The sequence below is a fragment of the Bifidobacterium rousetti genome (assembly GCF_008698235.1).
Taxonomy (GTDB): Bacteria; Actinomycetota; Actinomycetes; order Actinomycetales; family Bifidobacteriaceae; genus Bifidobacterium; species Bifidobacterium rousetti.
Genome location: NZ_PEBH01000006.1, coordinates 115343 through 172362, shown reverse-complemented (window position 1 = coordinate 172362; position 57020 = coordinate 115343). Strand labels below are relative to the sequence as shown.

Annotated in this window: 50 protein-coding genes (2 of these 50 running past the window's edge); 27 read left to right on the top strand and 23 right to left on the bottom strand. The window is 64.3% G+C overall.

Going from position 1 to position 57020, the window contains the following annotated elements; all coding sequences use genetic code 11:
* A protein-coding gene (locus CSQ85_RS07795) for a hypothetical protein (protein ID WP_190972955.1) crosses the window boundary here: on the bottom strand, positions 1-424 show its 5' portion. Its footprint begins 74 nt before the window's first position; only the first 424 of its 498 coding nucleotides appear in the window; the start codon lies at positions 422-424; the stop codon falls past the left edge of the window.
* 222 nt (positions 425-646) lie between these two features.
* On the opposite strand from CSQ85_RS07795, the gene CSQ85_RS07790 reads away from it, so the two are divergent.
* The gene (locus CSQ85_RS07790) at positions 647-1576 is read left to right on the top strand and encodes an AEC family transporter (protein ID WP_150383592.1); all 930 of its coding nucleotides are present in this window, start codon (positions 647-649) and stop codon (positions 1574-1576) included.
* Between the two features lie 49 nt (positions 1577-1625).
* Here the strand turns inward: CSQ85_RS07790 and CSQ85_RS07785 are convergent, their stop codons facing one another.
* The gene (locus CSQ85_RS07785; RefSeq protein WP_150383591.1) at positions 1626-2525 is read right to left on the bottom strand and encodes an ADP-ribosylglycohydrolase family protein; all 900 of its coding nucleotides are present in this window, start codon (positions 2523-2525) and stop codon (positions 1626-1628) included.
* 241 nt (positions 2526-2766) lie between these two features.
* Between CSQ85_RS07785 and CSQ85_RS13405 the strand changes: the two genes are divergently transcribed.
* The 5 genes from CSQ85_RS13405 to ureC all read left to right on the top strand — a co-directional run bounded on the left by CSQ85_RS13405 (position 2767) and on the right by ureC (position 8664).
* Positions 2767-4176, top strand: coding sequence for a hypothetical protein (locus tag CSQ85_RS13405; protein ID WP_223846904.1), 1410 nt, complete (start codon positions 2767-2769; stop codon positions 4174-4176).
* 2 nt (positions 4177-4178) lie between these two features.
* Complete coding sequence (locus tag CSQ85_RS07775) at positions 4179-5153, top strand: hypothetical protein (protein ID WP_150383590.1); 975 nt, start codon at positions 4179-4181, stop codon at positions 5151-5153.
* Between the two features lie 30 nt (positions 5154-5183).
* Entirely contained in the window at positions 5184-6122 is a 939-nt protein-coding gene (locus CSQ85_RS07770; protein ID WP_150383589.1) for an ImmA/IrrE family metallo-endopeptidase, read from the top strand.
* Between the two features lie 90 nt (positions 6123-6212).
* On the top strand, positions 6213-6893 hold the full coding sequence (gene ureA, locus CSQ85_RS07765) for an urease subunit gamma (RefSeq protein ID WP_150383588.1): 681 nt from the start codon (positions 6213-6215) through the stop codon (positions 6891-6893).
* 46 nt (positions 6894-6939) lie between these two features.
* Complete coding sequence (gene ureC / locus CSQ85_RS07760; protein ID WP_107042120.1) at positions 6940-8664, top strand: urease subunit alpha; 1725 nt, start codon at positions 6940-6942, stop codon at positions 8662-8664.
* Between the two features lie 15 nt (positions 8665-8679).
* On the opposite strand, the gene CSQ85_RS07755 is transcribed toward ureC, so the two are convergent.
* The 7 genes from CSQ85_RS07755 to CSQ85_RS07725 form a co-directional block, all read right to left on the bottom strand.
* Positions 8680-10074, bottom strand: coding sequence for a hypothetical protein (locus CSQ85_RS07755; RefSeq protein ID WP_150383587.1), 1395 nt, complete (start codon positions 10072-10074; stop codon positions 8680-8682).
* Positions 10071-10934, bottom strand: a complete 864-nt coding sequence (locus CSQ85_RS07750) for an FAD:protein FMN transferase (protein WP_150383586.1) — start codon at positions 10932-10934, stop codon at positions 10071-10073. The genes CSQ85_RS07755 and CSQ85_RS07750 overlap by 4 nt, the downstream gene beginning before the upstream one ends.
* Positions 10934-11434 carry an FMN-binding protein gene (locus CSQ85_RS07745; protein WP_150383585.1) on the bottom strand — a complete coding sequence of 167 codons (501 nt, stop codon included), beginning with the start codon at positions 11432-11434 and terminating at the stop codon, positions 10934-10936. Before CSQ85_RS07745 ends, CSQ85_RS07750 begins: the two co-directional genes overlap by 1 nt.
* Positions 11435-11662: 228 nt before the next feature.
* The gene (locus CSQ85_RS07740) at positions 11663-12499 is read right to left on the bottom strand and encodes an urease accessory protein UreD (protein WP_150383584.1); all 837 of its coding nucleotides are present in this window, start codon (positions 12497-12499) and stop codon (positions 11663-11665) included.
* 15 nt (positions 12500-12514) lie between these two features.
* The gene (gene ureG / locus CSQ85_RS07735; RefSeq protein ID WP_107042125.1) at positions 12515-13123 is read right to left on the bottom strand and encodes an urease accessory protein UreG; all 609 of its coding nucleotides are present in this window, start codon (positions 13121-13123) and stop codon (positions 12515-12517) included.
* Between the two features lie 178 nt (positions 13124-13301).
* Positions 13302-14156 (bottom strand): urease accessory protein UreF, encoded by an 855-nt coding sequence (locus CSQ85_RS07730; RefSeq protein WP_223846903.1) that lies wholly within the window; start codon positions 14154-14156, stop codon positions 13302-13304.
* Between the two features lie 58 nt (positions 14157-14214).
* A complete protein-coding gene (locus tag CSQ85_RS07725) occupies positions 14215-14823 on the bottom strand; it encodes an urease accessory protein UreE (RefSeq protein ID WP_150383583.1) in 609 nt (202 codons plus the stop codon).
* A gap of 368 nt (positions 14824-15191) precedes the next feature.
* Between CSQ85_RS07725 and cbiM the strand changes: the two genes are divergently transcribed.
* The 3 genes from cbiM (at position 15192) to CSQ85_RS07710 (ending at position 18081) form a co-directional block, all read left to right on the top strand.
* On the top strand, positions 15192-16295 hold the full coding sequence (gene cbiM / locus CSQ85_RS07720; protein WP_223846902.1) for a cobalt transporter CbiM: 1104 nt from the start codon (positions 15192-15194) through the stop codon (positions 16293-16295).
* Between the two features lie 21 nt (positions 16296-16316).
* Positions 16317-17159, top strand: a complete 843-nt coding sequence (locus CSQ85_RS07715) for an energy-coupling factor transporter transmembrane component T (protein WP_150383582.1) — start codon at positions 16317-16319, stop codon at positions 17157-17159.
* A 190-nt stretch (positions 17160-17349) separates the two neighbouring features.
* The gene (locus CSQ85_RS07710) at positions 17350-18081 is read left to right on the top strand and encodes an energy-coupling factor ABC transporter ATP-binding protein (RefSeq protein ID WP_150383581.1); all 732 of its coding nucleotides are present in this window, start codon (positions 17350-17352) and stop codon (positions 18079-18081) included.
* A 57-nt stretch (positions 18082-18138) separates the two neighbouring features.
* On the opposite strand, the gene CSQ85_RS07705 is transcribed toward CSQ85_RS07710, so the two are convergent.
* From CSQ85_RS07705 to CSQ85_RS07690, 4 genes are all read right to left on the bottom strand, one after another.
* A complete protein-coding gene (locus CSQ85_RS07705; protein ID WP_150383580.1) occupies positions 18139-18615 on the bottom strand; it encodes a hypothetical protein in 477 nt (158 codons plus the stop codon).
* Positions 18616-18650: 35 nt separating this feature from the next.
* Positions 18651-19370 carry a sirohydrochlorin chelatase gene (locus CSQ85_RS07700; RefSeq protein WP_150383579.1) on the bottom strand — a complete coding sequence of 240 codons (720 nt, stop codon included), beginning with the start codon at positions 19368-19370 and terminating at the stop codon, positions 18651-18653.
* A 61-nt stretch (positions 19371-19431) separates the two neighbouring features.
* Positions 19432-19872 carry a flavodoxin domain-containing protein gene (locus CSQ85_RS07695; RefSeq protein WP_150383578.1) on the bottom strand — a complete coding sequence of 147 codons (441 nt, stop codon included), beginning with the start codon at positions 19870-19872 and terminating at the stop codon, positions 19432-19434.
* Positions 19869-21494, bottom strand: a complete 1626-nt coding sequence (locus CSQ85_RS07690; RefSeq protein WP_150383577.1) for a nitrite/sulfite reductase — start codon at positions 21492-21494, stop codon at positions 19869-19871. Before CSQ85_RS07690 ends, CSQ85_RS07695 begins: the two co-directional genes overlap by 4 nt.
* A gap of 336 nt (positions 21495-21830) precedes the next feature.
* Between CSQ85_RS07690 and CSQ85_RS07685 the strand changes: the two genes are divergently transcribed.
* A complete protein-coding gene (locus CSQ85_RS07685; RefSeq protein ID WP_150383576.1) occupies positions 21831-22868 on the top strand; it encodes an NAD(P)/FAD-dependent oxidoreductase in 1038 nt (345 codons plus the stop codon).
* Positions 22869-23085: 217 nt separating this feature from the next.
* Here CSQ85_RS07685 and CSQ85_RS07680 read toward each other — a convergent pair whose 3' ends face one another.
* Positions 23086-24255, bottom strand: coding sequence for an ATP-binding protein (locus tag CSQ85_RS07680; protein WP_150383575.1), 1170 nt, complete (start codon positions 24253-24255; stop codon positions 23086-23088).
* Between the two features lie 571 nt (positions 24256-24826).
* Here CSQ85_RS07680 and CSQ85_RS07675 point away from each other — a divergent pair.
* Positions 24827-26314: a YeiH family protein gene (locus CSQ85_RS07675; protein ID WP_223846901.1), complete on the top strand. Its 1488-nt coding sequence runs from the start codon at positions 24827-24829 to the stop codon at positions 26312-26314.
* A gap of 134 nt (positions 26315-26448) precedes the next feature.
* Positions 26449-26865, top strand: a complete 417-nt coding sequence (locus CSQ85_RS07670; RefSeq protein WP_150383573.1) for a hypothetical protein — start codon at positions 26449-26451, stop codon at positions 26863-26865.
* A gap of 1 nt (position 26866) precedes the next feature.
* Here CSQ85_RS07670 and CSQ85_RS07665 read toward each other — a convergent pair whose 3' ends face one another.
* Entirely contained in the window at positions 26867-27901 is a 1035-nt protein-coding gene (locus CSQ85_RS07665; RefSeq protein WP_150383572.1) for a hypothetical protein, read from the bottom strand.
* Positions 27902-28019: 118 nt separating this feature from the next.
* Here CSQ85_RS07665 and cobA point away from each other — a divergent pair, with 118 nt between their 5' ends.
* Both cobA and CSQ85_RS07655 read left to right on the top strand, forming a co-directional pair.
* Positions 28020-28745, top strand: coding sequence for a uroporphyrinogen-III C-methyltransferase (gene cobA / locus CSQ85_RS07660; protein ID WP_150383571.1), 726 nt, complete (start codon positions 28020-28022; stop codon positions 28743-28745).
* A 164-nt stretch (positions 28746-28909) separates the two neighbouring features.
* The gene (locus CSQ85_RS07655; RefSeq protein WP_190972954.1) at positions 28910-29461 is read left to right on the top strand and encodes a precorrin-2 dehydrogenase/sirohydrochlorin ferrochelatase family protein; all 552 of its coding nucleotides are present in this window, start codon (positions 28910-28912) and stop codon (positions 29459-29461) included.
* Positions 29462-29464: 3 nt separating this feature from the next.
* Here the strand turns inward: CSQ85_RS07655 and CSQ85_RS07650 are convergent, their stop codons facing one another.
* The 3 genes from CSQ85_RS07650 to CSQ85_RS07640 form a co-directional block, all read right to left on the bottom strand.
* Complete coding sequence (locus CSQ85_RS07650) at positions 29465-31174, bottom strand: ABC transporter substrate-binding protein (protein ID WP_150383569.1); 1710 nt, start codon at positions 31172-31174, stop codon at positions 29465-29467.
* A gap of 384 nt (positions 31175-31558) precedes the next feature.
* On the bottom strand, positions 31559-32536 hold the full coding sequence (gene hemC, locus CSQ85_RS07645) for a hydroxymethylbilane synthase (RefSeq protein WP_150383568.1): 978 nt from the start codon (positions 32534-32536) through the stop codon (positions 31559-31561).
* 59 nt (positions 32537-32595) lie between these two features.
* Positions 32596-33063 carry a DUF4235 domain-containing protein gene (locus CSQ85_RS07640; protein WP_150383567.1) on the bottom strand — a complete coding sequence of 156 codons (468 nt, stop codon included), beginning with the start codon at positions 33061-33063 and terminating at the stop codon, positions 32596-32598.
* A gap of 228 nt (positions 33064-33291) precedes the next feature.
* Here CSQ85_RS07640 and CSQ85_RS07635 point away from each other — a divergent pair, with 228 nt between their 5' ends.
* Together CSQ85_RS07635 and CSQ85_RS07630 are read left to right on the top strand one after the other, a co-directional pair.
* Positions 33292-34002: a histidine phosphatase family protein gene (locus tag CSQ85_RS07635; protein ID WP_190972953.1), complete on the top strand. Its 711-nt coding sequence runs from the start codon at positions 33292-33294 to the stop codon at positions 34000-34002.
* A gap of 353 nt (positions 34003-34355) precedes the next feature.
* Positions 34356-35684 (top strand): ABC transporter substrate-binding protein, encoded by a 1329-nt coding sequence (locus CSQ85_RS07630; protein ID WP_150383566.1) that lies wholly within the window; start codon positions 34356-34358, stop codon positions 35682-35684.
* A 154-nt stretch (positions 35685-35838) separates the two neighbouring features.
* Here CSQ85_RS07630 and CSQ85_RS07625 read toward each other — a convergent pair whose 3' ends face one another.
* Positions 35839-36855 (bottom strand): LacI family DNA-binding transcriptional regulator, encoded by a 1017-nt coding sequence (locus CSQ85_RS07625; protein WP_150383565.1) that lies wholly within the window; start codon positions 36853-36855, stop codon positions 35839-35841.
* Between the two features lie 470 nt (positions 36856-37325).
* Here CSQ85_RS07625 and CSQ85_RS07620 point away from each other — a divergent pair, with 470 nt between their 5' ends.
* Both CSQ85_RS07620 and CSQ85_RS07615 read left to right on the top strand, forming a co-directional pair.
* A complete protein-coding gene (locus tag CSQ85_RS07620) occupies positions 37326-38180 on the top strand; it encodes a carbohydrate ABC transporter permease (RefSeq protein ID WP_034530274.1) in 855 nt (284 codons plus the stop codon).
* Positions 38180-39019, top strand: a complete 840-nt coding sequence (locus CSQ85_RS07615) for a carbohydrate ABC transporter permease (RefSeq protein ID WP_043166062.1) — start codon at positions 38180-38182, stop codon at positions 39017-39019. Before CSQ85_RS07620 ends, CSQ85_RS07615 begins: the two co-directional genes overlap by 1 nt.
* Before the next feature lie 1179 nt (positions 39020-40198).
* On the opposite strand, the gene CSQ85_RS07610 is transcribed toward CSQ85_RS07615, so the two are convergent.
* Positions 40199-42076, bottom strand: coding sequence for a glycoside hydrolase family 13 protein (locus CSQ85_RS07610; protein ID WP_150383564.1), 1878 nt, complete (start codon positions 42074-42076; stop codon positions 40199-40201).
* Between the two features lie 109 nt (positions 42077-42185).
* On the opposite strand from CSQ85_RS07610, the gene CSQ85_RS07605 reads away from it, so the two are divergent.
* Entirely contained in the window at positions 42186-42791 is a 606-nt protein-coding gene (locus CSQ85_RS07605) for a YesL family protein (RefSeq protein WP_150383563.1), read from the top strand.
* Between the two features lie 161 nt (positions 42792-42952).
* Here the strand turns inward: CSQ85_RS07605 and malQ are convergent, their stop codons facing one another.
* Positions 42953-45262 (bottom strand): 4-alpha-glucanotransferase, encoded by a 2310-nt coding sequence (malQ, locus tag CSQ85_RS07600; protein WP_150383562.1) that lies wholly within the window; start codon positions 45260-45262, stop codon positions 42953-42955.
* 390 nt (positions 45263-45652) lie between these two features.
* Positions 45653-47347: an alpha-amylase family glycosyl hydrolase gene (locus CSQ85_RS07595; protein ID WP_150383561.1), complete on the bottom strand. Its 1695-nt coding sequence runs from the start codon at positions 47345-47347 to the stop codon at positions 45653-45655.
* A gap of 256 nt (positions 47348-47603) precedes the next feature.
* On the opposite strand from CSQ85_RS07595, the gene CSQ85_RS07590 reads away from it, so the two are divergent.
* Positions 47604-47786: a hypothetical protein gene (locus CSQ85_RS07590; RefSeq protein WP_150383560.1), complete on the top strand. Its 183-nt coding sequence runs from the start codon at positions 47604-47606 to the stop codon at positions 47784-47786.
* Here CSQ85_RS07590 and CSQ85_RS07585 read toward each other — a convergent pair.
* Entirely contained in the window at positions 47773-48819 is a 1047-nt protein-coding gene (locus CSQ85_RS07585; protein ID WP_150383559.1) for a LacI family DNA-binding transcriptional regulator, read from the bottom strand. The genes CSQ85_RS07590 and CSQ85_RS07585 overlap by 14 nt on opposite strands.
* Before the next feature lie 317 nt (positions 48820-49136).
* Here CSQ85_RS07585 and dnaK point away from each other — a divergent pair, with 317 nt between their 5' ends.
* The 7 genes from dnaK to CSQ85_RS07550 all read left to right on the top strand — a co-directional run.
* Entirely contained in the window at positions 49137-51038 is a 1902-nt protein-coding gene (dnaK, locus tag CSQ85_RS07580; RefSeq protein WP_150383558.1) for a molecular chaperone DnaK, read from the top strand.
* 11 nt (positions 51039-51049) lie between these two features.
* Positions 51050-51751: a nucleotide exchange factor GrpE gene (gene grpE / locus CSQ85_RS07575; protein ID WP_150383557.1), complete on the top strand. Its 702-nt coding sequence runs from the start codon at positions 51050-51052 to the stop codon at positions 51749-51751.
* Between the two features lie 270 nt (positions 51752-52021).
* Positions 52022-53047, top strand: a complete 1026-nt coding sequence (locus tag CSQ85_RS07570) for a DnaJ C-terminal domain-containing protein (protein ID WP_150383556.1) — start codon at positions 52022-52024, stop codon at positions 53045-53047.
* 97 nt (positions 53048-53144) lie between these two features.
* Positions 53145-53738, top strand: a complete 594-nt coding sequence (locus CSQ85_RS07565) for a heat shock protein transcriptional repressor HspR (RefSeq protein WP_150383555.1) — start codon at positions 53145-53147, stop codon at positions 53736-53738.
* Positions 53739-53901: 163 nt separating this feature from the next.
* Entirely contained in the window at positions 53902-54573 is a 672-nt protein-coding gene (locus tag CSQ85_RS07560; RefSeq protein WP_150383619.1) for an HAD family hydrolase, read from the top strand.
* A gap of 167 nt (positions 54574-54740) precedes the next feature.
* On the top strand, positions 54741-55424 hold the full coding sequence (locus CSQ85_RS07555; RefSeq protein ID WP_150383554.1) for a DedA family protein: 684 nt from the start codon (positions 54741-54743) through the stop codon (positions 55422-55424).
* 268 nt (positions 55425-55692) lie between these two features.
* On the top strand, positions 55693-57020 hold the 5' portion of the coding sequence (locus CSQ85_RS07550; RefSeq protein WP_150383553.1) for an ATP-binding protein. It continues 13 nt past the right edge of the window; only the first 1328 of its 1341 coding nucleotides appear in the window; its start codon is at positions 55693-55695; the stop codon falls past the right edge of the window.

Here is a 57020-nt window from a genome sequence, read left to right as displayed (position 1 = left end):
CGCTTTCGGCGAAGCATAGCCCTCCCAGCACCGTCATCGGCAGGAAGTGCCGGTGCTGCATACCTTCGACCATGATGGAATCAGTCGGAGTGTACTGCAGCCACAACGCCAGATACGTGAGCGTTATGATACCGATGATCATGGCACAGGTGCACCACCAGAACACCACTTCGCGACTCCGTAAAACATGCCGGATCGTCGCCGCGAACAGCAGCGCCACCGCGACGGCGGCGCAGCATGCGTAGACCGCCAGCATGAATGCTTCGGCGAGGTAATAGGTGGTTTGCGCGGGGAGACCTGCCAGTTTGCCGAGCGCGAACGCGCCGAGCTGGGGCAGGTACGCGATCGGCGAGTTGGTTGCCGTGTTGTTGTATGGGACGTCCGCGCTGTTGTCGTCCGATGCGGTGATGGTGTCGACTAGCACCGCGTTGGGGTCATAGCCGTCGTCCTGCTCGACGATCGGACTGCAACGTGGGTCTGGGTTCGTCTGGGTGTTGCCGCCATGCGCGGAGCGTGTACGTATTGGACCTACGACCATTACGCTGCGGATGGACTCCTATACTGTGGCGTATTCCCCGTTGCGCGGGATACGGATGCCTCGCGTTCCGTCGTTCTCCGCGCGAACCCACAAGTCGAGAGAAGAAACATGCTCTTCCAAGCCTGCTCACTGCTGCTGGTCATCGTCGGCGTGTATGCGCTGAAGCATCTTCATGTGTTCGGCGAGCGCGATTATAAGGTCGCGCAGGGGCTCGTGTTCAACCTGACCCTGCCGTGCGCGATCATCCTGTCGTTCGCCACGAACAAGCACGACATGCGCATGCTGTGGATCGTGCTGTTCGGCTTCTTCGCCTGCCTGATCCCGCTGTTCGTCGTCTATTTTGGATCGCGCGGCGACGAACGCAACTATCGTGCCTTCCAGATGCTCAACGCGTCCGGCCTCAACCTGGGCGCGTTCTGTCTGCCGGTCGTGCAGACGTTCATGGGCGCGTCCGCGGGCCTGCCGGTGATCATGCTCGACATCGGCAACGCGACCGTCGCCACCGCCGGCTCGTTGACGATCACGCGCACGCTGCTCAAGATGGACGACGGTTTCAAGGCCCTGCCGTGGCGGTTGCGTCTGCGCAACATCGCGCGCGACTTCCTCGGGTCGATCTCGTTCGACATCTACATGTTGATGCTCGTGTTCATGTTCCTGCACATCACGATCCCGCAGCCGATCGTCACCCTGATCACGCCGTTCGCCAACGCGAACGCGTTCTGCGCGATGGCGATGATCGGCCTCATGATGGAGGTGCCCGACAATCGCAAGGACAAGGTCGAGCTCGCGAAGGTGATCGCGTGGCGCATGGTGTTCGGCGCGATCATCGCGCTCGCCGCGTGGTTCCTGCTGCCGTTCGACGCGCGCATCCGCGAGATCATCGTGCTGGGGTCGTTCGCCCCGGTCACGATCTTCTCGACCAAGTTCACCGATTCGCTGACCGGCAACGCGAAGCTCGCCGGCTTCTCGCTGACCGTCACCGCGGTCATCAGTCTGGTGGTGATGACCGCGCTGCACGCGTTGCTGCCGGCGGCGTGAGGTGGATGGGTTGCGGGCGTGAGGCGAGTCGCTCCGCGTCCCCGGTTTGTTACTTCAGATTCCCGTACTCTCCGGCCAGGATCCGATCGATGACCGTCTTGCCGCGCAGGGCCTTGACCCACGCTTCCGGGATGCCGGTCGCGACGCCCGATGCGCCGTCCGATGCGCTGTCCGAAGACCCCGCGAATCCGTAGACGATGCCGGCCAGCGCGCCGGCGACCGCCGCGGTGGTATCGGTGTCGGAGCCGAGATTCACCGCCGTGAGGGCACATTCGGCATAGGAGCTGGTCGTGGTCAGGCACCACAGGGCCGCTCGCAGCGTATCCAGCACGAAACCGCCCGACCGGATGTCATCCCGATCCGTGTCCCAGATGCCGTCGTAGCCGGCCTCGGCCGCGACCTCGCGAGGGGAGCGGCCGCCGAGCAGTCCGCGGGCGGCGTGGACATATGCCACGCACGCCTCGGTGCTGATGTGATGGGCATGCGTGACCGCACTGGCCGCGCGAATCTCGTCATCGGACACCTCGAAGAACGCCAGCGGGATGATGCGCATCAGGCTGCCGTTGCCGTTGTCTCGCTCGCCGTCTCCGCCCTGGCCTGTCGACAGGGCGAAGTTCGTGGTGCCGCCGACGTCGAACACCGTGCCGTCGGCCGTGTATGCGCCGTCGTAGCGCCATGCGCGGAACCGGGCAAGCAGGTCCGACGGGTCGACGTGGCCGTTGCGGTGGTTGAGTGAATCCAGCGTGGCGAGCATCATCGATGAATCGTCGGAGAACGTGCCGGCCGGCTGGCGGTGCGCGCCTCCGCCGACCATGTCGGTGCAGGTGAAGGTATCGCGCTGGCGGAACTCGTAGGGCACGCCGAGGGCGTCGGCCACGGCCTCGCCGTACACCGCCGCCTCCAGACGGTCGTCGTGCTGCTTGTTGTGCGTCTGTGTGATCTGGGACATATGTTGGTTTCCTTTCGTGATAATGGTTGTCGGCCTCTGGCCACCGGCTCCGTGCTGGTGTCGTTTCGTTGTTTTCGGTTTCGTTCGGCCGCGTTTCCCGTACATGTGGAGTAACCGGACAACGCGCGAAGGGGCGTGCAAGGGGAGGCGTGCAAAGGGTGTCGGGCCGCGTCGTGCCGCGGTGTTGCGCCATTGTCCGGTTAATTAATGCAAGTACACCGGTGAGTGAAAGGAGACGTCCATGGGTGCCGACGGAATCGCCGTCATCGACGGCTCGGTGGGCTTCGCGGACGCATCCCGAGGACTGTGCCATGCGCAACGTATGCTGGGAACGTATTCGCTGCGTGAGTGGAGGGAACCCGCTGTGGAACCGGAAGAGCATGAGGTGACGCCGGAGGGTGATGCAAGGCTGCACGAGACCCATTGTCGTGAGACCCATGGTCACGAGGCCGTTGGTCATGAGGCTGGCGATCGCGCGGCCCGCAAGGACATGTGGTCCAGATGGAGGATCGATAACTTCGTGGAGCTGCCGGAACCTGATCGGAGCGGGAACCCGGATGCCCGGGGCGCTATCCGATACCATATCGGCATCGAAATCACGGCAGGCGAGGGGCATCCCGGCGAAAAGACATTGGGAGCGTTGTCCAAGGCGGTTTCCCCGGCGTTGGCGCATTATCAGGATCTCGCGGACGAGGAGCCCGAACCGATGCCGTGGGCGTACTCGTTCTGCTTCAAATACGATCCGGGCGATCGGGAACGTGCATACCCGGTGGCGTTCAACAACGACTACGTCAAGGTGTATCTCTCCTCCCATTCGGATTCGCAATTCGCCACACGGGCGCAAAAGCCCATGCGGGAATATCTGGGTGATTGCTTCGCGCAGACGGACTACGGCAGATTCCGCGAACGTCTCAGGGGTGTGCTGAAGCGTCCGGGCAATAAGACGGTGTTCGCGAACGTCAATTCGGGGGATGGCAATCTATGGACGCTGCGATCCGGCAATGCCATGCATTCCTCCCGATCGATGGAGTTCCTCTGCGATAAGGCGAAATCGTTCACAGGCATCGTGTGGCCCAGCGCCGAAACGCTGGACAACGATCGTAGAAAGCTGGAAAACAGCCATTGGGTGAAGGGGGCTGACAGCAAGACCGGTCAGGGTGATTCCGGGAAGGAGGGCGCGCCGCGGCCCATTCCCATCGCACTCGACAGGAAGCCTCACGGCTCGGCGCTCAGGCATCTGGATTCCTGGGTGAAATACGTACTGGAAACGGCTGATGGCGGGCTGACGCTGAACGAGCTGACGAATATCGCCGTGGCATGCTGTCCCGCGCTGGTTCGCAGACGGTTCACCACGGCGGCTGAAACCAGAGTCGATCTGAATGATTCGGTCAACGACAAGATGCAATACCGTTCATTCGCCGATTCCGGTTCGACGCTCAGCCCCGATCAGGTCATCGAGCAACAGCGGTATGAGGATGCCCTGGAGGAACTCGAAGCGCTCTCGCCGGATGCGCGGAATCAGTTGAGGGACGTGCTCACCGGCCGCAGCGCGCGGAAGGATGTCGCGATCGACACGTCAGGGGCGTTGTTTGATGCGCTGAGTGCGTGGGGCTTCATCGACGCGCAGCAGCTTGAAGAAGGAGGTGAGTGATCATGACTGACGGACAGCGCGCCAGAATGCTCGACGAGGGGCCGTCCCGTGGCCAGCTGTGGCTCGTCGACGACGAGCATGATGCCGAATACGTATTCGTTGTGGATCGCGGCCGGACGGAAGACCAGAGTGAGTCGGACGACGATCAGACGGCCCGTAGCGCGGACGACGATCCGCGGATGATCCATGTCATGGTGGCCAGCTGCAATACCGACGACCAGACCGTCGGCTCCATGGTCATCGATGGAGGTGGTGGTGCTGAGGCCGGTGGTGCCGTTGGCGGTGCCGCCGAAGGCGTGGGTATGTTCCCCGTCGTCGTCTGGCCCCGACTGACCATCGCCGTCCCGCTGCGATTGTTCGACAGACCGTTGTGCGAATACCGGCCGGAACAGGTCAGGGCCGCGATTCACGCCGAGCCGGATCCCGAATATGGAGTGGCCGCCGGGCATGATCCGCAGGAGGCTTGGATGCCGGCGTACGATCGTCTGCGCGATCGCATCCGTCTGTTCGCCCGGTGGCATGCGCTGTGTGCGACTCTGCCGAAGATGGACGACGACGAGGATAAGTACGACACGAATGACGCATTGTCCGCTTACGCCGATGGCCTGCGAGCGGTGCTGGGGCTGTCCGTGCCGGAGGTTCTCGCGGTCATGCGGGGTACGTTGTCGCTGACCGAGGAGCAGAATGCGGCCATGACACAGGCCGGTTTCACGGAAATTCCACGCAAGCGGATCGTGATTCAGAAGAGCTATCTGATTCGTGCCGAAAATCCCCGTTGGCGTCCGGTGGCCGATGCGATCTCGGAGCGGAATCCGCAGGTCGATTCACGTTACGAGTTGGCACGCCGCGCATTCGTCCTGGCCGCCCGCACCTCCGGGCATGGGGACGCGGCCGTGGACGGGGCGCTCGGTCAGGCGGCGCTTGAGCTGTCCTCCGAACAGCGCTCTGAACAACACGGAAAGCGTGCGGGACAATGAGCAGAGTGGACGGACCGAGGCGAAGCTGATATGGACAAGCGTGATCCACGCTATAAGGCCGCGTTGGCGCAGCAGCTGAACGGCATGCTCGCAGCCGCCGTCCGGAGGCATCCGTCGTTCGTCGACGACTGTCTGACCTCGTTGGACCAATTGGTCAACCATTGGTCCAACGAGGCGGCATTCGAATTCGTGAGTGATTTCTCCGATGCGTTCTCTACAGGAGGCTCCGCCGACAGCCGGATCGCGGATCGAGCGGGCATCGCGGAGACCGTCTCCCATCTGTCGGGTCTGTTCAAACCGCCCATTGGCGAACAGCGGGCGTTGATCCGCATCCACAAGGACAAAAAGACGTTCGCCGGGCACAGCAACTTCACGTTGCTGCATGAGATCGGCCATCTGCTGCAGCAGACCGAGTACGATCTGGCGTCCCGGTTGATCGGCATCAGCACGTTGTCCGCGGACAGGCAATTCGAGGAGGATGCCTGTGGTCTGTTCGCGTCTCATGCGCTGCTGCCTGACTCGTATCTGCGGCGTTTCTTCACGGATGGCATCACCGCTGAAAGTCTCGCGGAGATATATGACGACCGCAGATCCCGTGGCGGCGTGCTGGTGTCGCGTCAGGTCGTCGCCCGGCGCGTCGCGGCGATGCTGCCCGACGGCGGGACGGTGACCGTCATCGATGACCGGGAGAGGAAGGGGATTTTGCGCATCCGCGCGCACAGCGACGGCCAGTGCGATTACGAGGGAAATCCCAGCCCCGCGAACGTCCTGACGCCTGCGGAACAGGCCATGCTGCGGCATCTCCGTGGACAAGCGGACGGGGAGCGGGCGGATGACGCGAACGAAGCGGCGTCGAAATCGCGTGGACTGGCGTTTGACCCGTCGGTTGATTCCGGCGCGGCCATGACGGGGGCGTTCAGCTACGCAGGCAGGAACCGCCCGTTCGTGTTCATTGTCGCGCTACCGTGAGATTCGGAAACATGCCGTTGTTGTGGCGGCCGTAGAATGTGCCCGATTCGTGAGACGCACGCAACGACCATACGGACGATGGGGGCCTTGATGAGACTGACACCACGGGAGACCGACAAACTCATGCTGTATTTGGCGGGGCAGCTCGCCAAGGACCGCAAGTCGCGGGGGGTGAAACTCAACTACGTCGAGGCGATCGCGCTGATCTCCTCCGAATGCGTCGAACGCGCTCGCGAGGGCGCGACCGTCGCCGAGCTCATGTCCTACGGTCGCACGCTGCTGAAGCCCGAGGACGTGATGGACGGCGTCGCCGAGATGCTCGAGGTCGTCGAGGTCGAGGCCACGTTCCCCGACGGCACCAAGCTCGTGTCCATCCACAACCCGATCGAATCGACCGAGAAGCTCGTCCCCGGCGAATACCTGCTCGCGGACGACGACCTGACCCTGAACGACGGCAAGGACGCCATCGAACTCGACGTCGTCAACACCGCCGACCGCCCGATCCAGATCGGCTCGCACTTCCACTTCTTCGAAGTCAACAAGTACCTGAAGTTCGACCGCAAGGCCGCCTACGGCAAGCGACTCGACATCGCCGCCGGCACCGCCGTGCGCTTCGAGCCGGGCGAGGCCCATCGCGTGCGCCTGATCGACATCGGCGGCACGCGCGAGATCCACGGCTTCAGCGCGCTCGTCGAAGGCCAGCTCGACGACCCGCAGGTGCGCGAGGCCGCGTTCAGGAAGGCCCACGACCAGGGCTTCCTCGGCATCTGAGACGTGATTCGATAGGCAATCGATCGGCAGGAACGGGACACACATCATGAGCAAGACCATCACACGCAAGGACTACGCGGGCATGTTCGGCCCGACCACCGGAGACCGCGTCCGCCTCGGCGACACCAGCCTCGTCATCGAAGTCGAGAAGGACTACACGCATTACGGCGACGAACTGAAATTCGGCGGCGGCAAATCGTTCCGCGACGGCATGGGCCAGTCGAGCGTCCAACTCGACGCCGAATCGCCCGACACCGTCATCACCAACGCGCTGATCGTCGACTGGACCGGCATCTACAAGGCCGACATCGGCCTGAAAAACGGCAAGATCAGCGCGATCGGCAAGGCTGGCAACCCACAGACGATGAGCGGCGTCACCCCCGGCCTCGAAGTCGGCTCGGGCACCGAGGCGATCGCCGGCGAGGGCCTGATCGTCACCGCGGGCGGCCTCGACACGCACATCCACTTCATCTCCCCGCAGCAGATCCGCACCGCGCTCGCGGGCGGCGTCACCACGATGGTCGGCGGCGGCACCGGCCCGGCCGACGGCACCAACGCGACCACCTGCAACCCGGGCGCGTTCCACCTGGCCCGCATGATCGAGGCGGCCGAGGCGCTGCCGGTCAACATCGCCTACCTCGGCAAGGGCAACGACTCCAGCCCCGAGCCGCTGCGCGAGCAGATCCGCGCCGGCGCCGCGGGATTGAAGATCCACGAGGACTGGGGTTCCACGCCTGCCGTCATCGACACCTGCCTCGGCGTCGCCGACGACATGGACGTGCAGGTCGCGATCCACACCGACACGCTCAACGAGGGCGGCTGCGTGGAGGACACGATCGCCGCGTTCAAGGGCCGCGCGATCCACACCTACCACACCGAGGGCGCCGGCGGCGGCCACGCCCCGGACATCATCCGCGCGGCCGGCTTCCCGAACGTGCTGCCGAGCTCCACGAACCCGACGATGCCGTACACGCGCAACACGATCGACGAGCATCTCGACATGATGATGGTCTGCCACCACCTCGATCGCAACGTGCCGGAGGACATCTCCTTCGCCGACTCGCGCATCCGCCCCGAGACGATCGGCGCGGAGGACGTGCTTCACGATCTCGGCATCATCTCGATGATGAGCTCCGACTCGCAGGCCATGGGCCGTGTCGGCGAGGTCATCACCCGCACGATCCAGACCGCCGACAAGATGAAGAAGCAGCGCGGTCCCCTGCCCGAGGACGAGCACGACAACAACCGCAACGATAACTTCCGCGTCAAGCGCTACGTGTCGAAGTTCACGATCAACCCGGCCATCACGCACGGCATCGCCGACTACGTGGGCTCGATCGAGGTCGGCAAGATGGCCGATCTCGTGCTCTGGCAGCCGTCGATGTTCGGCGCGAAGCCGGAGATGGTCATCAAGGGCGGCACGATCGCCTACTCGCGCATGGGCGACGCGAACGCCTCGATCCCGACCCCGGAGCCGGTCTACTACCGCGACATGTTCGGCGCGCTGGGCCGTGCGCTGTCGAGCTCCTGCGCGACGTTCGTCTCGCAGGCCGCGGTCGACGACGACATCAAGGGCAAGCTCGGCCTGGCGCGTCAGGTGCTGCCGGTGCGCGGATGCCGCACGATCGGCAAGAAGGACCTGAAGTTCAACGACACGCTCGCCGACATCCAGGTCAACCCGGAGACGTTCCAGGTGACGGTCGACGGCGAGCTCGTCCACTCCGATCCCGCGTACGAGCTGCCGCTCACCCAGCGCTACTTCCTGTTCTGAAAGTTGCTCTGCGTCTCACATCGCGAAGGGCTCGTAGTAGATGTCGGTTGATGCGACGCCGTGCTTGGCGAGGATCTCGCGCACCGCGTCCATCATCGGCATCGGGCCGGCGATCAGGTAGATCGCGCCCGGACGGATCATCGGCGCGATCAACGCCTCGTCCGCGCGGCCGGTCGACAGCCGCACGCGCGTGTTCGGCGACGAGGCGCCGAAACGCTCCAGCTCGTCGCGGTAGATGAAATCACGCTCCGATCGCGCGGTGTACAGGAAGTCGACGATGCGCGGGGTGGAGGCGTTCGGGGCCGTGTCCGCGCCGGTTCCCGCCGCACCCGCGTACGCGGTGAGCACGCCGATCAGCGGGGTGACGCCGATGCCGCCGGCGATCAGCACCAGCGGGGTGGGGGATTGCGCGGGCGACTGCGCGTCATGCTCCCTGATGAACTCGGCGTAACGGCCGTACGGCGGCACGACGCGCACGCGCTCGCCCGGCTTGAGCGAGGCGATCTTCGCGGTGAAGTCGCCGTCCGCGCGAATCGCGAACGACATGACCGGGGCCTGACGGGATGTTTCCCGTCCATCGCCCGCATACGAGTTGGTCAGCGAGAACGGGTGCAGCTCGTGCATGCCGCGTACACCGGGGAACGCGATGAACGCGAAATCGCCCGGATTCCAACGGATCGAGGGACGCGTCCCGGACGCTGCCGCACGTCCGGAATCATCGATCGCGATGCGCAGCTCGGTCACGCGCGGCGCGATCTGGCGCACCGACGCCACGCGACCGCGCAATGCGAACGCGCGACGGCTCACCGAACTCCATACGTAATACGCGAACACCGCGATCGTCGCCGCGTCGAAGAGGAACAGGAACGGGCGGTTCGACGCGATGTAGTCGATCACATGCACATGGATGACGATCAGCGCGATCGCCACCAGATTGAGCCGGTGCAGCCACACGCTCATCTCATGCCGGAACAGCCGCTCCAGCGCGCGCTTGACCTTGGCGAGCCATGCGACGCGCGACGTCAGCCACCCGGCCATGAACACCAGCGACCACACCGCCACCGCGATGAACAGATACAGCCCCGTATGCCCGGTCAGGCTGATCAGCGCGCCCGCACCCGGCAGCAGCGACTGGTGCACGAACGCGAGGACGATCGCCAGAATCGCCAGCACGCCGTGGATCATGTACATATGTGGCAGGCCGACCGTGCGGTCCACCCAGCGCGGACGGCACGCGAGATACACGGCCGCCAGCATCCACGTGTACGCGACGACGCCGATCTGGGCGCCGAACAGCGTATCGGCGTACAGCGCCGGATAGCCCGCGGCCAGCGTCGCGAGGAACGGCAGCGGCACGATGAACAGCACCGTGGCCCATGCGAGGGCGATATGCGAGGTGAGGAATTTCATGATCGGTCCTTGATGTTCTTGGTTTTGGCGTCGGTTGCGGGCGTGATCTCGGCGACCGTTCCGTCCGCGCGCACGAGCACCGCGGAAAGCGTCGTACGGGCGACGTCGTTGCGGGTGATCATCGCCCGGAAGTCGCGCTCGCCGGCGCTGATCGCGGCCGTCGCCCACATGTCCGCGAATGCGAGGCGATCGTCGATGACGGTGGCTTGCGCGAGATCGTGCGTGCGTCGCGTGATGTGCTCGCCGCGCGCGGACGTGCCCGACGTGGCGATGCCGCCATTGCGCAGGGTGATCGTGCGCAGGGTGGCTGGGTTGGTCGTGTCGAACGGGTCGGCGACGCCGATGCGCCAGACGAAATCGCTGTCGGCGCGCACGCCGGTCTGGATGTCGCCGCCTCCGCCGATCGCCGCGGCCTCGCAAGCCTCCGTGTCGAGCAGCGGCTTCAGGAATCGGCGGTGCGCCTCCTCCACGGCCCATCCCTTGACGATGCCGGTCGGATCGTAGACGCCCGCGTGCATCGGGTCGAAATGCCCGTCGGTCAGGGCCTTGGCCTGCTGTGCGAGGGCGTAGATCTCGGCGAACGCGGTGGTGCCTGGTCGCCCGTCGAGTGGGCCGGGATGCAGCAGTGCCGACCAATCGCCGCGCCTCGCCGCCGCGACCTGCGAGTCGTCGCGGAACGGGGAGAACGTCGGCTCGACGTCGGCGAGGAATGCGGCGATGCGCGGGGTGACGTTGTCGAGCAGCGCGTCGAGTCGTTCCGTGGCGGCCTCGCGGCCGTCGACGAGCTGGATGGTGAACGGGATGGTCATCGCGTGGATGACGCGCGCCCGGATGATCGGGCTCGGGAGAGATCTCGTCATCACTTGCCGGCGTTGATCGACTGGTTGATGGCGTCCTGCAGCGAGTTGACGAACGCCGTGGAGGTCTCGGTCGCGCCCGAAACGAACTGGATCTCGGCGCTTTGCGCGCTGATCGCCCGGTCCGTCAACTCGGGGATCGCCTGCGCGTTCACCGACTGCGAGCGTCCGTGAGTCGGCATCTTGACCGTCGCGATGTCGGTGATTTTGCCGCCCTTGACGGTGACCTGCAGCTGGATCTCACCGTACGCGTTCGGCGACGCGACGGATGTGTACGTGCCGTCCTGGAGTTCGCCGGACGATGCGGAGGATGACGAGTCACCGGAGTCAGACGAACCGTTGGAGCCGGCTGACGAGCCGTTCCCCGACGAAGCCGTGCCTGTCAGCGCGCTGGAGGCCCCTTGCTGGGCCAGATGCGGTTTGACGAACAGCAGGAACGCATCGGCCGCGATGGCCAGTCCCGCGACCACGGCGATGGCCGTTTTCGTGATGGTTGCCTTCATGATGATCCCCTTCGTGCATGTGATACAAACGCCTTGCCGGGCATGCCGGATACGTCATGGCGAAGCTCTGTGGAACGCGTGCCGCAGGGTACTGCGTGAGCCGTTACGCGTTCCGCCGGTGTCACGATACCTATCGCGATCTGGAGGGAAAATAGGGGAACTCTGAAAGTCAGCTGAAAAACGCTATGATTGTGACATATCTCTCATCGAGGTATTATCCAGCGACCGTCATCCCTCAACCACCATGTCGGCGACGTCCCTGATGAAGCCGAAGGCGTCGTCGCCGCGCGTGGTGAGCAGACGCACGCACACGCCGTTCACCGCGCGGCTCACGCCCAGCTCGCCGGTGAGGCCGACCGCGTCCGCGTGCGAGCGGATGCGGTCGATCAGGGCGTCCTCGGCCGCGATCCGCGTTGCCTCGGCGTCGGCGCCGCCGGCACTTGCCGTGCCGTCCTCGCCGTGCGTTTCCGGCAGATGCGCGTACAGTACGCCGCAGTGGGTGAACTCGCGCCACATGCCGATGCCCGTGTAGTCGAACGCATCCGGTTCAAGCAGCATGCGATCCGCGAACGCCAGCCGATCGCCCACATACACGCGCATGCGGTTCGTGAACCGCTTCATCGCCCACCGCTCGTCCATGCCGACACGGCCGCACGTCACCACATCCGCGTACACGAACGTCGACTCGGGCGAGACGTGCGCGGTCGTCAGATTCGAGAACGTACTCCCGCGGAACGGGATCACCGGGAACGGCAGGAACACGGCCTTCGCGTCACCCCGCGCTGTCAATTCGATCGTGCGCGACGCCGATCCGTCGGCCGTGTCCAGCACCTTCTCATAGCTCTGCGTCCTGATCGTCGAATCGGTGCCGGGGCCGAAATCGATCTCGATATGCGCCTCATCGCCCTTCAGGAAGCCGGGGGAGGCGAGCATCACGATGAAATCGGAGTGACGGCCGTTCGTGAACGGCGTCATCAGCTTGAACGGCGCCTCGAAATACACGTCGTCGATCTTCGTGCGACCATGACGGAACGCGGTGGCTAGACGGAAAGTGCTGCTGCCCATAAGTGAACTCCCGAATCACACGCCTTCGAACAGGACGTTCTTCTTGATCCACGCGATCACGTCGTCGACGCCAGCGCCGCCCATCAGGTCGGTGAAGATATACGGACGGCCGTTGCGCATCTTCTCCGAATCGCGGGCCATCACGTCCAGATCGGCGTGCACCAGCGGCGCCAGATCGGCCTTGTTGATCACCAGCAGGTCGGAGCGGGTGACGCCCGGGCCGCCCTTGCGCGGGATCTTGTCGCCCTCGTCCGTCGCGATCACATAGATCGTCGCGTCGGCCAGATCCGGGCTGAACGTGGCGGACAGGTTGTCGCCGCCCGACTCGACGAACATGATCTGCACGTCCGGATGCGTGCGCGCCATCTCCTCGCACGCCTCGAGGTTCATCGAGCAGTCCTCGCGGATCGCGGTGTGCGGGCATCCGCCGGTCTCGACGCCGACGATGCGGTCGGGGGCCAGACGGCTGTGCTCGATGAGGAACTCGGCGTCCTCCTTCGTGTAGATGTCGTTCGTGACGACGCAGATGCTGTATTCGTCGGCCATCTTGCGGGTGAGACGCTCGATGAGGGCGGTCTTGCCGGAACCGACGGGCCCGGCGATGCCGATGCGTACGTAGGACATTGGTTTCTCCTTTGGTGGTTGGCTGGTGTCCGGTATGGGCCGCGATATACGATGCACGACACACTCAAGGCCGTTCGGCCAAGCCTACGGTCGTGCATCGCATATCGCGGCCCACACCTCGTTTGCGCAGAATTGGTGCGTAGGATGTATGTCCTACGTAGGGGAGTAGGGGTAAGGGTCAACTCATGTAGAGGCGGGAGTAGAGGGTTTCGTGTTGCATGGCGGCTATGTCGATGTAGGCGCCGGAGATGCCGAGGTCTTCGGGCTTCAGGGTCAGGGCGATGTCCACGGCGCGGATGAGGCGCGGGAACGAGTCGTGCAGGGCGACCTGGCCGACGTACTGGCTCAGGGGGATCGCCTTCGCTGCGCACATCGTCAGGGCGCTCAGCAGCGAATAGCCGTAGGTGACCGCGGCCTCGCGCACGCCGGCCGCATGGTCGGCCGCGTACAGGCCCATCGCGATCGCGTGGACGCCGCGGCATCGGCCGGACGCGATGAGCCGCGCGTACAGGTCGAGCTTCGGCGACCCGTACAGCGCGTCGGTCGCTCCCTCCAGACGGTGGCGTTCGGTGCGATGCTCGTGCACGGCGATGATCTCGCCGTCTTGGGCGTCCCGCGGGGCGTTCTGCGTCTCGCGGGCGTCGTCCATCTGCCGGACGAGCTTGAGCAGGCGGGTGCACATGCGCTCGCTGCCCTCGCGGATCTCGCGCGCCGACTGCAGGGCCGACGCGAGCTCGTCCAGCGCGACGATCTTGCGTTCCAGACCGGCGGCGGACAGTCGGCGGTCGGTGCCGTACTTGCCGGCGAGGACCATCTGCCCGATCTCCTTGTACGGGGCGACGGCCAGATAGTCGCGCATGTACTGCTCGAAATCGGCGCCGCGACGCAGGAAATCGCGTTGCACGAACGTCTCCATGCCGTTGGACAGCGCGAACGCGCCCACCGGGAACACGCTGTCGCACACCTGCAGCATGGCGAGGTGCCGCGCCTGCGCGTCGTTGAGCGCCGCGATGTCGGCGTTTTTCATGGTCATCTGGAGTGCCTCGGATCAGGGTGATCGGGATGATCGGGATGGAAGGTGCGGACGTGGCTCAGTGCGTGTGCCAGGTGTGGCCGCCGTCGTGGCTGTGCGAGCCGTCCGGGCGATGCAGCACGCCGTTGAGCTCGTATTCGCCGGCGAATGTGGCGTCCGCCTCGGCCTCCTGCTCCTCCTCGGCTACGTCGCCCGTGGTCTTGTTGGTGCCGGGGATGATCGTACCGGTGCCCGCGTGCGCCTTGACGATGAGGAATCCGTCGAATCCGCCTTCGATGATGTGCGGTTCGTAGCCGATCTTCTTCGTGTACTCCATCGTCGGGTGGTCGTACGGTACGAGCACGCGGTCGTCCTCCACTTTGAGGCTCAGGTGACGGTTGCCCAGCTCGAAGCACAGTCGGCCCATCTCCTTCATCGAGTCGACCGGGATCTCGATGAGCTGCGCGGTGCGGATGCGCGCGAAGTAACGTTTGTCGGCGGTTTCGGCGAGCACGTCGCCGTCCTTGATGGTCTGGCCGACCATCACGCCGATTTCGGTGCCGTCCTCGGCGACCTTCATCATGCGCTTCTTGTCCGTCTCGAACCAGTCGAAGGCGACCGGCACCTCGAGTTTGCCGTCGTCGTAGTGCTGGCTGATGATGTTGCCGGTGATCTCCTTGGCGATCATCCGCCCTCCTTATCGCGAGTGCCGTGGTGCGGTTCGCGCGGTGTGACGAGATGCTCTGTGGGCTCACGTTGCCGTGATCGTCATGCCGGGCGTCCGCTGTTCGGACACTCAGTCTAGGGGCCTCGATGCGTCGTTATGTAACGAGCGCATGATGGGGAACCCGGAAAAACCTTCGGGAAAAGTACGGTGAATCGCGATTTTGGCGTGACTGTGAAACGCTTGTAATCGGCGTGTTGCCAATGTTTGCAACCTGTGTGGGGTTGTCGTTTACATGACGCATCACGCATGTGATATTACGTTTCCAACGACGCAAGGCCGGATGCCTTCCCGGCCGTGCGGTGGCGTCCCCCATCGGCGATGTCCACGATATGGACAAGAGAGAGGCTGGCATGTTATACGACCCGCAATCCGTCACGTTGGCGATGCACATTCCCGACAACTTCATCTCGCCGTCCACCGGTGCGGTGTTCTGGGTGATCATGATCCCGATCTGGGTGCTGTGCTTCCGTTACGTGATCCGCAACAGCACCCCGGAGAAGATGGCGTACCTCGGTGCGGGCGCCGCGTTCTCGTTCCTCATCATGATGTTCAACGTGCCGACCCCCGGCGGCACCACCGCGCATGGCGTCGGCGGCGCGCTGATCGCCCTGCTGCTCGGACCCCAGTACGCGACGGTCGCCGTGTCGGTCGCCCTGTTGCTGCAGGCACTGCTGTTCGGCGACGGCGGGCTCATCACGCTCGGCGCCAACTGCTTCAACATGGCGTTCGTCCTGCCGTTCGTCGCCTACGGCCTGTACGTCGGACTGCGCAAGGTTCTGCCCGACGGCTGGAGGGAACGCGTGGCCGAGTTCATCGCCGGCTACATCGGCATCACGCTCGCCGCGCTGTGCGTCGCACTCGAACTCGGCGTGCAGCCGCTCCTGTTCCGCGACGCCGCCGGTCAGGCGCTCTACTTCCCCTTCTCCTTCGCCGTGACGGTTCCCGCGATGCTCATCCCGCATCTCGCGGTCGCAGGCGTGGTCGAAGGCCTGGTGACGGTGGTCGTCGTCGAGTTCGTGCGCCGCACCGCGCCGGAGATCATCGAGGCCAACGCACGTGTGACGGCTGGCGAGTCCGGTTCGGGTGCGTCGGTGGCCGGTGAGGCCGCCGCGCATTCCGGTCTGCGACGTTCCGCGTGGATCGCCCTCGGCGTCGTCGCGTTGCTCTCCCCGCTGGGACTGATCGCCACCGGCGACGCATGGGGCGAGTGGGGCGCCGAGGACTTCATGGCCGCGACCGGGCTCGATTACGTGCCCCAGTACATCGCGCATGGTTTCACGTGGAACGCCCTGTTGCCCGACTACTCGCTCGCCGGCCTGCCGGACATTGCCGGCTACATCCTGTCCGCCGTGATCGGCATCGCCGTCATGGTCATCGTCTTCCGTCTGCTCGCGCTCGTGGTGCGTGACCATCGGACCGCGAAAACGGCGTGATACGGCGGATGACGGGAGAATATGCGGGGCGCGATGACCGGCGTCGGTGAGATGGGTGCGCTCCCTGCGTGGCTGGGGAAGTCGGAGCGGTACGAGCCGGTCGATGACCGCTCGTCGTTCATCGAACACAACCTCGCGCATCTCGGCGGGATGCTGGAACAGGTCGGCGCCCCGCTGCCGGTCACGCACAGCCCGGTCGACCGGGCGCTGTGCGCGGTCTCGCCGTCGCTGCGCATCATCGGCGTGCCGGCCGCGATCGTGTGCGTTAACGCGACGCGCAACATGCTGTTCGCGTACGTGATGCTCGCCGTCGTGCTCGTCATGCTGGCGATGCGCCCCGCACGCATGATCGTCGCGATCGTCAAACCCACGCTCGCGGTGTGCGTGTTGAGCTTCGTCCTGTCCGCGCCGAGCGTGCTCATCGGCCAGTACAGCGCGCCCGTGCGCCTCGTCGTCAAGGCGTTCGTCGCCGTGTCGCTGGTGATCGCGCTCGCCCGCACGGTGCCGTGGAATCGTCTGATCGCCGGGCTCAAGGGCGTCGGTTGCCCCGATTCGGTGATCTATGTGTGCGACGTGACCGTGCAGTTCATCGACATCCTCGGCCGGTCGATGGTCTCCCTGCTCGACGCGCTGAGATTACGTAGTGTCGGCTGTGACTCGCACAAGCTCATGTCCGCTGGCCGTGTGATGGGTGCGCTGTTCCTGCGCGCCAACACGCAGGCGAGGCAGATGGCCGAGGCGATGACCTGTCGTGGATTCGACGGGCGATACCGCGTGCGCCGCGACCGGCTCGTCACCGTGCCCAACGCGGTCTACGTACTCGTCATCGCGGCGATGATCGCGTTCGCCGTCTACTGCGGGTAGGCATGCCTTACTCCTCTGTCGGCCGGACTGGAGCACGCGTATTTGGCCTCAGATGAGGGGCGTTGTCACGATCGACGGCGAGCAGGGGGCACGCTCCCTTGGCCCCCTCAGACGAGGAGGCTGTCAGCGAAGCTGACTGGGGGAGTGAAAGAGTGGAAGTAGTGTAAACGCGGAACGCCGAATTGGAGGAATGATGTTTGACGGGGATCCGTTGGTTGAGTTGGCGCACATCGGCTTCGCATATCGTGATGCGGATGCGGGCGATGCGGCCGTCGGTATGGGCGCCGACACAGGCGCCGAAACCGGCTGTCACGCCGTCCTCGACGACTTCAACCTGACGGTCAATCGCGGCGAATGCGTCGCGCTGCTCGGGCCCAACGGCATCGGCAAGACCACGGTGATGCGCATCATCAACGCGCTCGAATTCCCCGACTCCGGCGAATACCGCTTCGGTGGCACGCTTGTCACGCGCGCCGAGGTCGAACGCCGCAACAGCCGGTTCGCCAAGGCGCTGCATCAGCGCATCGGCTTCGTGTTCCAGAACTCCGACACGCAGCTGTTCTGCCCGTCGGTGGGGGAGGAGATCGCGTTCGGCCCCATGCAGATGGGCCTGCCGGATGCGGAGGTCGAGCGCCGCGTCGCGGACATCGTCAGACTGTTCGACTTGGAACGATTCGTCGACCGCGCACCCTACCGCCTGTCCGGCGGGGAGAAGAAGCGCGTCGCCGTCGCCTGCGTGATGTCGATGAACCCCGATCTCATGGTGCTCGACGAGCCGACCGACGGGCTTGACACGGAGAACACCGCGCTGGTCGTCCGCGTCCTCAAGGCCTACGTCGAGGCCGGCAAGACGGTCCTCATCTCCACCCACCACCACGACATCGTCGAGGCGCTCGGCGCGCGCATCGTACGGATGGGCTGAACGCGCCGAAGTGCGGGCGGAAGCGTGTCGGCTTACTGCCTGTGGGCGGACGAAGGCCTATTTCGTATTGCTGTCAGTGCCATATTTGAGGAAAAGGCCTTCTTGGATTGCCAACTGATTGCATACCTTAAATAGGTCCATTTCTTTCTTGAGGCCGTAAATCGTTACGGAGAAACCGCCGCAGACACTGATGAGTACTCGTGGTGAATCGAGCATCACTTGAAGTGATGCGAAATCATCAATGATGACTTTTTTGATGACTGAATCCATTTTTTGTGGTGGATAAGATCTTATGTCCTTATCGTATTCGTAATCTGCCGTAGGATTTTCAGGCCTTGTCAAATAGACTTGGCAAGATTTGTAGTACATTATTTTGAGCAGTATGCGAGAAATCTTTTCCGCGAATAAGCCAATATATGTATTCTCAAAATATTCTTCCAGCTCTAGGAAGGATGGATCATTGGTATCGTATGGTATGTAATCAATGAAATAATATTGACTTGATTGTTGTAGGAAGTCCACGTCTTCGTACATATTCGACTACTTCCCTAATACTTCTCCATTGCTGCCTAGTGAGGCAATTCTATCGCCGCTTGTGTTCTTTGGACAAGCCGTTCGCGGATTGCGTTGATGATGACCGGGTCGTCCTCCAGCGTGGGCAGGAAGACATCGCCTGATTCAATCGCCTGGACGCGCGCCTTCATCTTGGCGGCGAGACGCCCGTCCGTCAGGAACAGGCGCTCGACGATGAACGGGCCGTGCTCGTCCACCAGCGTCTCCTCGATCTTCGGGTGGCCCACATGATTCGTGGGCACGATCTCGACGCCGATCGCCTTCCCTACGCGCGCGGCGAGCGCCTGCAACTGCTCGAACGGCTCAGGGAAGTGCGGTGTGCCGTGTGCGATGAGCAGCACGCGGCGGTTCGGGAACGCCTGCACGGCTGCGCCGAGCGTGCGTTCCAGATGGCGTTCGACCGCTTCCGTCTCGGCCAGCGGCTCGGTCACCGTGACCTTGATCGCCGGATCGAGCACCTTGGCCGATCGCTCCGGGATGTCCCAGCGCATGTGCGTGGCCGAATACAGGAGCACCGGCACGATGACCAGATGGTCGACTCCGGGCTGCGACTGCAGGTCGGTGATACCGTCCTCCAGGGTCTGCTCGTCGCCCTCGAGGAACGAGATGCGGCCGAGCTGGCCCTCGTCAGCGATGAACCCGGCGAGCAGTTCGAGGTTCGACTCGGGGATCTTGCCGCGGCGGCCGTGCAGCACGTAGAGATAGCCTGTGGTCATGGTGTCGGTGCTTCCTTTGGTGTGGTTCAGTGTGATTGCGCTGTGATTGCGCTGTGATTGCTCAGGCGGCGAGGGTCTTCGCCAGATCCTTCAGGCGCGCGATCGCGTCGTCGTCCGGGGCCAGCTCGATCTTGACGCTCGGGGCGGCCAGTTCCGCGCCGTCGTCGGTGACGAGCTTCTCGAAGAAGTCGACCGCCGCGCAGAAGTGCGGGTAGCTGGTGTCTCCGGTGCCGATGACCGCGACCTTCTTGCCGGCCAGGTCGGCGCCGTCCAGATCATCGTAGAAGTCGACGATGCCGCCGGGCACCTCGCCGTTCGCGCCGTCGGACCAGCTGGCGATGACGTAGTTGTCGGCGCCGTCGAAGAACTCGTCGACCTCCACGCCGTCCTCCGCGTCGATGACCTCGACGTCCTGGCAGAGATCCTCCAACGCCTCCTGCAGGATCTCGACGGCTTCCTTGGTGTTGCCAGTCGCGCTGGTGTAGATGATCTTGGTGCTCACTTCAGTACCTCCGGTAGGGTTTCGATGAATTGGTTGAGGGTTTCCTGGAAATGATCGGTTCCCTGACGGTTGTAGTAGTCATAGAACGTTTCGGTTCCCACGTGGTTGTCCTGATAGTCGGTCAGGATCGACGCGACCGCGTCGGCGAGCTGTTCCTTGGAGAACACTCCCTTGAGCGGCTCGTTGAAGTGGCCCTCACCGAGGAGGCTGCCACCTACGGAGAGCTTGTAGCCCTCCACATGCTGACGGTCGGGGGTGCGCGCGTGCACGCCCTCGATGCCGATGTCGGCGATGGAACGGTGGGCGCAGTTGCTGCCGCAGCCGGTCATCGTCACGGCGATGGGGGTGTCGAACGCGAAGCGCTTGTCGAGGTCCTCGATCAGCGGCTTGAACACGGTCTTCGTGTGCGCGTTCGCCAGATTGCAGTATTCGGCGCCCGTGCAGGTGTTGCCGTAGTCGGCCAGCAGATGCGGGTGGATCGAGAAGCGCTCGAAGATCGGCAGCGCCTCGACCTCGGCGAGCTTGTCCTCCGGAATCCACGGGATGATCAGGTTCTGGCAGTGGTCGAAGCGGATCTCGTCGCGTCCATAGTTGCGGGCCACGTCGGTCAGCGCGCGGAAGTCGTCCGCGGTGATGCGGCCGGACGGCACGGAGACGCCTACGTAGTAGTAGCCGTCCTGCTTCTGGCGATGCACGCCGAGCGCGTTGCCGCTGTTCCAGCCCTTGATCCTGCTGCGGCCCTTGGTCTGCAGGTCGGGCAGGGACTCGCGCACCTTGTCCTCGAACTGCTCGGCGCCCCAGTCGGCCACGAGGAACTTCAGTCGGGCCTTGGAGCGGCTGCGGCGGTAGCCGTAGTCGCGGTAGACCTGACAGATCACCTCGGCCACGTCGGCCACGCGATCGGGGGTGACGAAGATGTTGAGCTGCTGCGCGAGGTACGGCTTCATGCCGAGGCCGCCGCCGACCAGCACGTTGAACCCCTTGACGGTGTGGCGTCCGATGCGCTTGGTGGCGGGGACGAACGCCACGTCGTTGATCTGCGCGTCGGCCGAGTTGTACACGTTGCTGCTGATCGAGATCTTGAACTTGCGCGGCAGGTTTGAGTAGTCGTAGTTGCCCTGGAAGCGGTGATAGACGTCCATCACGGTCTGACGCGTGTCGAACAGCTCGTCCGGGTCGATGCCGGAAAGCGTGTTGTCGACGATGTTGCGGGTGATGTCGCCCTCGGCGCCCACCGTCGTCAGTCCCACGTTCGTGATGCCGGCGAAAATATCGACGAGCTCCGCGAACGGGATCCAGTGGTATTGCACCGCCTGACGCGTGGTCAGGTCGATGATGCCGTGACCGTACGTCTCCCCGATCCAGGCGATGTGATCGGCCTGCTTGACCGTGACGCGTCCGCCCGGGATCTTGATGCGCATCATGAAGTACCCCTCGGTCTGCGGCTTCTGCACCGTCAGTCCCGCGTACTTGAAGTACATGAAATAGCTCGGATCGATTTCCGAGAACGGCTTCTTCACCAGCTCGGGGAGGTCCTTGAACACGTCAAGGCCGTCCTCCTTGAGCTTGGCGATCTCGTTGCCGTTGAGCTTCTGGTCCGCCCATGTGGCGATATAGCTCATCGTTGCCCCCAATGTCGTATGAACCCCTGTTGAGTGGGAGCCTACAAACGAGGAGTTTCCGTGTCAAAACGGGATTCCGGGGTTTCCGGAGACCTGAGACGGCTTGAAATCGTTGCGATTCCGCCGTTTCTCCATGCGTTTCACGTGAAACACGGGGCTCCGGGACTCGTTGATGGTTCTAGTTGTCGTCCGTTATCAATCGTTGCGATTCCGCCGTTTTGCGGGTTGCGGCCATGCTTCGTGTCGCCGGCGTCGATTCGTATACTGACGCCTATATGATCCGACGGCCGGTCATCGGGGCCGAGCCGGTTTCATTATTCATTTGGGGGAAATCACATGAGCGAAGCAACCACTGTCGAGACGACGCCCGAGAACGCCGAGGTCGGGGCGGCCGGGCCCGCCATCACGGACGTCATCGTGATCGGCGGCGGACCGGTCGGCATGTTCGCCGCGTTCTACTCGGCCATGCGCAACCTCGACGTCACGCTCGTCGACAGCCTGCCCGAACTCGGCGGGCAGGTCGCGGCCCTGTACCCGGAGAAGCCGATCCATGACATCGCAGGATTCGTCTCCGGTACCGGCGCCGAACTCGTCGCCAACCTGAAGAGACAGATCGATACGTTCCCCGAGCGCATCACCGTGCATACGAACGAGGAGGTGCGTGGCCTCGAGCAGCTCTCCGACGGTACGTTCACGCTGACCACGTCCGCCCGCGAGATCCACACGCGATCGGTGATCGTGGCGATCGGCTCCGGCGCGTTCACGCCGCGTCCACTCGCCATCGACTACGACCGGGAACAGCTCGACGGACGCAAGGTGTTCTACTTCGTCAGACATCTGGCCGATTTCGCCGGCAAGACCGTCGCCGTGGCGGGCGGCGGCGACGCGGCTATCGACTGGGCGCTCGAGCTGGAACGCATCGCCGGCAAGGTCGTGCTCATCCATCGCCGCGACAACTTCCGCGCGCTCGAGTCGAGCGTCGCACGACTGAAGGAGTCGACCGTCGCGATCCTCACGCCGTACAAGTTCACCTCCGTGACCGGCGTGCCCGACGGCGACGGCCTGCACATCGAACTCGCCAAGATCAAAAGCGACGAGACGCTCGATCTCGACGTGGACGCGTTGCTCGTCAACTACGGCTTCACCTCCGACAACCACCTGCTCAAGGAATGGGGTCTGCCGGTCAAGCGCGGCGATCTGGAGGTCAACGAGTATCTGGAGACCGAGGTCCCCGGCATCTACGGTGTCGGCGACGCGGTCACCTACCCGGGCAAGGTCAAGCTCATCTCCGCCGGCTTCGGCGAGGTGCCGCGCGCCGTCAACCACCTGGCCGAACAGCTCTACCCCGACCGCAAGCAGCCACTGCACGAGTGACTCGCGGATAGAACAGGGCAGGTCCCCATTTGCGTACGCTGAGTGGGGGGTGGTGTACGGGGAACGGGGTCTGGCCGATGGAATCACCCATATTCGTACGCCTGCGGCGCGGCGGCGTACGAATGCGGGTGATTCGGCCGGTATGGCCACTGGCGACGTACGCTTAGGCCACCTCAGCGTACGGTGACGGTGGTCAGGCCACGCACACCGGTCATCGTCAGCCTTCCAGCCCGGCGATGGTACGGCGCATCTGGTGGAACGCGCCGTGCTCGCGCAGATAGTCTCGCAGGTAGGGCAGTTTGAAATCCACGTGTCCGTAGGAGGACTGGTAGATGATGTCCTCCTTGATGAGTTGTGTGCGGTAGACGTTCGCGTAGATCTGATCGCGCTCCAGACGCTTGGCTATGGCGCTGGTGGTGGAGGGGCCGTCATCCTGAGCCATGGCGAGCAGGTAGTCCCGTGCCATGGCCGATAGCCTGTCGATTGCCGGACCATGCACCATGTCGCCGAGTTTGAGCTTCGCCTGGGCGATCCCGTGTTCGGCGGCGTCGCTGGTTATTTCTCCGGCACGGGCTGTCGCCCCGGTTTCCGAGGCTCGCCAGGTCCAGTAGCCAACCAGCTGAATCATGAACGGATAGCCATTGGTCGCGCGTGCGAGCATCGACACCACTTCGTCGTCGACATGCTTGCCGTTGGATGCGATGGTATTGGTGAATGCCTGTTGGACCGCCTCAAGCGGTACGTCTCCGAGATGCTTGCGTTCCGCACGACGCAGGAACGTCAGCACGTCATCATTGATGACATCCTCCACCATTGACGGCAGCCCGGCGAAGATGAAGGCGACATCGCGCTGCTCGCGAATGAGATGTTGCACGGCGGTGGCCAACGACCTGATTTCGGCGATGCTGGACGCCTGTACCTCATCAAGGGTGATGAGAATGCCGTGATGCTTCTTCTCCAGCTTGTCGAGCTTTTCCGACATCGCCCTGCGAAAGTCAAGCGAGCATTCAGCGGGAGGAGTGAATTGTGCTCCGCCCAGATTCAATGATGCCGAGATCGGGGCGCCTGGAACGGATATCGAGGCGGTGGGCATGGTCAATGAACTCAGATGTGATCTGTCATCCCCGTGCAACGCGTCGATGAGGCGGTCGAGGAATCCCGCTTCGGCGGTCTCATCGATGACGAGCCAATCGCGCTTCCTGGCGATATCGCCGAGAGCGTTCAGCATCACGGTCTTGCCGACTCCTCGTGCGCCGGTCAAATACATGAGACGGCCGGGCGCGCCCACTCCATCGTCCAGTGCGTAGGAGAAATCCTCGATGTCGTTAGTCCTGCCGACTAGCACAGGCGGGGTCATGCCTGCAGTGGGCTTAAACGGATTGGGCATGTGCACTCCCATCGCTGTATCGGTTATCGGACTTATCCAACTTATAAAAGATATAATACTTATAAAAAGTTATAAAAAGAGGCAAGCCCTCGTTCACGTACGCTGAGTGGAGGTTTGGTGTACGGGGAATGGGGTCTGGCCGATGGAATCACCCATATTCGTACGCCTGCGGCCCGGCGGCGTGCGAATGCGGGTGATTCGGCTGGTATGGCCACTGGCGACGTACGTTTAGGCCGCCTCAGCGTACGGTGACGGTGGCTTGTAGCCATGCGTCCGCCGGGGCATGCCGCTATTGATTCGCTCGATAGCGACATGCCCGTTTTTGCTGTAATGGCGAGCTTGCGGGAGGAGGAATCGCCCGCTTAGAATCGAACCAACGCGGCGCAGTCAAGCGCATCGGGGCGGCATCACGCAAAGGATGCACGCACAGGATGTCGGGGGACATCCGAAACCGATACGGGGGCGGTCGGCGAACCCAGCTGACCAGACGGGTGCCGTGCTTCAACCATCGATCACCGTGAGCAATCGCCGTGAGCGTCACATATCGCATAAAGCAGAGGGGAAGAATCTCGTGACCACATCAACCGTACCGTCGACCGCCGCGTCGACGCAACAAACGCAGAAAAGCACAGTGAAGGAGGCCGTCCCGGCCGCCGCCGAAGGCAACAAGATCCTCGGCAGCGAGGACTGGTGGGCCGTGTTCATCGGCCTCGGCATCGTCGTGCTCGGCTTCGTGCTGTGGGCGGCGGGCAGCTCGCTCAACCTGTTCGCGGCGAAGATCCCGAGCTGGGACTCCTGGTCATTCCTGTTCGGCGGTGGCGACGTGACCAAGAACGGCGCCACCACACACGCGGCGGGCCTCGCCGAACGATGGCCGAACATCGTGCTGCTGTTCGCCCTGTTCGCGGTCGTCTTCGGCATCGCCGCCTACTTCCTCAAGCTCAAGGTCTCCGCCTTCCTCGGCGGCTTCCTCGCGCTGTTCATCCTGAGCTTCGCGATCAACGTGTTCAGCACCTCGAAGTTCGCCTCCTCGTACAACCTCGAGGCGCCGCTCGTCGCGTTGGTCATCGGTCTGGTCATCGGCAACATCGTCAACGCGGAAGGCTTCTTCGGCGGCGCGTTGCGCACCGAGCTGTTCGTCAAGGTCGGCATCGTCCTGCTCGGCGCCACGCTGCCGTTCACCACGATCCTGTCGGCCGGTCCGGTCGCGTTCCTGCAGGCCACGTTCATCGCTGTCTCCACGTTCCTTGTCATCTACTTCGTCGCGTCCAAGGGGTTCGGCCTTGACAAGCGCTTCGCCGCGACGCTGGGCGCGGGCGGCTCGATCTGCGGCGTCTCCGCCGGCATCGCCGTCGGCTCCGCGGTCAAGAGCCGCAAGGAGCACGTCTCCGCGGTGATTTCGATCGTCGTGGTCTGGGCGATCATCTCCATCTTCCTGCTCACGGGCCTGTCCAAGGCGTTCGGCCTGTCCGACGGCGTGGCCGGCGCATGGATCGGCACCTCCGAGTTCGCCGACGCGGCCGGTGTGACCGCCGCCTCCAGCTTCGGCGAGCAGGGCATCGCGGCGTTCACCCTGATGAAGGTCGTCGGCCGCGACATCTTCATCGGCGTGTGGTGCCTGATCCTGGCGTTCATCGCCATCACCTACTGGGATCGTCAGGACCGCGTCGCCGAGGCCAAGGCCTCCGGCAAGGACGTGAACGCGCTGCCCAAGCAGAAGCTCGACGTCTCGCAGATCTGGCACCGCTTCCCGAAGTTCGTCATCGGTTTCTTCGTCGCCTCGATCTTCCTGACCATCGTCATCGCGACGGCCGGCGCGGGATCCTCCGCGAGCATCAGCAGCGACCTGATCGCGCCGGTCAAGGAGCTGCGTACGTGGGCGTTCACGTTCACGTTCCTCTCCATCGGTCTGACGACCCGGTTCAAGCAGCTGTCCTCGCTGGGCTGGAAGCCGATCGCCGCCTTCAGCATCGGCGCCGTGGTCAACATCATCCTCGGCTTCTTCCTGTCCGCGGTGCTGCTGCCCGGCTTCTGGTCCACGATCTCCGTCGCGGCCTGACGGTCGCGGCCTGACATCGCCATCATTCAACCAACCGACACCACGAACGGCACCGAACCCCTCCGGAACCTCCGGGCGAGCCCGGTGCCGTTCGTTGTTCCTGCAATTCCCATACTTCCCGTAAGGAGCACAACATGTCCTTTGCCGATCTGCTCGCGCGTCCGCGCACGCGTGACGTTGCCGCGCCCGATACGTCCACCGGTTCCACCGGCGCCTCCTCCGACTCCGATCTGCCCGTCGTATGGCATGTGATCGTCGACATCCCGTTCGCCAACTGGACCCTGCGTCGCACCGGCGTCACTTTGGAGGACGCCGCCGAGGATCTGCGCCGTCGTTCTGCCCGACTGGCCCGTGCGCAGGCGGTGCTCGCCACGCTGCGCCGCGTCAGCGACACCGACGACTGGAAGGTGTCGATCACGCAGCATGGCATCCGCGCCGAACGCGACGGCGAACCCTTCGAGCGTCTCGATCAGGAGCTCGCCGACGCCGGATTCACCGCCGACGATTTCCTCGTCCACGTCGAATACGCCCGCTCGTGGGGCATGCTCTGAGTCACTGATCCGCGGATTCGCCGTCCACGAGCAGGCGTTCGATGGCCGCGTGAAGGACATTGCCCCGCGAGCCGGGAGACACCGCCGTTCCTCCGTCGGCTTCGATCGCTGTGGTGGTGCTCGGACCGAGCGTGTAGTACACGGGGGCCGTCGCGAAGCACTGCGGAATCCGTCGCATGACGGACCGCAGCCGACGATACGCGGAAGGGCTCGTCACGAGGATCCGGTTGATGCGGCGATCGGCGTCTGCCAGTTGTACGTTGTCGGGATCATTGGCGTCCCAGGTGTGATTCGGGTCATGCGCAATCGCCGCGTCGATCGCGTCGCATGCGCGCGATTCACATTCACCATCCCAGTGGTTCTCGTAGATCTGCACGCGTTCGACGTCATCCGGCAGTGCGCTGTGCGCCGCGGACGCCACGGACGCCACGGACAGTGAGCCGCACAGATGCACCGCACGCCGGTACCGCATCCCCTTGAGCAGCGCCGCGACTCCGCGCTGGTTCTCCTCCGGCGGAGTGAGGATGGTCGCCTTCATGCCGGAGTCCTGCGCGACTGCGGCCATACGCGCACTGAGCAGAAGCAGAGTAGGGGAGCGAAGTACAGGACTGTTGCTGGGCTTCATGGGGCGGTCCTTTTTCTCTCCCCCAGTCAGCTCCGCCGACAGCCCGTCCGCAATTATGGATGCGCGCGCAATCGGCTGGCTCGCCTGTCGGCTCGCACGTTGCCTACAAACAGCTCTGCTGTTTGTTTCACGGCAACGTCCCATCAGAGGGGGGCAACTACTAGGAGGATCGCGCCATTCGGGGTGGGAGAGGTAGGTGCTCAGCGCGAAGCCGCTGGTGATCACGATGATGTCCGCCTCGCGGATCGCGCGCAGTCCGGAATCGTCCGGTTCCACGGCGCGCAGCTCCCGCAGCGGAAGGCAGATGGGCGGCGCGGCCGAGGCGGCCGCCAGTCGATGTCGCTGTTCCCGATCGATCCGTCGTTGTTCGATGGTGAGCAGGATCGATCCCGATGCCAATGAGTCGTGCACAATGATGATGATACGTTTCCGGATATGACGATTGATGACGGAATATGACGTTCGCCGGCGATTCATGACGGCGGGCGATACGGACGATATGGGCGATACACGAGAAGGGCGATGGACGATGAGTGACGGACTGGTGTCGTTGGTGGGCGCGGGACCGGGTAGCGTGGACCTGCTGACGCTGCGCGGCAAGGATCGCATCGAGCGGGCCGACGTGATCGTCTACGACAGGCTCGTCAACCCCGAACTGCTCGACTTCGCGAGGCCCGACGCGCAGCGCATCGACGTGGGCAAATCGGCGCATCATCACCCGGTCAAACAGCGTGAGATCAACAATCTGCTCGCGCGCCTCGCCAAGGAGGGCAAGCGCGTGGTCCGGCTCAAATCGGGCGATCCGTTCGTCTTCGGCCGTGGCGGCGAGGAGCGTGAGTACCTCAAGGCGCAAGGCGTCCAGGTGGAGGTCGTGCCCGGCATCACCAGCGCGATCGCCGGTCCGGCGGCGGTCGGCATCCCGGTCACGCATCGCGACTACGCGTCGAGCTTCCATGTGATCGCCGGGCATCGCAAGCGCGAGGGGCACGAGCTTGACTGGGACAACATCGCGCATATGGAGGGCACGCTCGTGTTCCTGATGGGCATGGAGTCGCTCGGCCGCATCGTCGAGAACCTCCGGGCCAACGGCAAGCCGGACACGACGCCGGTCGCCGTGATCCAGTGGGCGACGCGCGCGGACCAGCGCGCCGTGGGCGGCGACCTTGCGACCATCGAACGTCGGGTCGAGGAGGCCGGACTCGGCGCCCCCGCACTGATCGTCGTCGGCGGCGTCGTATCCCTCCTCGATGCGTGATCGCCCCGTTGGCCTCGGCCCCCTCTGATGAGGGGGCTGTCAGCGACGCTGACTGGGGGAGAGACCGTTGCGATTGTCCCGTCATTGCCCGACTACACTGGGGAATCGTTGTGGGGATGTATCGGATGCAACGGAACAATGCAACGGAAACGAGTGTGGGAACAGTGACGAGCGCAATCAATGAGAACGATGAGAACGCAACCAACGACGAGGACGAGCCGCTCACCGCGCCGGGCACGAGCCCGTATCCGGTCGACCTGCGCGTCGCCGGCGAACCGGCCGTCGTGGTCGGCGGGGGCAGGGTCGCGACCCGCAAGGTCACGCACCTGCTCAACGCCGGCGCCAAGGTCACGGTGGTCAGCCCCGAACTGGACGAGCCGCTCGCCGAACGCGTGAAGGCCGGCGAAATCACATGGGAGGCCAAGGACTACGAGACCGGCGATCTGGCTGACGCCCGCGTGGTCATCGCCTGCACCGACGACCCGGCCGTGAATCACCGGGTCGTGGCGGACGCGAAGCCCGGCCAGCTGGTCAACAACACCGCCGACCCGCAGGAATCGGACTTCTTCAACGTGGCGGTCATCGAACAGGGCAAGCTGATCGTGACCGTCTCCAGCAAGGGCGTCGACCCGGCTCTCGTGCGCCGCGTCAAGCAGCGTCTGGCCGGGGTCCTGCCGGACCTGCTCGCAGGTGAGTCGGTCTCGGTCGAGGGGTGAGCCTCACTTCCGCTCGAGCAGCGGATACCGCAGCACGAAGTTGGTGTCCATCACCACGCCGCTGATGTCGCCGCCGGTCACCGACTGTGACACGCTCTGCAGCAGCGGCAGGATCGGCAGATCCTTCGCCGCCACCTGCTGCACCTGCCTGATCGTGCCGAGCCGCTGCGATTCGTCGGTCTGACCGGCCTGCGCCTTGAGCAGCGCGGCCACTTCGGGGTTGTCGTACCCGTTGCTGACGAATCCGTCGGGCGCGAAATACGGGGTCAGATAGTCGGACGGATCCGGATAGTCGGGCGCCCAGCCGATCTGATAGGCGGGGAAGGCGCCGTCCTGCGAGTCGGTGACGACGCGCTGCTTCGAATACTGCACCCACTCGGTCTGCTGCACGTCCACGGAGAACAGTCCGCCATCCTCCAGCTGCGTCTTGATCGCCGCGTACTCGTCGGCGGACGACGGGCCGTAATGGTCCGTGTTGTACTGGATGTTGAGCTTGACCGGTGTCGTGACGCCGGCGTCGTCCAACGTCTTGCGCGCCTTGTCGACGTCCGGCTTGCCCGACCCGTCGCCGTACGCGCCGGTGAGCGTGTCGACGAATCCGGCCTGCCCCGCGGGGATGAATGAGTACAGCGGCTTGTACGTGCCCTGATACACGTTCGTCGCGAGCGCCGAGCGGTCGACCAGATCCGCGACGGCCTGACGCACCGCCTTCGCCTTGTCCGCGTCGGCGTCCGCCTGCTTCGACCCGAACGGCTGGGTGTGCAGGTTGAACACGAGATAGCGTCCGCCGCCGCCGTTGCCGGTGACGACCTTGAGCTTGCCGTCCTTCTTCAGATCGGTGATGTCCGTGGGCGTCAGCGAGCGGTACGCCACGTCCACGTCGCCCTGTTGCACGGCCAGTTTGAGGTTCGACGAATCCGCGTAGTAGCGGGTCGTCACCTGCTTGTTGTGCGCCGGTTCGATGCCTTGGTAGTCGGCGTTGCGTGTGAACAGCGCGTGGTCGTTGCTCTTGTACTCCTTGAGCGAATAGGCGCCGCTGAATCCGTTGTCCTTGACGACCTCGTCGTCGGTGGCGAGCTTGTCCTTCGGGTACGACTGTTCGTCGACGATGCCGGAGGCGGTCATGCTGAGCACCGGCTTCAGCGTCACGTCGTCCTTCACCGAGGTCGTGAAGACGACGGTGGCCGGGTCGGGCGCGTCCACGCCGGTGATGTTCGCGAACACCGATACCGGTCCGTTCTCGGAGTTGATCTCCTTGATGCGGTCGATGCTGAACTTCACGTCGCTGCTGGTCAGCGCGTGCCCGTTGGTGAATTTGAGGCTCGGCTTGAGTTTGACGGTGAACTGCGTGCCATCCTCGTTCCATGTGCCGTTGTCGGCCGCGAGGTTCGGCACGATATCGGCCTTGCCGTTGCGTTGCGCGAACAGCGGCGCGTAGATCTGGTATGCGGTCTGGATCGACCCGAGTTCGGAGATGCCTGCCGGATCGAGGCTGACGACCTTGTCGGTCGTGCCGACGGTGATGGCGGCCGCCTGACCGGTGGCCTTCGACGAGTTGGCGGCGGCCGCGCTCGAGCCCGCTCCGTTCGTCGTCGTGCCGCCGCACGCCGCGAGTCCCGTGACCAGCAACGCCGCGATCGCGCCGGTCGCCGCATGCCGTATCGCGTGAACGACATGGCTGTTCCGTATACGAGATGACTTGTGCAATGACATGCTTCCCCTCTGTCCCTGATTACCTCTGATGCCTTACCACGTCACGTACCGGATCGCGCCGCAATACCGCATGATGCCTGTCATGATGCCTGTCATGATGCCTTGTTGCGGGTATCATCTGCACCTTTGGCAAACCCCGGTGCTGACTGGTGCGATTCATGTATCGACGGGTATGGGCGCGGTCATACGCCCCCAACGCGCCCATACCACGACTGTACCCGCTGCGAGACATCACATGGTGCAGTTTCGATCGCAATCGTTCAGTTTCGATATTCCAAAATCCGATAACGGGTTCAATCGTCGTCCGGTTGTCGTCCGGTTGTCGTCCGTTCGCCGTCCGATCCTATAGGAACGGACGGCGGTGGGTAGGCCGGGTGGCTGGGCTTATAGCGGGGATCCGGCGGCGTGCAGGTCGCGGATGACGGAGGCGATGAGCTCCTCAGATGCGGTCGTGGCCGTGGCGCGGTAGACATGCGATCCGTCGGGCGTGGCGACCATCGCGTCGAGGGTCAGGGGAGCGTCTATGGCGTCCGATGCGTCGTCCGATGCGGCACGGCCTCTCGTCGAAGCTAGGGGATGCTCCGGCATGTCATGCAGTGGCGTCCGTCGCGCGTACGCGCCGATGGGCAGCGTGCAGTTGCCGCCGATCGCGCGCATGAACCCGCGTTCGAGCGTCACCGCCTCGCGCGTCGGCGCATCGTCGATAAGCGCGAGCAGCTCCAGCGTCCTCGTGTCGTCGGCGCGGCACTCGACCGCCATCGCGCCCTGCCCCGCGGCCGGCAGCAGCACGTCGCGCAGCGAGAGCCGGTGGAGTCCGGTCGTATCCGGTTCGAGCCGGTTGATCCCGGCCTCGGCGAGGACGATCGCGTCGAGATGCTCCGTTGCGATCTTGCGGATGCGGGTGTCGATGTTGCCTCGGATCGGCACGATCTCGAGATCGGGGCGCAGATGCAGCAGCTGCGCCTGACGCCGCTGGCTGTTCGTGCCCACCCGCGCGCCGGCCGGAAGGTCGCCGATCGCGCGCGCCGGCGCAAGGCTCAGCAGACAATCGAACGGCGAATCGCGCACCGGCGTGCAGCCGATCGTCAGCCCCTCCGGCAGCTGGGGTTGCACGTCCTTGAGACTGTGCGCGGCGAAGTCGATGGTCCCGTCCTCCAGTTCGCGTTCGATCTCCTTGACGAACACGCCCTTGCCGCCGATGACGTGCAGACTGGACGTGCGGTCGCGGTCGCCCTGCGTGACGATCGGCACCACCTGGAACTCGACGCCGGGCACGCGTGCGAGCAGCATCCCGATGATGAGTTCGGTCTGGCGCATGGCCAGACGGCTTGTGCGGGTGCCTACCTTGAATGTCGTGGTCATATGAGGAATCTGGAATCTGGTGAGGAATCTGGATCGCAGTGGGATTCAGCGGGGCGGAATCACCTGCCGGACTTGCGGGCCCTGCGCTGGTGGCGACGGTCGACGAACGCTTTCGAGCCGCGGTCGGACAGCTGTGAGACGATCGCGCCGAACGCGGCCGAGGCGGCGGCGAAGACGAGACTCGCGACGAAGCCCTGCGGGGCGTCGGCGGCGAGCCCGCGCGCGAGGTTGCGTTTGCTGGTTCCCCGGTCCCAGAGCATCTGGAACGCCTTGCCCGCCACGAGCCCGATGACGGACGGGAACGCCCACTTGAAGAATTTGTCGCCCAGCGAATCGGGGTCGTTCAGTCTACGTTCGCGCATGTCGTTCACCTTCTCGTCGATGCGGTGCAATGCCTCGATGGCCTCGTCGGCCGTGGAGGAGTAGTCGGAGCCTGTGCGGGCGGCGTGGGCGGCGGCGTGTCTGCCGGTGGTGCCGGCGTCCCCCGTGCCGGTGCCGTGCGTCTCATCGTTCAGCGTCTCGCTCATAGCGTCCAGTCTAGTGTCTCGCCTGCCGCACTGCGCACACTCATGCGTGAGGTGATACCAGTAAGTTCCGCTGCCTTGAACTACCCCTCAGTCCCGCTGCGCGGGCCCAGCTCCCCTGACAAGGGGAGCTGAGTATTGGCTAACGGGGCGCAAAGTGGGTGGTGGATGTTACGGCGACTCGGCGAATCGCGGTGGAGCCGGGAGCGTTCACGGGCTAGAGTGGGAGTCATGAGCGAACACACTACTGACGGCACTGTGGCCGTCGACGCCCGCGGCGGGGCCGGTTTCCTGGTGCTGCTGCGTCATGGACAGACCGCGTGGAGTGAATCGGGCCAGCACACCGGCCGCACGGACATCCCCCTGACCGAGGTCGGGCGCGAACAGGCGCGCGCCGCGGGCGAGAGACTGCGCGCCGCGTTCCCCGGCGGATTCGACGCGGGATGCGTCTTCTCGAGTCCGCTGATCCGCGCGCAGCAGACCGCCGAACTGGCCGGATTCCCCGATCACGGCGTGCTGGACGGCATCGCCGAGTGGGATTATGGCGGGGCCGAGGGCCGCACGCGCAAGCAGGTGTGCGAGGCGAGCGGCTTCCAGTGGGATGTGTGGCGCGACGGCCCGCAGTCGCTGCCCGAATCGCTGCAGGGCGATTGGGACGAGACGCTGCCGAGCGGCGAGACGGTGCCGGTGCACGCCGGCCGCGGCGAGACGGTCGATGAGGCCGCGGCCCGCGCGCGCGGCGCGATCGAGGAGGTGACGCCGCTGCTCGAGGCCGGCCACAACGTGCTGTTCGTCGCCCACGCGCACATCCTGCGCATTCTGACCTCCCAGTGGCTCGGCGTCGACCCGCACTTCGCGAGGCTCCTGCGCCTCGACACGGCCCACTACTCGATCCTGAGCCGCTACAAGGGCGACAACGTCATCGAGCGCTGGAACTGCTAGCGGGCGTCAGAAGCATTGCAAACGATAGGCACGGCGTGTCGCGCAATCGCACGAAAACATGCCGTGCCTATCGTTTTTGATGCCAAAATCGATGTGAGCGCTCTCATTGTTGCGAACGCTTGCATTGCTGACAATTCAAACAATCGCCGGAATAGTGCGGTTTTATAGACAGATGACGACGATATGTCATTTCTGACGCGATGAAACACCCCGAATACTGCCATCGTTTGCAAAAACGGCGAACATGCGTCATAATGAATCACGTCGGAACAAACTTCGAGGCGCCAAAGCCGACGCCACCAACCCCGGTCGGCCACACCGTCCGAGGAGCAACAAGGAAAGAGAAAGGTTCGATGATGAATCGCACACTGAAGTCGACGATCAGCATGGTCGCCATCGCAGCAATGTCCATCGGAGCGCTCGCCGCGTGCGGCTCCAGCACGTCGGGCGACGACGCCAAGGGCAAGGTCTACTACCTCAACTTCAAGCCGGAGGCGGCCGACCAGTGGACCGCACTCGCCAAGGAGTACACCAAGGAGACCGGCACCGAGGTCAAGGTGCAGACCGCCGCGTCCAACACCTACGAGCAGACCCTGAAGTCGGAGATCGCCAAGACCGAGGCGCCGACCCTGTTCCAGGTCAACGGTCCGGTCGGCTACCAGAACTGGAAGCGCTACACCGCCGACCTGTCCGGCACCGACGTGTACAAGGAGCTCACCAACCAGGACGTGGCCCTGAAGGACGGCGACAAGGTCGTCGGCGTGCCGTACGTGATGGAGACCTACGGCATCATCTACAACAAGGACATCCTCAACAAGTACTTCGCGCTCGACGGCGCCAAGGCCAAGTCCGTCGACGAGATCGACAACTTCGACACCCTCAAGGCCGTCGCCGACGACATGCAGGCGCGCAAGGACGAGCTCGGCATCAAGGGCGCGTTCACCTCCGCCGGCTTCGACTCCAGCTCCGACTGGCGCTTCAAGACCCACCTCGCCAACCTGCCGCTCTACTACGAGTTCCAGAAGGACAAGGTCACCGAGCAGCCGGCCACGATCAAGGGCACGTACCTGCCGAACTACAAGAAGATCTTCGACCTGTACATCACCGACTCCACCACCGACCGCACGCAGCTGAGCGCCAAAACCGGCGACGACGCCAACTCCGAGTTCGCGCTCGGCGAGGCCGCCTTCTACCAGAACGGCACCTGGGCGTGGACCGACCTCGAGAAGGCCGGCATGAAGGCCGAGTCCGTCGGCATGATGCCGATCTACATCGGCGTCAAGGGCGAGGAGAACCAGGGCCTCGCCACCGGCTCCGAGAACTACTGGTGCATCAACGACAAGGCGTCCGACGCCGACAAGAAGGCCACCGAGGACTTCCTCAAGTGGGTCATCACCTCCGACACCGGCAAGAAGGCCCTCTCCGAGGACATGGGCTTCACCACCCCGTTCAAGACCTTCGATGACGTGAAGTTCGACAACCCGCTGACCGAGGCCGCCGTCGAGGACCAGAAGTCCGACAAGACGCAGGTCAGCTGGAACTTCACGATGATGCCGTCCGAGGAGTGGAAGAACAAGCTCGGCCAGGCGCTGCTCGAGTACGCGCAGGGCACCGGCGACTGGAACGCCGTCAAGACCGCGTTCGTCGACGGCTGGGCCTCCGAGTACTCCGCGACCCACTGATCGTCTCTGATCCCTGATTCCCAACCTGATGCCCCGGTGACGGCCGTTCTCCTCCTCGGCCCGTCACCGGGGCATCGTCATGTCCGGGCTGATGAGCCGGGCGGCGGGCCGGCCGGCGGCCCCAGACGACAGCCCGGGCCGCCGCACCGCCGGTTCAGCGCCGGCGCGCGGTGCTCGATCGCACCACCAGCTGCGCCGGCACCTTGCGCAGCGGCTCCCTCACCTCGCGCCCGTTGATGAGGTCCATCGTCATGCGGGCGGCCGCGCGGGCCATCTCGACCGGGTCCTGACGGATCGTCGTCAGCCCGATGTCCGCGGTGTAGAAGCTGTCGTCATAGCCGATCAGCGACACGTTGCCCGGCACGGACAGCCCGTTGCGTTCGAGCTGGAACATGAGCGGCAGGGCGATGCCGTCCTCCTGACACGCGATCGCCGTCGGCATCGTGCTGAGGCTCATCAGCTGCGTCACCACATCGCCGATCTGGTAGTGTCCGTCGGCGTCGACCTTGCACACGATGACCTGCGGCTCGATGCCCTCGCGCCGGCAGCAGTCCATGAACACGTCGAACCGGCCCCGCACCGAGAAGCTCAGCGAGATGTCGCGGTCCGTGCTGATGTACGCGATATCGCGATGCCCGAGGTTCATCAGGTGACGCGCGGCCAGCGTCGAACCCTGCTCGTCGTCGATGTTGACCGCCGCCGCGAACCCGTGGGCCGACGACTCCGCCGTGTTGATGCCGATGATCGGCACGTCCACGCTGGCCAGCTGCTTGGTCTCCTCGTCGTCGATGTCGAACGAGACGACGATCACCGCGTCCGCGTTGCGGCGCACCGGCAGCATCTCGAAGAACTCACGGCGCTCCTCGATCGAGGAGATCTGGAAGATCGAGATGTCATAGCCCTCCGCGTGGAAGACGTCGTTCAGCCCTTCGATCACGGATGCGGTGAACCACAGGCGGATGTGGCCGCTCATCAGCACGGCGACGCGCAGCGCGCGCCCGGACTTCAGCGCCGCGGCCGAACGGGAGAGCGAGAAGTTGAGCTGGCCGGACATCGCCAGCACGCGCTCGCGGGTCTTCGCCGAGACCAGATCGGGCCGCGTGAAGGACCGCGACACCGTCGAAATGGAGACGCCCGCCGCCTTGGCGACGTCCTGGATGCTGCTGCTCATGAAACCACCTTGTCGTTCGGATGTGTGTGGCGTCGCGCGCCGGCCGGGGCGCGCCGGCCGATGGGGCGTACCGCCCGATCGCGCCGGACGCCCGGTCGCCGCACTTACTGCACGTTTACTGCGCGCTTGCTGCGCTTACTGCAAAGACTTCCCGCGTAGGAAAACCGCGTATCGTCCAGCTTACACGGCGCAGACCATCGACTCGCGATGACGACGATTGCATTACAAACGTTTGCAAAAACAGGTCAGAATAGGGAAAATCGCAAAAAATAGCCAATACATAGCGATGAACGACTATTGCCGGGGTGATTGACGAGGCAATGCGAAACGCCGTAAATGACAACGTTTGACATCGCGGCGCCGTGCGGTTACGATGTCACTACAACAACGGATTCGTTCGTCGGCCGCGGGGTCGGCGGAAGTCGTGGCACGCAGCGGTGCGCGGCGCTCAAGGAGGAGGATTATCCATCATGGTTAGCATGGCCGGCAAGGCGATACGGAAGTGGTGGGCGCTATTCGCGCTGCCCACGTTCGCCGCGTTCATCATCGGGTTCGTGGTGCCCTTCATCATGGGCGTCTACCTGAGCTTCTGCGAGTTCACCACCGTGACCGACGGCGAGTTCGTCGGCCTCAAGAACTACGTCAAGGCGCTCGGCGACAAGGAGTTCCTGCACGCGCTCGGCTTCTCCACCGCGTTCACGATCGTCACCACGATCGTCATCAACGTGGTCGCGTTCTTCATCGCGTACATGCTCACGAAGGCGATCAAGGGATCGACGATCTTCCGCTCGGTGTTCTTCATGCCGAACCTGATCGGCGGCATCATCCTGGGCTACATCTGGCTGCTGCTGCTCAACGGCATCCTCGCGCACTGGTCGCGCGCCCTGACCTACTCCGCCACGTACGGCTTCTGGGGCCTGGTCATCCTCGTGTGTTGGCAGCAGATCGGCTACATGATGATCATCTACATCGCCGGCATGCAGGCCCTGCCCACGGACGTGCTCGAAGCCGCGCAGGTGGACGGCGCGAGCGGCACGCAGACGATGTTCAAGATCATCATCCCGCTGATGATGCCCTCGATCACCGTGTGCTCCTTCCTGACCGTGACCAACGGCTTCAAGCTCTACGACCAGAACCTCGCCCTGACCAACGGCGCCCCGAGCAACATGTCCGAAGGCCTCGCGATGAACATCACCCGCACGTTCTACGGCCGCATGGGCTGGGAGGGCGTCGGCCAGGCGAAGGCCGTCCTGTTCTTCATCCTGGTGGCGGTCATCGCGCTCATCCAGAACAAGCTCACGACAAGCAAGGAGGTGGCGGCCTGATGAACGCCGACAAGGTCAAGCACGGAGGGCTCTGGACCGCCCTGTTCACCGTCGTCTCGCTGGCATGGGTCTTCCCGATCGTGCTGGTGGTCATCAACTCGTTCAAGCAGAAGGCGTACATCTCCAAGAACGCCTTCTCCCTGCCCGCCGGCAAGGCGTTCGTCGGATTCGAGAACTACGTGCGAGGCGTGGAGACCACCGACTTCTTCGCGAGCTTCGGCTGGACGCTGCTCATCACCGTCGGATCGGTGCTGCTGATCCTCGTGTGCACGTCGATGTGCGCGTGGTGGATCGTGCGCGTCAACAACTGGGCCGCCAAGCTGCTGTACACGCTGTTCCTGTTCAACATGATCGTGCCGTTCCAGATGGTCATGTTCACGCTCTCCAAGATCGCCGACATGCTGAAGCTCAACACCCCGTGGGGCCTGTGCATCGTGTACCTCGGCTTCGGCGCCGGCCTCGCGGTGTTCATCTTCACCGGTGTGATCAAGGGCATCCCGGTCGAGCTGGAGGAGTCCGCGATGATCGACGGCGCGTCCGTGCCGCGCATCTTCTTCCAGATCGTCGTGCCGATCATGAAGCCGTCGATCGTGTCCGTCGCGATCCTCGAGGCCATGTGGATCTGGAACGACTACCTCCTGCCGTACCTGACCCTCGACCTCGGCAAGTACAAGACGATCTCGGTCGCCGTGCAGTACCTCAAGGGCGGCTACGGCTCGGTCGACATGGGCGCCATGATGGCCTGTCTGGTCCTCGCGATCATCCCCATCATCATCTTCTACCTCATCTGCCAAAAGTACATCGTCAAGGGGGTTATGGCGGGAGCGGTGAAGGGCTGATGCCATAACCTCCGTCGGCCTGCCGTACGTTGATCGAGGTTAATGGCGGACAGCCCCCAGAGAACGTACTGTGACCGCGCGTCAGCGTACGCTCCCCGTGGCTAAATCCGTGTTCACCCGTGTTTTCGTATGCTGACCACAGGCAGGCGTACGAAAACGCGGGGTAGCCACGATTATCATCCCGGGCAACGTACGCTGAGCGCAGCCAAGCGTACGGTGCCTGTGTGCAGACGGTTTTTCGCCACGGTTTTCGTACTCAACACTCCATCGGAACCTGCCGTCGGAACCCCGTCGGGACTCCACCGGGGTTCCCGACAGGGTCCCATCGGGAACCCCGGGATATGCAAGAACCGTGGTAATCACAATGGGCCTCCTTTGGGGTCCGTTACTCATCGGAACAGTCGGTGTTCCGGTGCAGGACGGACTCCAAAGGAGGCCCATTACGTCTTTATGCCGTTAGTATCCCTCGGCTACCGCCGAGATTCGGACACTCACACGCTCTGTATCGTCCGTTCCCAGACATCGGCGCAACCGGTGTGACGGGGAACGGACGCCCGTTCGGCGTCAGCGCTCGATGCCGTACTCCATGTACGCGTAGTTGTCGAAGAAGCGGTCGTCGTCGCGATCGGTGCTCGAATGGTGGCTGTTGATCTCCTGCATGATGGGCTCCTTTCACCCGTATTGCACTGTTGACTATGGTTTACCGCCCTGTTGTGTCGGCCATGTATGCCTTCGGCTAACGGCGGATGAACTCGTGCAAAACGCTTATTGCGACATACGTTGATGAAGAGCGGCGCTACCGGGGAAGCCGGGCGTTGTCAGGATCCCCATGATTCGACAGCTATCTCCGTTATGCGGGGTACTTTAGGCCTGACGCGGAGATCCATCTCGCTTATGAGGGGTGCCTGTGTCAGGTATCAGTGCTCCAAAACGGCTTGATGGCGTTGCGGTTGAGCCGTTTTGCGGCATGCATAGTCTGGGCTGGTACCCCTCATAACGCAGATAGAGGTATGCAAATGCGGAAAAGTACCCCTCGTAAGCGAGTTGGCTCGCTACGGGGGCACTTTCGGCTGAATGATTGAGGAGTCTGGGCGTCTGGCGGACAACAACAGGCAACGACGATGTCCGCCAGTCGCCCAAACGGTGGAGCGGTGCTTGTAAAGTCGCCGCCCCGGCGCCTCAGCGCACGAGCCAGGCGGTGGTGTCCTGCGGGAGTCGGCCGTCGTCGGTGAGTGGCGCGGAGGAGAGGATCACCGCGCTGTCGTCGGGCAGGGCCGCCGGTTCGGCGCCGAAGTTGGTCACCGAGGTGAGCGTGCGGCCTTCGGTCGCCGGGCGCGCGTAGGCGATGACGTCATCGCCGAAGCTGAGTGCTCCGTCGGTGACGTTCCCGTTGTCCCCGTCATCCAGCCAGTCGACCGTCGAGGTGTCGCCGGTCGCGGTGAGGAGCTTCGCGCGCAGCGCCAGCGCGCGGCGGTAGAGGTTGAGCATCGACCCCTCGTCGGCGGCCTCGACATCGGCCGCGAAATCCTTGAACCACAGCGGTTGCGGCAGGTGCGGCTCGGCGGCCGGGGCGCCGTCGGGGCGCACTGCGGGGGAGAAGCCGAACGAGGTGCCGGCCGCGAAGTCGGGCGACCACGAGGCCGCGGCGATCGCGGGGGAGCCGTCCGTGGCGTCCGCAGCGTCCGGGCCTTCGGCGGCATCGGTTCCGGCGACCGCGTGATCGTCCGCAGACGCATCGTCCGCGACCCACGGCAGCGGCACGCGGCAGCCGTCGCGGCCCTTGTCGGTGAAGTTGCGGCGCGTGTTGAACGGCGTCGGGTCCTCGAGGCGATCCCACGGGATGTTCGCGACCTCGAACAGGCCCAGCTCCTCGCCCTGATAGATGTACACGGCGCCGGGCAGTGCGAGCTCCATCAGCGCGGCGGCGCGGGCGCGGCGGGTGCCGAGTTCACGGTCCTCGGTGTACGAGGTGCCGTCGCGCAGCAGCCAGTCGTGCGCGAGCTGGTGGTAGACGGGGCCCTTCACCTGCGGCAGGCCGTAGCGCGACGGGCTGCGCGGCACGTCGTGGTTGTTCATCACCCATGTGGTGGTCGAGTCTCCGGTTTCGGCGGCCGCCTCGAGGCCGTGGCGGATCGCGGAACGGAACTCGTCGACATCCCAGTTCGCCTCGGCGAACTCGAAGTTGAACACCTGACCGAGCTCGTCGGTGTCGGCGTACAGGTGCTGGTGCTCCGGCACCACCCACGCCTCGCCGACCGCGAAGCGCGGCGGATCGTACTCGTCGAACACCTGGCGCCACTCGCGGTAGATCTCGTGCACCTCGCGGCGGTCCCACAGCGGGCTGGTGAAGTCGTGGCACAGCACCTGCTGCACGGTGTCGGCGGGTATGTCCTCGAGCGGTGTGCTCTCGAGGTCCTTGGCCAGGCCGTGCGCCACGTCGATGCGGAATCCGTCGGTGCCGTGATCGGACCAGAATCGCAGCGTCTTTTTGAACTCCTCGTGCACGTCCGGGTTTTTCCAGTTGAGGTCCGGCTGCTCCTTGGCGAAGATGTGCAGGTACCACTGGCCGTCGTCGACCTGCTGCCACGCCGGCCCGCCGAACAGCGACTGCCAGTCGTTCGGCGGCAGCTCGCCGTGCTTCCCGCGGCCCTCGCGGAAGATGTAGCGGTCGCGCGCGGCCGATCCGCGGCCGGCGACCAGCGCCTCCTGGAACATGACGTGCTTGTCGGCCGTGTGGTTCGGCACGATGTCGACGATCACCTTGATCCCGGCCCCGTGCGCGGCGGCGACCATCCGGTCGAAATCGTCCATCGTGCCGAGTCGCGGATCGACATTGCGGTAGTCGATCACGTCATAGCCGCCGTCGGCGAGATCCGACGGATAGAACGGCGACAGCCAGATCGCGTCCACGCCGAGATCCCTGAGGTAGTCCATCTTCTCGGTGACGCCGGCGATGTCGCCAAGGCCGTCGCCGTTCACGTCCTTGAAGCTGCGCGGGTACACCTGATAGACGACGGCCTGCTTCCACCAGTCGTCGCGTTCGTTGTTCGCGGTCATGCTGTTCCTTTCCCTTTTCGTGATGACAACGATATCATTGAAAACGTATGCAATAAGATGTGATGTCCGCGTCGAAGCGGACGCGCGAGTGATCGACGGAGGTTCGACGATGCGATTCCTGTCACCCGATTCCGGACTCATGCGGGGCCTTGGCGACCTCGTCGACGCGATCTGGATCAACATCCTGATGCTGGTCACCAGCCTGCCGCTGGTCACGGTCGGCGCCGCGCTGTCCGCGGGATTCGACACGGCGCGGCGATCGCTGGCCGGCGAGGGCGGCGGCGTCACCCGCAACTATTTCCGCGCGTTCCGTGCGAACCTTATCAAGGCGACCGCCCTGTGGCTGCCGTTCCTCGTCATCGGCGCCGGAGTCGCCTACTCGTGGATCGTGCTGCGGATCACGCCGCTGCTCGTGCCGAAGTTCGGTCTGACCGTGCTGTGGGTCATCGGCTTCGAATGGGCGTTCGCGCTGCAGTCGCGATTCGAGAACCCGGTCGGCCGGACCCTCGCCAACGCGTACGTGTTCGGTGTGACCCGATTCGGCTACACGCTGGCGATGGTCGCGATCGATGCGGTGTGGATCGCCCTGCTCGTCGCCTGCTGGTTCTATCTGCCGCAGGGGCTGTTCCTGCTCGTCGTGATGGGGTACGGCACGGCGACGATGCTGCACGTGCCGGTGTTCGAGCGGGCGATGAAGGCGTACCTCTCTAGATGAATGACTACCCCTCAGACCCGCTTCGCGGGCCAGCTCGTCCCGCAACTGCGGACGCGCTGCGCGCGCAGCTGACTGGCTCGCATGTCGGCTCGCACGTTGCCTACAAACAGCATTGCTGTTTGTTTTCACGGCAACGTCCTGACAAGGGGAGCCGAGATGGGCTAGTTGTTCATCACCCGGGCCAGCGAGAGCACGCGCGGATCGGCGAACACCTCGTCCGTGTGCACCACCCGCCCCGAGGCGTCCTGCAGCGGGATGCGCCAGTTCGGGTACTGGTCCGACGTGCCCGGCTGGTTGACGGTCGCGTGCTGGCCGGTGCCGTCGACCAGCGCCGCCTGACGCAGCACCGAGGGCGTGGCGGTCAGCATCGCGTGCATCGCCTCGACGATCTCCTGCTCGTGCCCCGGCACATCCGCGGCGGCCTCGGCGCTGAGCCGGCCGTCCTCGACCAGGCGATCCAGCATCGCCTGACGTTCCGCGCGCGCCGAGGCGGCGAACACCTCGACCGGTTCGGACAGCAGATGCAGACGTTCGCGCAGCGCGACATGCTCGAACTCCAGATAGCCCGCGGTCGGCGGCAGATCGTGCGTCGTGACCGACGCCAGCGCCTGACGACGGTAATCGGTCGGAGGCTTGTACGGGTCGCCCGCGTTCGGCGAATCGTCGACGCGCGCGAACCACTCCACATCGGTGCCGAGCACGCCGCGATCGGCCAGAATGCGACGCACGTAATCAGGCACCGTGCCCAGATCCTCGCCGATGACCATGCCGTTCGCGCGCGTCGCCTCGATCGCGAGCACGGCCAGCATCGCCTCGTGATCGTACATGACGTACGCGCCGCCCTTCGCGCCCCTGCCGCGCGGAATCCACCACAGACGGAACAGGCCGAGCACATGGTCGATGCGCACCGCGCCGGCGTGCGCGAAGATCGACTGGACCATCTCGCGGTACACGCGGTAGCCGGTGCGCTCGAGATAGCGCGGGTTGAACGGCGGCTGACCCCAGTCCTGACCCTGCTGGTTGTAGAAGTCCGGCGGGCAGCCGACCGTCACCGAACCGACCGCGAACCGCTCCGGGCTCCACCACACGTCCGCGCCGAGCGCGTGCACGCCGACCGCCATGTCGAGCATCAGCCCCAGCGCCATGCCCGCATCCTTCGCGGCCGACTGCGCGGCGGTGAGCTGCTCGTCGGCGATCCACTGCAGCCAGCGGTTGAACTCGAACAGGTCGCGATGCTCCTCGACGAGGGCCCTGACCTCGGGCGATTCGCGGTTCGTACGGCCGAACCACGAATCCGGCTCCCACGGTGCGCCCCACACTTCGAAGGCGACGCACCACGTCGCGAACGCATCGAGGTCCGGGCCGGCGTGACGCTTGAACTCCTCGAACGCGCGATCGCGCTCCGGCGTGCGCGGCGCGTCGAAGATCAGACGCAGCGCCTCGCGCTTCGCGGCCCACGAGGCGTTGAGGTCCATCGGATTCGGGTCGTCGTTGCGGTCGGTGACCCGCGCGTGCAGGGCGTCGATGCGCTCGCGGTCGACGGGGGCGAGGTCGGCGTACTCCGGCACGTCCTGCGGGCGGATGTACGTGACGTTGAGGAACCGGCGCGATTCCGGCAGGTACGGCGACGGCTCGAGCGGCGGGATCGGCGCGCCCGCGTGCACCGGGTTGATGAGCATGAAGTCGGCGCCGGATTTCGCGGCGGCGTCGGCGGCGAGGCGCTTGAGGTCGCCGTAATCGCCCACGCCCCACGAGTCGTGCGAGCGGACCGAGTACATCTGCGTCATCCAGCCCCAGCGCTGGCGGGTCCTGACCGCCTCGGGCAGGGCGATGCGCCTCGGGGCGACGATGAGCGTGGCGTCGGCGGTCTGCTTGGCCATCTCGACGTGCAGGGTGTGGTAGCCGATCGGCAGGTCGGCCGGCAGTGTCAGGATGCGGTCGCCGCTGTTGAAATCGGGCAGGATGTCGGCAGGGTCGCTGTGGAGTTCGGTGCCGTCCTCGAGGGTGATGGTGACGGTCGGCTCCTCGTCGGGGGCGCTTGGGGCGGTGCCGTCGGTTTCCGTGCGATGCAGTCGGATGGTGGCGGGGCTGAGCGTGGGGGCGCCTGAGTCGCCGACCGGCCCGTCGACCGTGACAACGATGGTCGACGATGGGAGCAAACGTTTGCTGTTTTCCTCCTCGATTGCCGCCTGTGACCGCGCGATCGCCTCGTCCGACGTGGCATCGACGCCAAGCGCGCCGAGCACGTTGACGAGCACGTCATCGTCGATCTCGACGTAGGTGCCGAGCTGGTCGATGTACGAGGTGGCCACCCCGCTCGCCTTCGCGAGCCGGATCAGCGGGCGGGCCAGCCGCTCGGCGCTTTCGGTGCGCTGGTTACCTGTCGATGCCTTGCGGTTGGCGGTATCGACCGTGGTCTGCGTGTCGTCGGCCGGCGGGGTCGATGGATCGATGATCGTCTGTTCGCTCATTGGACGTGCTCCTTTGGGTGCGGCCCCGGACACGCTGCGTCGCGCGTCGGCCGTCGTGCCGCTACTGCGCGACGCGACGGCATCCGGGTGTGGATTGCTGCTGTTGCATACGACCATACCGCGTATTGACATCGTTTGCAATACGATGGGTGTGGCTGAGTCGAGTGTTCAGGGCTGCTTGTTCATACGTATCTGCGTTATGAGGGGTACATTTCCTGCTTTGCAAACCTCTATCTCGCTTACGAGGGGTATCTGGTGTGGGTATAAGAGCCCAAAATGGCTTGACGGCCACGAGGACTGGCCGTTCTCGGGGCTTTGTACTTCGGGTAGATACCCCTTGTAAGCGAGATAGATGTCCGCAGGAGTCCCGAAGTACCCCTCATAACGCAGTTAGCGCAGGATCGCGAGGGATTGGGGCGGCAGAACCAGCTCGTCCGCCTTGATCGTCGGCTCGCCGACGGCAAGGCTGATGGTGTGGGCGCGATCGGTGTCGTCGAGATGCAGGCGCAACGTGTCCCGACCGGGGTTCATCGCCACGATGACGCAGTCGGGGGCGTCTTTCGCTGTGCGGCGGTAGGCGAAGAGCCTCCCGTCGCCAGACAGCACCTCGAAACCGGCGTCGGAGGCCAGGGCCGGTGTGGCGTGGCGGAACCGCAGCACGGTCTGCATCCAGCGCCACAGCGAATCCGTATCGGCCATGCGATCCGCGACCGTCACCGGTGCGGCGCCCGGCGCCGACGGGCCGCTCTCGACCGGCAGATACAGGCTGGCTGGATCGCCCGCCTCGGAGAACCCGAGGTTCGCCATCCTCGCGTCCCACTGCATCGGCGTGCGGCTGCCGGTGCGCACGTAGCCGCCCTCCTTGGTGGGCAGCGGGCGATAGCGCATCGCGATCTCGTCGCCGTAGTAGACGAACGGGCATCCGGGCATCGTCAGCAGCATGCCGTACGCGATCTTGAGCTCGCGCTCGGTCAGGCGCTGGCCGACGCGCAGGGTGTCGTGGTTCGACGTGATGAGGTCGAAGCGACCGCCCGCGCGTTCGCAGTCGCGCAGCTGCGGCTCGTACTGCTCGAGGAAACCGCGGATCGATTCGCCCGAATCGGCGTTGAAATAGCTGTGGTCGCCCTCGCGCACGAGCGGCGTATCGGTGTTGCGCAGCAGCATGTTGTACCCGTTCGGATTGCCGTCCCAACGCCAGTCGAGGTAGAAGTCCATGTCGAACCCGGCCTGCATTGACTCGTTCGGGCGCCCCCATTCGGAGACGAACGCGGCTTCGGGGAATTCGGGGCGGATCTTCGAGAACATGTACTGCCAGGTGCGGATCGTGAGGGGCTTGCCCCAGTCGTCATGTTTGACGAGGCTGTCGGCCATGTCGACGCGGAATCCGTCGGCCCCGCGCGTGAGCCAGAAACGCATCACGTCGACCATCGCGTCGCAGGTGGCGAGCGCGTCGGGGCCGAGCGCGGGCTTCTGCCAGCCCTGCTTCGGGTGCGCGAAGCCGTAGTTCAGGGCCGGCTGGCATTTGAAGAAGTTGAGGATGTACGTGCCGTCGCGTTCGGTCTCGCCGCCGATGAACGGCAGGCCGTCGCCGCCGGAGATCCAGCAGTCGGTCCAGATGTAGCGTTCGGAGACGTTCTCCTTCTGCGGGGTTCCGCCGTCGTCGCCCGCGATGACTCGCTCCGCCGGATCGGGTCGCGCGCTCGCGCGGAACCATGCGTGCTCCTCGCTGGTGTGTCCGGGCACGAGGTCGAGCAGGACGTGCATGCCGCGTTCGTGCGCGGCATCGAACAGGGCGATGAGGTCGTCGTTCGTGCCGTAGCGCTCCGCGACCTTGCGATAGTCGCGCACGTCGTAGCCGGCGTCCTTGAACGGGGAGTCGTAGCACGGGTTGATCCACAGCGCGTTGCAGCCGAGGTTCCTGATGTAGTCGAGTTTCGCGGTGATGCCGGGGATGTCTCCGATGCCGTCGCCGCTCGAGTCGTTGAACGACTGCGGGTAGATCTCGTAGAAGCACGCGTCCGCGAGCCATGCGGGGTGGCCGGGCCGGCCGGCGTGGGTTTCGGGGTGATTGGTGATGTCGCTCATAAGGCTAAGTTCTCCTCGTTGATTCCTCAGTGACCGTGCGGTAACCATGTGTTGGCCGTACGTTGACCAAGCTGTTGCGGCCGGGCGCCGCGACCGGACCGCCGCTGTGACCAGTGTCTCGCGGTTTCCTGAGATGACTGTCAGGATACGTGATTCATGCAAACATTGTCAATCGGCCATGAAACGCCGATTATCGTTGGAAAATCAGCAAAAATATAGTAATCAAAAAAATGAAACACGAAGAGTTTGCATACGTATGCAAATGATGGTCACCACCGGTCTGTTCGGCGCGATGATGCTTATCGTGCCCGCGGTCGGCGTCATGTTCCTGCACTGGCGCAACGGCGAGGCCGGCTGGCGGCAGCCGTGGACCAAGTGGGTGTTCTACGCCCTGTATCCGGCGATGCTGCTGGCCGGGTGCGCGTTCAACGCGCTGTAGCCGTGGGGGCGTAGGGGGCGTCGGTGCCGCGCAGCACCAGCTGCGCCTCGACGGTCTCGTGCGCCTCGCCCTCGCTCAGCTCCTCGCCGTTGATCAGCTTGAGCGCCTTGCTCGCCGCGGACCGGCCCATCGCGCGCGGGTCCTGTCGCATCGTGGTCAGTCCCAGCTCGCGCGCGTAGACGCTGTCGTCGAAGCCGACGATCGAGTAGTCCTGCGGCGTGCGGCGGCCGTATCGTTCCAGCCCGATGATCATCGGGATCGCCATCATGTCCATCTGGCAGCAGATCGCGTCAGGGAACTCGTCCAGCGCGAGCAGCGCGGAGAGCGCCGAATCGACGAATTCGGGCCCGCGCGGCACGGTGAGCACGCGCCAATCGAGGTCCCCGCGGCGGGCGGACGCCTCCTCGCACGCGCGGATGAACCCGCGTCCGCGTGCGTCGATCGAGGCGGCCATGTCCTCCACCGCCTCGGAGCACGGGTACACGATGCGGCGATGGCCGAGTCCGATGAGATGTTGCGCGGCCCGGTACATGCCGCCTTCGTCGTCGATGCTGACCGAGGCGTCGAAGCCGTCGGTCGAGGGGATGTTGATGCCGATGATCGGCACGCGGGTGCGTCTGAGCTGCTCGACCTCGTGCGGGTCGATCGCGAACGACGCGACGAACACCGCGTCCACGTTGCGTCTGATCGGCAGGTCCGTGAAGAACTCGCGCCGGTTCTCGGCCGTGTCGATGTGCTGGAACAGGGAGATGTCGTAGCCCGCCGGGTGCATCACCGACTCCAGACCGGCGAACACCTCGGTGTTGAACCAGCTGGTGATCTCCTCGTTCATGAGCAGGGCCACGCGGTTCGTGCGCCCGGATTTGAGTGCCGTTGCCGAGCGGGAGATATTGAAGTCGAGGCGATCGGCGATATCGAGGACCTTGCGCCGCGTCTTCTCGGAGACGAGGTCGGGGCGTGTGAACGCGCGGGAGACCGTCGAGATGGAGACGCCCGCCGCCTTGGCGACGTCGTGGATATCGGCTTTGGTCATCGGGCGCTCCTCTCATCATCGCCGGAGTCAAAGAACGGTACACCATCATACTGCGAACGTTGGCATCGGCGGATCGCTGCAAGCCCCTCTTGGCGGCCAGCCGCCGAGAGGGACCCGGTCCTCATTAAAAGTTGAGTGGGAATCGCTCAACTTTTTGTGGTGAATTCGGGAATAAAGCTTGCGAGTCGGAAGTTGAGTGGTGTAGGCTCAAGTTTTGGAAGGTCCGAGGAACGATCATCCGGAACTCGGGCGAAGAACGTAAGAACATGGCGTGCGCCGCCCCGGCGACGCACGCAAGGACAAAAGGAGCACACATTATGGCACGTGCAGTTGGTATCGATCTGGGCACCACGAATTCCTGCATCGCGACTCTCGAGGGCGGCGAGCCCACCGTCATCGTCAACGCCGAGGGCATGCGCACCACCCCGTCCGTGGTGGCGTTCAGCAAGTCCGGCGAGATCCTCGTCGGCGAGGTCGCCAAGCGTCAGGCCGTGACCAACGTCGACCGCACCATCTCCTCCGTGAAGCGTCACATGGGCACCGACTGGTCCGTCGAGATCGACGGCAAGAAGTGGACCCCGCAGGAGATCTCCGCGCAGATCCTGATGAAGCTCAAGAGGGACGCCGAGGCGTACCTCGGCGAGCCGGTCACCGACGCCGTCATCACCTGCCCGGCGTACTTCAACGACGCCCAGCGTCAGGCCACCAAGGACGCCGGCAAGATCGCCGGCCTGAACGTCCTGCGCATCATCAACGAGCCGACGGCCGCGGCCCTCGCCTACGGCCTTGAGAAGGGCAAGGAGGACGAGCGTATCCTGGTCTTCGACCTCGGCGGCGGCACCTTCGATGTCTCCCTGCTGGAGATCGGCAAGGACGACGACGGCTTCTCCACCATTCAGGTGCAGGCCACGAACGGCGACAACCACCTCGGCGGCGACGATTGGGATCAGAAGATCATCGACTGGCTGGTCTCCGAGGTCAAGAACAAGTACGGCGTCGACCTGTCCAAGGACAAGATCGCGCTGCAGCGTCTGAAGGAAGCCGCCGAGCAGGCCAAGAAGGAGCTGTCCTCCTCGACCTCGACGAGCATCTCCATGCAGTACCTGGCCATGACCCCCGACGGCACGCCGGTCCACCTCGACGAGACGCTGACCCGCGCCCACTTCGAGGAGATGACCTCCGACCTGCTCGGCCGTTGCCGCACGCCGTTCAACAACGTGCTGCGCGACGCGAACATCTCCGTGAGCGACATCGACCACGTCGTGCTCGTCGGCGGTTCCACCCGTATGCCGGCCGTCAAGGAGCTCGTCAAGGAGCTCACCGGCGGCAAGGAAGCGAACCAGTCCGTCAACCCGGATGAGGTCGTCGCCGTCGGCGCGTCCATCCAGTCCGGTGTCATCAAGGGCGACAAGAAGGATGTCCTGCTGATCGACGTGACCCCGCTGTCGCTGGGCATCGAGACCAAGGGCGGCATCATGACCAAGCTCATCGACCGCAACACCGCCATCCCGACCAAGCGTTCCGAGGTCTTCTCCACGGCCGAGGACAACCAGCCGTCCGTGCTGATTCAGGTCTACCAGGGCGAGCGTGAGTTCGCCCGCGACAACAAGCCGCTGGGCACCTTCGAGCTGACCGGCATCGCGCCGGCCCCGCGTGGCGTCCCGCAGATCGAGGTCACCTTCGACATCGACGCCAACGGCATCGTGCACGTGTCCGCCAAGGACAAGGGCACCGGCAAGGAGCAGTCGATGACCATCACCGGCGGCTCCGGCCTGCCGAAGGACGAGATCGACCGCATGGTCAAGGAGGCCGAGGCCCACGAGGCCGAGGACAAGAAGCGCAAGGAGGAGGCCGAGACCCGCAACCAGGCCGAGGCGTTCGCCTACTCCACCGAGAAGCTCGTCAACGACAACAAGGAGAAGCTGTCCGACGAGGTGGCCAACGAGGTCACCGAGAAGGTCAACGCCCTCAAGGAGGCGCTGAAGGGCGACGACATCGAGAAGGTCAAGACCGCGCAGAGCGAGCTGATGACCTCCGCCCAGAAGATCGGTCAGGCCCTCTACGCCCAGCAGGGCGCCGAAGGCGCGGCCGGTGCCGCTGGCGCCGCGGGCGCTGGTGCCGGTGCGGCCGGTGCCGCGTCGGGTTCCGCCTCCAACGGCGGTGACGACGACGTGGTGGACGCCGAAGTCGTGGATGACGACGACAAGGACAACAAGTAAGGTCCCGTCCGATGGCTGAATTCAACAAGGACGACTATCTGAAGGATCTGCCGGACCCCGACGATGCGCGCGACACCGCCGCGTCGTCGGCCCCGGCCGACACCCCCGCCGACGCCGCTGCCGCCGCCAAGACCTCGGCTCCCTCTGACGAGGGAGCTGGCGCGGCGACTGCCGCGACTGAAGGAGAGCCCTCCGGTCAGGCCGATACCGCGGCCGCCGGTGCCGCCGACAAGGACGACGCCGCCGACAAGGACGGCAAGGACTCCGACAACACCCTGACCCCGCTGGGTCAGGCCAAGAAGGAGGCCGCCGACTACCTCGAGGCCCTGCAGCGCGAGCGCGCGGAGTTCATCAACTACCGCAATCGCGCGAAGAAGGAGCAGGAGCGCTTCCGCCAGCACGGCATCATCGACGTGTTGACCGCGCTGCTGCCCGCCCTCGACGATATTGACCGCATCCGCGCCAACAGCGAGATGGACGAGTCCTTCAAGGCCGTCGCCGCGAAGATCGACAAGGCCTTCGAGAAGTTCGGCGTCGAGAAGTTCGGCGAGGCCGGCGAGGACTTCGACCCGACCAAGCACGACGCGATCCTGCACAAGCCGGACGCGTCGGCCGAAAAGGAGACCGTCGACACCGTGGTGGAGGCCGGCTATCGCATCGGCGACCGCGTGATCCGCGCCGCCCGAGTCGTAGTCTCTTCCCCCCAGCACTGATCCCATCTCCCACCCTCTACAAGGAGTTTGTAGAAGTCGACCAACCTCTGCAAACTCGCCGGTGGGCCGGGAAATGTGCAGAGGTGGGACAAACGTAACGCAAGTTACGCACCCAAGTGAGCGTGGGGCGGGCGAATCGCATATTGAGACCGTAAAGACTTGGCCAGAGCGGCCCGGAGCGTGTCACAGTATGCGATTCGCCCGCCCCACGCGGCAACGCACTTACTCATAACTTACTTATTTGCAAAAACAACACGAAAGGAGACATGAATGGCTGAGAACGAATGGCTGAGCAAAGACTTCTACAAGGTCCTTGGTGTCTCCAAGGACGCCACCCCCGAGCAGATCACCAAGGCGTACCGCAAGCTCGCGCGCAAGTACCACCCCGACCTCAACAAGACCAAGGAGGCGGAGGAGAAGTTCAAGGACATCTCCGAGGCCTACGACGTGTTGAGCAACAAGGATCAGCGCCAGAAGTACGATGCCATCCGCCAGTTCGGCATGGGCGGCGCCCGCTTCGCCGGCGGATCCGGTCAGGGCGGTTTCGACGCCTCCGGCTTCTCCGACATCTTCGGCTCGATGTTCGGTCAGGGCGCTGGCGCCGGCATGGGTGGCAACGGCTCTCGCATCCGCTTCTCCACGTCCGGCGGCGGCAATCCGAACCTCAACGACATCTTCTCGATGTTCGGTGGCGCGGCGGGCCCCGGTGCGGGCGGTGCCGGTGCATACGGCGCGGGTCCCGGCGGCTATTCGTATGAGGAGCCCCCGACCCCGACCAAGGGCAAGGACCGCAACTCGAAGATCACCCTGACGCTGCGTCAGGCCGCCAAGGGCGCGACCGTCTCGCTGTCCGTGGACGGCTCGAAGTTCAAGACGCACATCCCCGCGGGCGTGCGCGACGGTCAGAAGATCCGTCTGGCTGGCAAGGGCCACGCGGGCCTGAACGGAGGGGCGCACGGCGACCTGTATCTGCAGGTCAACGTCAAGCCCGATTCCAAGTTCACGATGCGCGGCCACGATCTGGTGATGGATCTGCCCGTGAGCGTGGGCGAGGCTGTCGCCGGAGCGAAGGTCGAGGCCACCGACATCGACGGCGAGACAGTCACGTTCAAGGTGCCTGCGGGCTCGTCCAGCGGCACCGAGGTGAAGGTCGCCGGCAAGGGCGTGCAGGCCGGCAATACGCCGGGCGATCTCATCGGCCGCGTGATGATTCAGGTCCCGGTCAAGCCGGGTCTGGGCGTCAAGCACGCCGCCAAGGAGTTCGACAAGGCCGCGGGCGACTACATCCCACGGTGACCGTTCCGCGGTGTGGCCCCCTCTGCTGAGGGGGCTGTCGGTAAAACCGACTGGTGGAGAGAATCGCTTTTCCGGAACGGATGTTTGGAGGTGAATCATGGCGAGAATCGCGCGTGAGCTGCGCCAGCTGTACGCGATGTGCGCGGCGGCGATCGTGCTCGGCCGGGCTGATCTCGACGGTGCCGACGACGCCGGATTCGACCTCGAACTGCCGGTGTTCACGATCGGCCAGGCCGCCGAAGTCGCCGACATCCACCCCCAGACGCTGCGCCAGTACGATCGCATCGGACTGGTCGTCCCGCAGCGCACGGAGGGCGGCGCGCGCCGGTACTGTCTGCGCGACATCGACCGGCTCGTCCAGGCGCAGCGGCTGATCCAGGCCGAAGGCATCAACCTGTCCGGCGTGACGCGCATCCTCACGCTGCAGGAGGAGAACCGCCAGCTGCGCCGGCAGGTGCGTCGCCTGCAGACGGCCGGCGAGGAGAGCGTGTTCGCGGCCGGACGTGACGGCGACATCGTCGAGATGCAACGGTCGAACAGCGCGCGCATGTGGCGTCGCGCGATCCGCACGCAGATGCGCGAGCTGCCGGGACGCCCGGCGTCGCGCACGTCGCGCGGCGGGGCGGGCGCCGGTGACGCGTTCGGATCCGGCGATCCGTCCGACGACAAATCGCTGGTCATCTGGCGCTGACCGAAGCCGTGCTGACCGAAGCCGTACGCTGGGGGCGTTCCGCCATCCCGCGTACGGCTTTCGTCGTTGCGTCGTCGTGATGATTCCGCCATTCCTGCGCGTCTGTCTGTCGGGCTGATTTGGTGTGATGGAATCGAACGGAACAACGATGGACGGAGGAATCATGCTGCTCAAAGCTGCGTTCTGGGATCTCGACGGCACTCTCATCGATTCGGAGCCCCTGTGGCATGACGGCGAGTTCGAGATCGCCGCGAAACACGGCGGCGAATGGAGCGAGGAACTCGGCTGGGAGTGCTCCGGTACGCCGGTGCCCGACGTCGCGAGGCGCATGATCGAGCACGGCTGCACGCTGTCGGTCGAGGAGATCGACAGGCAGCTCAAGCAGTACGTCTTCGATCAGGAGAAGATCCACATGCCGTGGATCGACGGCGTGCTCGACTCGCTGCGCTCGCTCAAGGAGGCCGGAATCCCGTCGATGCTGGTGAGCACCTCCCCGCGTCCGATCGTCGAGAACGTGCTCGATGCCGCCCCCGGCCTGTTCGCGGGGTACGTGTGCGGCGACGACGACGCCAAGCACAAGCCGGACCCGGCACCGTACCTGCTGGCCGCCTCGAAGCTCGGCATCGCGCGCGAGGACATGGCCAAATGCGTGGTTCTGGAGGATACGCTCGTCGGCCTGACCGCGGGAGCCGCGTCCGGTGCGACCACGATCGCGCAGACCTGCACGATCCGCACCGACACGTCCGCCGGTCCGCAGTTCGCCTCGATCGACGGGTACGAGGGCATCGACGCGGCCGCGCTCGACGGGTTCGTGCGCCGGCGTCTGGAGGCGTGAGACAGTCGTGCGTCAGTGTTTCGTTGACTTTTTGGCTCCCCTTGTCAGGGGAGCTGGCCCGCAAAGCGGGGCTGAGGGGTAGTCAAGTCGTCGACGATTTTCTTAAATTGGATGTCGGATCCCGATCACTCCTCCTGATAGGGCGAGCCTGATAGAGTGACAGCGTTATGGCTTTTATCAATTTCATCATCGAACTGCTCAAGGATCCGCGCGCGGCGATCGCCGGCTGGATCGCTATGGGTGTGGCGCCCACGCTGGGCTTCATCTTCCTGATCATCTTCATCGAGACGGGCGTGGTGTTCTTCCCGTTCCTGCCCGGTGACTCCCTGCTGTTCGCGGCGGGCGTGTTCGCGGCGCCCGACGCCGTGACCGGCAAGGCCGCGCTGCCGCTGCACTTCCTGCTGCCGGTCGTGTGGCTCGCCCCGATCATCGGCGACCAGTGCAACTACTTCATCGGCCACTTCTTCGGCCGTCGCATCATCCAGTCCGGCAAGGTCAAGGCGATGACCCCCGAGCGCATCGCCAAGACCGAGAAGATGATCGAGAAGTGGGGGCCGCTGGCCGTGTTCCTCGGTCGCTTCTTCCCGTTCATCCGCACGTTCATGCCGTTCATCTCCGGCATCTCCGGCATGCGATGGAGCCGTTTCGCGCCGTTCTCGGTGCTCGGCGGCCTCGTGTGGTCGTCGCTGTTCACGTTCCTCGGCTACTTCTTCGGCAACATCCCGGCCGTGCAGGAGCACTTCGAGCTGGTGATCGTGCTGATCCTGCTGGTCTCGCTCGCTCCGACGATCATCGGCCTGTTCAAGGCCAAGTTCGGCAAAAAGAAGGAGCCCGCCCACGCCGCCGAGTGATGCCGCTGAGTGATCGCGGACGCTTGCGCCATCCGCGTTGTTGCCCTGAGCCCGGTCCCTGTGACCGGGCTTTGTCGTATCTGTCGACATGACCAACGTACTTGCCTGACCGATGTCGTCCCATCCGCTGTCGCTATTCGGATTTTGGTAGTTGAGAAATTCGGATTATTGTAGTTCAAAGATGCGGATTTGTGCAGTCAGAAATTTCGGATTTTAGTGGTTGGTGTGAGTCGTGTGTACGGAATACTGGAAAGAAGGTTAGAGTTCGATGGATTCTGAAGCATCATACGGGAACGCGGCACCACGGCGATCTGACGGTATCACACCAGTCGGCTATCGACCAAGGATCGTTGATGCGCAGATCGAACGGTATATGCGTATTTTCGGCGCTGTAGAGATCGCGGGCACCAAATGGTGCGGCAAGACGTGGTCGGCGCGTGCGCATGCATCCAGCATCACGTACGTTGATCGCGGCAACAATCTGGATGCAGCACGCGCCGACCCGTCGCTGATGCTGATCGGGGAACGTCCCCATGTCATCGACGAATGGCAACTTGCGCCAGGTATCTGGGATGAGGTGCGTCATGGCGTCGATGACGAACCGGGGGAGAAAGGACGATGGCTTCTTACCGGATCATCCACCCCACTTGGGCGGCAGGCTCCTCACCACAGCGGTGCGGGGCGTATCGGCCGCATACGAATGAATCCCATGACGCTTGCGGAATCCGGTGTGTCCGGCGGCGAAGTCAGTCTTTCCGGTTTGTTCGCTCATCAGTTCACCGCCGCCAAGTCGACGATTGATACTCGAACGCTGTTGGATGCGGTGTGCCGTGGTGGATGGCCGGAGGCGGTTGGGATGCCCGTTGCCGATGCCCAGATCTTGATTCGCGAATACATCCGTCTGACGCTGTCGGAGAGTGTGCCGAAGCAGGGCAAGGATCCGGACAATGCGCGAAGGCTGCTTGATTCCCTTGCACGCAATATCAGTCAGGCGGTCACGTTCAAGACGTTGCGCAAGGACATGTACGGAGCAGAAGAGAGTCTGGACGACTTCATATCCGAGCGTACGGTGTCCGAATACGTGACGATGTTCGAGAACATGTTCGTCATCGATCCGGTTCGCGGGTGGGTGCCTCCGGCGCGTGACCCGAAACGCCTGCAGACGAAGCCTCGTCGCTATTTCGCCGATCCGTCCATCGCCGCCGCGGCGCTTGGTATGAGCCCTGCGGCGTTGTTGGGTGATTGGCAGACGTTCGGTTTTCTGTTCGAGAATCTTTGTATCCGTGATTTGCTGGTATATGCGCGTGCGTTGCCGGACGTCGGCATGGATCCAGTACGTTATTACCATGACGATTCGGGACTGGAGTGCGATGTCATCATTGAGTTGGCCGATGGGCGATGGGCTGGGATCGAGATCAAGTCAAGCGAGGACAAGGTGCCTGCCGCTGCGGCGAATCTGATCCGTATGCGGGATAAGCTACTGAAGAAACCCGGCGCCAGGACGCGCGAGCCGGAGTTCCTCGCGGTCCTCATCGGCGTGGGGGAGTTCGCGTACCGGCGCAAGGAAGATGACGTGTATGTGATTCCGGTGGGAGT

Excerpts from the sequence above, each read along its gene's own strand:
- CSQ85_RS07635 (WP_190972953.1), top strand. The coding sequence starts at position 33,292 with ATGAGCGAACACACTACTGACGGCACTGTGGCCGTCGACGCCCGCGGC.
- CSQ85_RS07770 (WP_150383589.1), top strand. The coding sequence starts at position 5,184 with ATGGACAAGCGTGATCCACGCTATAAGGCCGCGTTGGCGCAGCAGCTG.
- CSQ85_RS07615 (WP_043166062.1), top strand. The coding sequence starts at position 38,180 with ATGAACGCCGACAAGGTCAAGCACGGAGGGCTCTGGACCGCCCTGTTC.
- CSQ85_RS07555 (WP_150383554.1), top strand. The coding sequence starts at position 54,741 with ATGGCTTTTATCAATTTCATCATCGAACTGCTCAAGGATCCGCGCGCG.
- cbiM (WP_223846902.1), top strand. The coding sequence starts at position 15,192 with ATGGACAAGAGAGAGGCTGGCATGTTATACGACCCGCAATCCGTCACG.
- CSQ85_RS07790 (WP_150383592.1), top strand. The coding sequence starts at position 647 with ATGCTCTTCCAAGCCTGCTCACTGCTGCTGGTCATCGTCGGCGTGTAT.
- CSQ85_RS07640 (WP_150383567.1), bottom strand. The coding sequence starts at position 33,063 with ATGAGCGAGACGCTGAACGATGAGACGCACGGCACCGGCACGGGGGAC.
- CSQ85_RS07700 (WP_150383579.1), bottom strand. The coding sequence starts at position 19,370 with ATGACCACAGGCTATCTCTACGTGCTGCACGGCCGCCGCGGCAAGATC.
- CSQ85_RS07725 (WP_150383583.1), bottom strand. The coding sequence starts at position 14,823 with ATGATCGCCAAGGAGATCACCGGCAACATCATCAGCCAGCACTACGAC.
- CSQ85_RS07705 (WP_150383580.1), bottom strand. The coding sequence starts at position 18,615 with ATGTACGAAGACGTGGACTTCCTACAACAATCAAGTCAATATTATTTC.
- malQ (WP_150383562.1), bottom strand. The coding sequence starts at position 45,262 with ATGAGCGAACAGACGATCATCGATCCATCGACCCCGCCGGCCGACGAC.
- CSQ85_RS07710 (WP_150383581.1), top strand. The coding sequence starts at position 17,350 with ATGATGTTTGACGGGGATCCGTTGGTTGAGTTGGCGCACATCGGCTTC.
- CSQ85_RS07620 (WP_034530274.1), top strand. The coding sequence starts at position 37,326 with ATGGTTAGCATGGCCGGCAAGGCGATACGGAAGTGGTGGGCGCTATTC.
- CSQ85_RS07685 (WP_150383576.1), top strand. The coding sequence starts at position 21,831 with ATGAGCGAAGCAACCACTGTCGAGACGACGCCCGAGAACGCCGAGGTC.
- CSQ85_RS07680 (WP_150383575.1), bottom strand. The coding sequence starts at position 24,255 with ATGCCCAATCCGTTTAAGCCCACTGCAGGCATGACCCCGCCTGTGCTA.
- CSQ85_RS07775 (WP_150383590.1), top strand. The coding sequence starts at position 4,179 with ATGACTGACGGACAGCGCGCCAGAATGCTCGACGAGGGGCCGTCCCGT.
- grpE (WP_150383557.1), top strand. The coding sequence starts at position 51,050 with ATGGCTGAATTCAACAAGGACGACTATCTGAAGGATCTGCCGGACCCC.
- CSQ85_RS07605 (WP_150383563.1), top strand. The coding sequence starts at position 42,186 with ATGCGATTCCTGTCACCCGATTCCGGACTCATGCGGGGCCTTGGCGAC.
- CSQ85_RS07670 (WP_150383573.1), top strand. The coding sequence starts at position 26,449 with ATGTCCTTTGCCGATCTGCTCGCGCGTCCGCGCACGCGTGACGTTGCC.
- CSQ85_RS07745 (WP_150383585.1), bottom strand. The coding sequence starts at position 11,434 with ATGAAGGCAACCATCACGAAAACGGCCATCGCCGTGGTCGCGGGACTG.
- cobA (WP_150383571.1), top strand. The coding sequence starts at position 28,020 with ATGAGTGACGGACTGGTGTCGTTGGTGGGCGCGGGACCGGGTAGCGTG.
- CSQ85_RS07755 (WP_150383587.1), bottom strand. The coding sequence starts at position 10,074 with ATGAAATTCCTCACCTCGCATATCGCCCTCGCATGGGCCACGGTGCTG.
- CSQ85_RS07730 (WP_223846903.1), bottom strand. The coding sequence starts at position 14,156 with ATGACCATGAAAAACGCCGACATCGCGGCGCTCAACGACGCGCAGGCG.
- hemC (WP_150383568.1), bottom strand. The coding sequence starts at position 32,536 with ATGACCACGACATTCAAGGTAGGCACCCGCACAAGCCGTCTGGCCATG.
- CSQ85_RS07565 (WP_150383555.1), top strand. The coding sequence starts at position 53,145 with ATGGCGAGAATCGCGCGTGAGCTGCGCCAGCTGTACGCGATGTGCGCG.
- CSQ85_RS13405 (WP_223846904.1), top strand. The coding sequence starts at position 2,767 with ATGGGTGCCGACGGAATCGCCGTCATCGACGGCTCGGTGGGCTTCGCG.
- ureA (WP_150383588.1), top strand. The coding sequence starts at position 6,213 with ATGAGACTGACACCACGGGAGACCGACAAACTCATGCTGTATTTGGCG.
- ureG (WP_107042125.1), bottom strand. The coding sequence starts at position 13,123 with ATGTCCTACGTACGCATCGGCATCGCCGGGCCCGTCGGTTCCGGCAAG.
- CSQ85_RS07610 (WP_150383564.1), bottom strand. The coding sequence starts at position 42,076 with ATGACCGCGAACAACGAACGCGACGACTGGTGGAAGCAGGCCGTCGTC.
- ureC (WP_107042120.1), top strand. The coding sequence starts at position 6,940 with ATGAGCAAGACCATCACACGCAAGGACTACGCGGGCATGTTCGGCCCG.
- CSQ85_RS07690 (WP_150383577.1), bottom strand. The coding sequence starts at position 21,494 with ATGAGCTATATCGCCACATGGGCGGACCAGAAGCTCAACGGCAACGAG.
- CSQ85_RS07740 (WP_150383584.1), bottom strand. The coding sequence starts at position 12,499 with ATGGGCAGCAGCACTTTCCGTCTAGCCACCGCGTTCCGTCATGGTCGC.
- CSQ85_RS07590 (WP_150383560.1), top strand. The coding sequence starts at position 47,604 with ATGCAAATGATGGTCACCACCGGTCTGTTCGGCGCGATGATGCTTATC.
- CSQ85_RS07595 (WP_150383561.1), bottom strand. The coding sequence starts at position 47,347 with ATGAGCGACATCACCAATCACCCCGAAACCCACGCCGGCCGGCCCGGC.
- CSQ85_RS07715 (WP_150383582.1), top strand. The coding sequence starts at position 16,317 with ATGCGGGGCGCGATGACCGGCGTCGGTGAGATGGGTGCGCTCCCTGCG.
- CSQ85_RS07650 (WP_150383569.1), bottom strand. The coding sequence starts at position 31,174 with ATGTCATTGCACAAGTCATCTCGTATACGGAACAGCCATGTCGTTCAC.
- CSQ85_RS07625 (WP_150383565.1), bottom strand. The coding sequence starts at position 36,855 with ATGAGCAGCAGCATCCAGGACGTCGCCAAGGCGGCGGGCGTCTCCATT.
- dnaK (WP_150383558.1), top strand. The coding sequence starts at position 49,137 with ATGGCACGTGCAGTTGGTATCGATCTGGGCACCACGAATTCCTGCATC.
- CSQ85_RS07570 (WP_150383556.1), top strand. The coding sequence starts at position 52,022 with ATGGCTGAGAACGAATGGCTGAGCAAAGACTTCTACAAGGTCCTTGGT.
- CSQ85_RS07750 (WP_150383586.1), bottom strand. The coding sequence starts at position 10,934 with ATGACGAGATCTCTCCCGAGCCCGATCATCCGGGCGCGCGTCATCCAC.
- CSQ85_RS07630 (WP_150383566.1), top strand. The coding sequence starts at position 34,356 with ATGATGAATCGCACACTGAAGTCGACGATCAGCATGGTCGCCATCGCA.
- CSQ85_RS07785 (WP_150383591.1), bottom strand. The coding sequence starts at position 2,525 with ATGTCCCAGATCACACAGACGCACAACAAGCAGCACGACGACCGTCTG.
- CSQ85_RS07560 (WP_150383619.1), top strand. The coding sequence starts at position 53,902 with ATGCTGCTCAAAGCTGCGTTCTGGGATCTCGACGGCACTCTCATCGAT.
- CSQ85_RS07585 (WP_150383559.1), bottom strand. The coding sequence starts at position 48,819 with ATGACCAAAGCCGATATCCACGACGTCGCCAAGGCGGCGGGCGTCTCC.